A 45,249-nucleotide genomic window follows, 5' to 3' on the forward strand; every position below is an offset into this window, starting at 1 on the left:
AGATAGGCAAAGGCTTGTTGCAGTAGGCATAACTGAAGAAATGATACGAGAGCACACCAAAGAAGTTTCTATATATGACATAGAGAACATGAGTTTTGCTAAAGATAATACTATATGGGTGAATGAAGTGCTTAAGTATGAAGGTGGGGAAGACTATGCACGTTGTATTATCGATCCTAGTTTTCCAGAACACGTAGGGACCCTGAGTTCTACTGAAAGTATGGATACTAAGGGTAACTTTCCTTATGCAAAGGAACTAGAAGATTTAAAACAAACGAGAGAATCTTTTAATACCTACCACTATCCAAAACAAGATAGAGGAGAAGTTGAACTCAAACTAAGCTATGCTAAACTTTATGAACCGTATAATTGGGTAGTTTCTATGGGTGTTTATATAGATGATATTGCAGCCCTAGTGGAGCGAAATAGTGAAATGCTCTCAACAGGACTGAAGAAGCAAAGTGAGTTAAGACTTATAAGTACATTAGCACTTTTAATCAGTTCAATCAGCATAGGATTAGTCATTTGGCGCTATCATCAAAAGAAAGAGCAAGAGCTTGTAAGAGAGAGAGAAGAAATGCTTAGGCAACATTGTGAATTATTGGAAGAAAAATATGAACGAGGTCATACCCTTATACATGATATGAAAAATCATATGATGTGTTTACAGTCTTTGATGCATACGAAAGCTGAATCACAGTTCATAGAGTATCTAGAGGAAATGAATCAAGATATTGAAAAGTATTCTTATAAAAGGATTACAGGTAATGAAATATTTGATATTATTTTAAATGATAAACTGGAAGTCATGGAAAGAGCAAATATTACATGTAAAGTGGATGTTGAAAAGGTAGACTTAAGTTTTATGAGTGTGAAAGACAGAGTAAGCCTTTTTAGTAATATGTTTGACAATGCGATTGAGCATATCAGTGAAGAAGCGCCAAGAAAAGTAAAATGCATGCTCTATACCTTTAATGAGGCTTGGATTATAATAAAAATTGTAAATACCTGTACAAAATCACCTAAAGTAAAAGGAAAACAATTACTTACATCTAAAGAGAATAAGGTGTATCATGGGTATGGTATGAAAATTATGGATAAGATTGTCAAAAACTATAATGGGAATATGAAGTGGGCGTACAATGTGAGTCAACAAGAGTTTCATCTTGTAGTAATGATTCCTATACAATAAAAAAGCCTATTCACCTCTGAACGAAGAGTGTGAATAGGCTTTTTAGGTAAGGGGATACTTATGCAGCAAAATGATGGGTAATCTATAACATATTGGGAATTAGGGGTTGCATACTGTATAGAGAGTTGATCGCAATTAGGGAGACGATCAAAATATTTTGTGCATAAGGGGAAAGGGGGAGCCTATCCCATAAGTAGAATAAATGAAATATCGTCATAAATCAACATAAATTGCAAGAATGCACTATTTTGCTGTAAATTCGATTAAAGCATTGAAGAAATCATATAAAAATATGTTAATGATTAAAAGAAAGTAGGTTAAGATTATGGCAAAGGTTTATCAATTTCCATCGAAGGGGGCTTCAGTAGCTAAGCCAACCCCTATTAAGTCTGAGGTAGAGCTTCAACTTAGAAGTACTATGAATTTACTTATTGCAACATATAAAGAAAGCCACAAAGGGCTTGAGGATATTAAAAAAGAAATTAAAGAGATGGATGGCACTCATTTTAAAAATGGAAAAGAAGTATTAAAGCAAATCAAAGCAATGAATAAAAAATTTCTCAAATACGGTGTGAGTGTAGGGGGGTATAAGTTTTTAACTTTTGAGGAGACAGAAGTCATTTATGTTAATGCCAACCAACTCTTTTATATTGGAAAGACAGAAGCAGATAAAAAATCTTATACAACAGGCAATTTTATTGACCAATATAATACTTATAAATTTACACTTATATTAGATGAAAGTTTATATCATATCATTGATGAACGTATGCAAGAACTCAGCATTACCATTAAAACATTAGAAAATACAAAAATTTAATATTTACCTATTAATTACTGATAAAAATTTGTAAATGAGGCATACTAATCTTAAAATTTGTTTCAAACAGGAGGTTAGATATGCCTAAATTACGTTGTACGGTGGATAATTGTTCCTATAATAAGGAAGAGTATTGTACCTTGAACTATATTTTAGTCGATGGAGATGGCCAAGTGGCTACAAATGTGGAAGATACATGTTGTACGAATTTTGATGCTTCTGAATACACATTAAGTAACCAAGAGCATATGGCACAAGCTGTGGTAGATATTAAATGTACAGCAGATCATTGTATATTTAATGAGGATAATGTTTGCGAGGCAGAAGAAGTAGGTATGGCGGGTGCATCAACTTGTACATGTAGCCAAGATACGCAATGCGGCACGTTTAGATGTGGAAGAAGCTAAAGGCTTCTTCTTTTTTTATAATAAAAGAGGGATAAATAACCTAAGTTGTTTTTTGAAATTTCTTCTAGGAGTATAATAAGAAAAAAGAGAATACTTAGAGGAGAAATAATCATGAATAAACCAGTAAAATGTATAGCGTGCGACAAAATAGATGAAAAACATACTTTATATGATGCCACTTTACCAGATGACCAAAGATTCCAAAGGCTTATCACTTCAAATGGTGAAAATCCAACATTTTGTTTTGAATGTTACGACGAACTTTTAGAATGTGCAGCAAGGTTGTATCAATTATTTGATGAAGATACAGAACATATGATGAAACTCATCTCAAGAAGTGATATTTTACAATGTTTAAAAAATAAAATGTGTCTTTAAGAGTCAATATTTCAAAAAGCCCCCATGTAGATTGCTGATTATAGCAAGCTACATGGGGACTTTTTTATGCAAGTGATCCCTTTTCTAAGGACGTGCATAGACTATAGTACAAGGGGAGGGGGGGAAGAAAATGAAGAAAAGAAATCTATTTAAATTTTGTAAGTTTATTTCCTTACGGGATAAATGTCTTATACTCTTTATGGTCGCATTTATGTCGTATTCGGGAGTTACTTTGCTTTGTGGCAAGGCACTTGGAAATGCCAGCAATATAGACATTATCGTTCGGACAACAATGGCAGCTATATTTGGTTATTTTATTAGTAGCAATTTTATGAGCAAAGAAATTGTGAGTAAGAAAAGTAGAAAGCAATCTCATGGACTAAAAAAGTTAGAGTGTACTTGTAAAATTGAAGAAGTTATACAAGAACCAAAAGAGACGAATCTAGACAATAAGCAAGAAAATAGAATACAAATTATGATTGTAACTGCAATAGGATTGATTTCACTGTTCATTTTGTTTTTATCAAGAGAGTGTACAAATACTCCACAAGATGCCCTTGCTACGATTTCACAATTTAGAAGTTTTGTTAGTGGTTGTGTAGGTTTTTTGATAGGTATACCCCCTGAAAAAAAACAACAATAATCCAATATAGAGAGGCTGTTTTATAACAGTCTCTCTATATTGTTTTAACATTTCCCCCCAAAGTGCATATATTAATAATAAAGCATAAAGGAGAGAGGATATGAGCTATAGCACATACTATCATGAAGCAAGTTATACCCTGTATGAGAAAGTCCCAACAAGTAAAAGTATTGAGGTTCAACCAATTAAAGAAGCTGCAGAAATACAGGCTGATATTAAACTAAATCAAGTGAGTGTAATAACTTTTTCAGGCGTCATTTATAATGAGAAGATGGTACCGGTGTGTGGGGAAAGTGTAAAAATTATTAAACCATGCACCCATAGAGAAAGCACTTATTTTGAATTAGTAGCCTGTACCACAACAGATCAAGAAGGCCACTATAAAGTGGAAGTCTACGGGGAGGAAAATCAGTTATATGTGATTATAGAAGGCTGTAAAATACTGCCTATACCAGTAGATTGTCAAGAAGAAAAGCAAACTTATTGTGTAGAACACAAACACTGGAAACGGAATGATATAAAAAGTACGAATAATAGTGAACCGATGGAGAAAAAAGGTATAGCAATAAGTGATTATCAACATTTTTAGAGGGTGACAAAAAGAGAAATGGCAGTGTAGATATGGCAATCGTCTAAACAATAAGCAAAAAGGTTTTCAACATAAACTTTACGTATAGAAAGGGAGCTTATAGCGGAAAGCTCTTCATGCATGATATGAGAATAAGTTGTTGTATGCATAGTGTGACAAAGGTCTTTGATCGTGTACTGATAGATTAATGTCAAGGGGAGAGAGAGCATAGACTCGTCTCCTAGAGCTAGGGGACGAGTTGTGATGGTGACTTTATGGAGTGTATAAATAGGCCAAGTCTTATAAGGAATAGAAACTGTAAAAGAAGTAGAAAGATTTATGAAGTTGTCTAGGATTTTTGGCGTATAGTCACAAATACCTTCATATTTTACAAATGCATGCTTAAGAGGATACATAGTATACACTCCTTTCTTAGTTTGAATAGTTATTTTATGGCCTTTTACTAGAGACGAACCATTACAAGTATGGATGCACAAGCAAAGAAACAACGATTATTAAGGACACGCCAGGATACATTTTGAATTTTAGCGTCAATAGGCACATTAGCACTGGGCGTTGCATTTTCAGGCAGTATAATAAAAGTACTAAAAGGAAGGGTGTAGTGAGCCGTACAAATGCAAGAATCTATTTCATTAGAAGCATATTCTACACTCATTTCAAATAAAGCATGCACCATTAATTTGGAACCGGTAAGGGTTTGACCGTCTATAGCGATACCTTTTGGTGTTTTGATAATGTAAGATTTGAGCAAACTAATCTGCCCACCTATAGTGTTTATTACATCGATATCAGGTTTATCCAAAGGAAGCTCTAAAGACTGCTCTAGAGAAACTTGCTTAAAGGTAGAGGGTGTAAGAGGGATAGTAAGTTTGAAATTAGGACATGTCATATATTTGGTAGAGTGGTCACAGATATAGTACATAAATTTCGCACATACTTCATTGATGATAGCATCTTCGTGATGGAGGCTTCCGGTGACTAAAGTAGAGAATGTGATAAGCGTTGTATCCCCTTTTGGGATAGAACCAACATTAATAGGCGCACCTAGTTCTACGCTATTAATGAGGGTGCCATTGATTTTAAAACTACCGTCTATAAGTGTGGTACAACAAGACGTATTTTGCACAACTACGTTAAAAGCATCTATGTCGCCTTTATTGGTAATATAAAGTGTGTAGTCTAGATGATCATGTAAATAAGCAATAGATTGACTGACTGACCCTGTTATTTCTATCTGAGGATTTAAGATGTGAATTTGATGGGGTTCACTTTTGACAAAGCCCATTTTTTCTTGGGAAGTGCCATAAGGCAAGTAACTATAGTAGCCGGAACAAATGTTTTCAATGACATCTTTTTTGTGATCTAAAATAAGTGCATCAAAAGTAAGGACTTTAGAAGCTCCGGCATTAAGGGTATCTAAGGAGACACCACTAATAATAGAGGCATTTGAAACAGGTACTTGGTCTAAAAATACAGAGCCTGTTATAAATTTGAGTTCAGGTGCGAGTAAATCTTCGACTTTAAGATGAGTAAGTTTGAGGGTTCCTACATTGGTTGCTGTAATCTCATAGGTAATAGTTTCACCTACTACAAAATCTTGGGTTTTAGTAGATTTTGTTAGCAAAAGGTTGGCACAAGTGAGTAACACCCCTTGTTCATCCACTGCCTCCACATAAAAGATTTTTTCATAGCCTCCAGATAAAATTTTAAACATGCCTACTGTAGGATAGCTCAGGATCTTGACGGGTGAAGCGGTTTCTAAGACCATGAGCTCAATATCTACATGTTTGGTCGTATGAGGGGGCAAATCACCAATGCTCATCCCTTCTGTTAAGGTGTTACGCAGGGGTTGTTTATTTTGCTTAATGCTTAAAATTTTTAAGAAAGATGGGATGTTTTCTTTAAGAACTACTTCTTTGATAGGTACTTCGCTATCATTTGTAGCAGATAGGGTATAGGTAAAACATTCCCCTAAATTGATTGCTGTCTTATCGGCTCGCTTGGTCAAGGTGAAGGAAGGTTGGTGTAAGGTTAGACTATGAGAAGCAGTTAGTCCATCGTAAGTGTGCTGTTTATGATTTAGCGTGTAGGTGTATTGGGTGAAAAGTATAGTTGTAAGTGTAGCTATAGAGGAAGAGGAAGTAGGTGCAGCTTTAAATTGCAATTGATGCGTTTCTTTCGGTGACATAGAAGTAATCAAATAGCCTTCTAATAAGTTGCTATGAGTGAGTGTATGGTCCAAAGTGAAGTCACCTCTGTATTGTATTTCAAGAGGTAAGGCTAAAGATAAATGAATATCAGTAAGGGGTAAATCGCCTGTATTGGTAAGGGTTACAGTATATTGAATCAAATCTTCTAAAAAAGCAGAATCGGTATTGGCAATAAGTTTCATGTGAAGAGATGGTCGCTTGAGTACACAGGGTTTGGCTATTTGTGTTGCCTTTAAGGTAGAAGCTTTTTCTAAAGGAGTAAGCGCATAAGTACATTTTACTTCACAAGAAGGTGCCATATTATTGGGAGGTGCTTCAAGAAGCAGTGTGGTGAAAGCAATAGTACATAGTTCACCAGGTAATAGTTTTACTAAAGAAATGCCAAAAGTAGGAATACTAATCAAATCACTAATCCCATTAATCATGACAGAACCCTGCTCATAAGTCATTCCTTCAGGCAAGGAGGCTGTGAACAAAAGATTTTCAAGAGGTAATGAACCTATATTGCGTAAAGTAGCCATATAGGTCAAAGTGTCTTGAAGTGTAAGTTCTTGATGACTTGGAACAAAATCTATTTGTAAGGCAGCTTGTTCAATATTGACCTGTACAGGTATAGAAACACTCAAATGGCTAATAAGAGAGGTAGCGCTTATGGTGAAGCTATCTTGAGTAAGGGGGGCTAGGCTGGGGGTATAAGTAAAGTGCCCTGTCGATTCATTTAAGTTTACTTTTCCCCGAGCAGGCCCAGATTCTAAGGCATAAATAAGTGCACCCTCACAAGGATCACTCACCTCAATACAACTTTCTAAAAGATCACCTACAAGTACTTTTTCATAGATAGGGCCTTTTCCAATAGGTTCGGGGGCACAGATAAGAAGCGGTAAATCTAATACCTCTCCATCAGATGCAGGACCTAAAGAGCGATGGTCTATATGTAGCAAGGCATGCTGTTTGACTTCTAGTTGATCAGTGGTAAGCCTTAAGCGCATATAAGTGTGCCCAAGCAGAATTTTATCCATAGGTGGGCGCTTAAAGGAAAGGGTTACTTTTTGCGGCGTATTTAAAAGTGAAGGGATGAGTACAGGTTCTAGTGCTTCAACTTGTTCAAATTGTCCACTTTGATTCCAATCTATCCAGCCATATAAAGTAGCTGTGACACCTGTTTGATTTGTGATGTCTATAGTTACTTCATAAATAGGAGATGCCAAAGAAGCATTTGGAATGGGTACTTTTGAATGTAAAGTAAGCAAATCAGTATGGACGTGACGAGGACCATTTTCAGCAAAACTCGTCGTGTAAGGTATCGGGGCTGTACCTAAAGAGATAAGCAGAGGTGAAAGCAAGCTGCGACTAAGGCAAGCTGAACTAAGGGAAAAGTCCAAGGTAGAAAGTAATTCCCCTACAGCTACTTCATCTTCAATAGTGATACGGTAAATAGCACCTTTTGAACTATCAATTACATATAGAAATCCATCATAGTCAAAGAGCATCTCATACGTAGAGAAAGTACCAATCCCATGAGTTGTTAAAGTAATGAGTGTATCAAGAGAAGGATCTAACCGAAGTACTTGACCATCCGTACTTAAGGTGTACAAATAAGGTAGATGGGGATGTGCACACCAGCTACTTATTGGTAAGGAAGGGATGGAAAAAGATGTGGCAACTAAATAGTCAGGGGCAGTTTCATCTAGATTAAGCGCATAAAAATGAGAATCTAGATTTTCATACAAGTAAAGTATACCTTGTGGGTTAAGTGCTATGGCTTGATAAACTTTCTCAGGAAGGCCGTTAACGGGACAAGTATATATTTTACCCTGGACATCTAACTTACAGAGTTGATGTTTTTTGACGTCATAAAAGTATAAGAGCTGATCTAAATCATTATAAATCAATGTATGAGTTAAGGGAGTAGGACGAACATCTAATAAAAATTTTCTTACCCCTGTAACAAGGTTAAGCGTATATAAGGTAGACGTAGCTGAGTCAAGCATATAAGCTAGGTCCATGCAGTCAAAGGGCATAGGCATTGAGATACCTCCTTTTTAATAAAATTAATGAGCATGAAAATCTAAGCTAAGTAAAACATTTTGGTCAAAGTAAGTAGGTGACTTAATATGAGTGTGGGTAGAAGTAATTGAGGGGGTAAGGGTAAAGTGACCAGTTTGTATAAGTTGTTTGATAGTAGCAGGATCAGGGAGTTCAGGAACATTTAAAATAATGGTTTTTAAAAAGGTATAGTGTATGGCGTGGATAGTCTGAGCGACAGTATCTGAGATGTAGGTCATTTCTTCATTTAGGGTAAGGAGTACTATAAGATTTATCCCAGTTAAGATTTCGCCTTCAAATGAACGCCCATGAAGTGTATCAACTAACTTATACTCACTCACTTCAGGTATGATTTCACATTTGACAAGTTTTAGAATAGGTGGCTTATGAGATGGAATGCAAAGGTGTTCAAAAAAAGTATCTTCTTTAGAACAATGTACAGCACTCATGTATGCCACCTCCTTTAATACTTGACACAGAGGCTATGGCGATGAGTGTCAAGTTATAATATAGGGTTCTTGAAGATAAACCAATACCATAGCAATCTACTATAAGAGGGTGGAGATTAAAGGTTTGCTCACTAACACCATATTCAATAGGAATATAGACACTAAAAGGGTGTGTATAGTTTAAAGAGTGAACTTGTGAACATGCATGAGGATCAGAATAGTTAAACCTAAAGCAAGCATCTCCTTTTATAAAAATTTTATAGGCATCAGGCATAGGGTGAAGCACTTCGTAGGTAGCTAAAGTAGCTGTTGCTGACACTTCCGTCACATTCTCTAAATCTAGAGATGCGGGGGGAAGTGTATAAATGCCACTTATATTAAAAAGTCTAAAATAAGGCGAATCAACGGTGTTTGGTAATGTCATAAGATACCTCCTTTTGAAACTGTTTAAAGCATGAACAATCAGAACAAGGTTTGTGATAACAACGATTAAGATTAGAAAATAAAAGATGATTGTAAAGTACATTGTGTGAGTGTACGTTCAAATAATAGCAACCAATGTCGCAACTTGTATGCTCAAAGTAATAGAAGCCGCTAGCATCGGTAAGGGTGTTAGCAAGTTTTGTAAAAGTAAATTGAGGTGGGCTATAGCGAACTTCTATCAATTCAACATCAACCTTATAGAGTGGAAGCTGATGCTGAGTTAAAAGTTGCCCCCAAAATTTAAGGTGATGATAACTAGAAACACTCAAATTCATTTGTAAAGAAGAGGAAGCAGTAGTGTTAGTAATCAAGAAAGGGTTACTCTCGCCCAAAATACAAGTTTCAATAGAATAGTCAGTGGGATCATAAGTATCAGCAATCATGCAGGCACCTCCATTAGATGAGGTTAGGACAAGCCTCATTTGCGTCATCAATAATAATTTCTCTACCTGTATTAGATTTACCCACAAGAATTTTATACCAAGCATTTTCATTAGAACAAATATCAAATTGGTAAAACCCTTCACAGTCACTTGTGGTATGAGCAATACCTAGGTATTCAGGACAAGATTCAGAACCTATAATTTTTACAAGTTTGACAAGGGCATTAGAAATAGGTTGCTGGTTCATATTCAAAATTTGTCCCCATAACCTGATAGCGGAGTATTCGCCAACTCTAATATCGGCACGTATTTCACTAGTAGAAATAGAAGGGTTAATATTAATGGCTGTACTATTGCCAATAATAATTGTTTGATCAGATTGCATGATGAAACCTCCTCAATATGGAATATAATTATATATATACATTCTTGTAGACGAATATTTATAAAATACTTAAAAAGGACAAAGCTCCAGTGTAAAAACAGGATATGTTTGAATACCTTAAGGGTGTACTTAATATATATATATGGAATAGATTGTACGGAGGGGGGGAATAGGCAAAGTATGAGGGAAATTAAAATATGGGGTATTATACAAGATGAAGAAGGCTCTGCCATACCTTATGTGTGCGTACGACTGTTAAGAAAGGTCCAACATAATAGGCATACGGTATATAAAGATGTAGCAAAGTGTTGGTCAGATGAAGGAGGGCGATATGCCTTCCAAGTGTCAAGAGAAAGGGAGTGTGTTTATAAAGTGGTGGTTATATGGAGCTTATAAAAAATAAAATTCGTGTTGTCAGCTACTTTTTACCAAGGAATGCTCAACTTGTTACACTAGAAAATTATTGTGGGGAGCCAGCTGTTTTGGAGGGGGATTTAGACCAAGATGGGGAACTAGAGATGATGGCACTCTATAAAAAGGATGAAATTTATTATTTGATAGGTCTTAAAAAAGAGAAAAAATGGTATGTAGCTTGGAATCGAGCTGTGAAATATAAAGGTGTTCAGCATTTTCAAATCACCCACGTACAAGATGCAAAAAGATGTGAGGTAGCTATTGCAGGAAAGATTGAGGGTATGGCAAAGAGCCAATTGATGTTGCTTGAATGGACAGAGGAAGCAGCACAATCGCTCTTAGCTGATTATATTGCTTATGATAAATTATATATACAAGATGTGGATAGTCTAGATGGGAAAGACGAAATTATTTTATGGAAAAATAAGGAACTTGAGGCCTATGATGTACATATTTATCGCTATAAGAAAGGTACACTTGTTGAAGATACAAGCTTAGATGCTTTTTATTATCCTACCATTGTGGGATACTATGAATATTTGCAGGAGCTTTACCCAGAAGAAACTATTTATACGACGTATTTAGAAGAGGCTCGCCTTAAATGTGTGAGTGGTACAAGTAATAAAACGGATATGGACTTTTTACTTGGTATGAGTGCTTATTTAGAAAAGGATGAGGTAGAGGAAGATGTTTTTTTAACAGGAAAAAAAGAAAAAGATGCTGATTATTTTACTCATCTTCAGCTCGTAGCCACACATGGTCATCAAACAAGAAATCAATTGATGAATTTGGAAGTAGAAAAAGTTTATGATTACGAGATGAAAGTAGGTAGATTTTTAGAAAGTGAAACAGAACAAGTTTTTATCAAGATAAATGCCAAGACGCAAGAGGCCCCTACCAGATGTTGGATAATTGGCATAGAACGTGGTTATTTGTATAATTATTTACAACAAGAAATGTATTTAGAGGCTACAAAATATAGAGAGAGTATAGCACGAGAGGGTGAAGTAAAGGGGACTTATGAAGAGGCAAGTGGCCATGACGAAATCAAAAGAGAGATGGCACAAGAAAGAATAGATAAGCTAGGGGAAGGTTATCCCATTGAAATAAGTGCGCAAGCACCTCTTATGCTGGGCATGAAACATACTATATGGTGTGAAAAAACAAATCAAGTAGTAGGTTATAAGTTAAGACTATTCAAAGGAGAAAAAAATCAGTTTAAGCTATATAAAACCTTTGTTATGAGGGAGGAGGAAGGAGGATAAGATGATCATTTGTTTGGAAGTAGATAAGAGCTTTGCAAAGCTTCAAGATGAAATAAACTACAGTATCACTATTAGAAATGAAGAACAAAAAATAGATAGCCTACGCATTGTAAATCCTTTTGATGAAGTCATTACTTTTAAATGGGTGAATATGAAAGAGATTCTATACAATGACAGCAAAATTGTAACTGAGGGTTTTCTCATTAAAAACTTGCAAAGTTGGGAAGAAATCAAAGTGACTTTTGTAGGTGAAGTCATAGATTTTCCAAGAGAAAATCTTATTACTCAGATGGCGGATGTATACTACAATGTTGGAAAAGAAGCTTACGTGCTCACAAGTAATGCTGTTATGACTTATATCGTGGATGCGAATATAGCTTATAGGGCAGGTAGTTTCGTACTACAAGGGAATAAAGGTGCAGTCAATAGGGGAGAGGATATAACTTACAGCGTTAGTATAGCCAATAAGGGCAATCGAAAAGCTGAGCAGATTTTAGTAGGACCGCTAGCACCTCATGGCACATATTTAATACCTGATACAATTAAAAGCCTAGAAGGGAAGACCACTTTAGTAGAAGAAGGAAATATGTATATAGAAGCATTAGATATAGGAGAGATGAGAACTTATTCTTACACAGTTAAGGTAGAAGACTTCCCGTGTGTAAAAGAAGTGACACAAGCCTTACATATACAGTATAGACTCACTTATCCCAATCGACAATGTGTTGTTCAAGAGAGCACTACAAACGCTGTAGAAATACCTATAGAAATGGTATACTTCACAGGCAAACAAGAGCCCTTACGAAAATGTGTTTCATCGGAGTTTGCAACAGAAGGAGATGAGCTCACCTATACTTTTGAAGGCTGTAATGTAGGAACAGTAAGTGCCTGCAATATACAGGTTATAGATACTATACCAGAGGGGGCAAGGTGGATACAAGATAGTTTACTTATAAATGGACAAAATGGCTATAAGATGCAAGAAGAGCCTGGGGAGCAAAGTCGCCAGATTCAAATTGCATTGCCAGATTGTTCCCCAGGTGAAGTGTTTAGTATAAGTTATAAAGTAGAAGTATTAGGTGAGTGGCCTTTAAATGAAGTGTTGCAAACAATGCCAAAGATGACTTATTGGTATGGCGTAGCAGAGCACATGGTAGAAGAGGAAGTTTATGTGCAAGCTGAACCGACACAGGTAATACTTGCCTGTATAGATCCACTAGAAAGGCATCTAATAGAAGGACTTGAAGAGGTTTTTACATTAGGTGACACAATAACAACTCATTTATCTTTTATGAATAAAGGAAATGTGCCAGCAAACAATATAGAAATTGTTCTAGATGTTCCAGTAGGTGTAGTAGTAAGTGGAGAAGGATGGTTGCAAGAAGGGGAAAAGGTGAGTAAGTGTTGTGATGCATCCTTAGAACCACAAGCATCTTATACAGAGGAGTTATGTGTTGAAATAATAGCTATACCTTTGCCCTCACAGGCATTTATAAATGCACAAGTCATTTATACCTATAATGTAGGTGAAGAACATATAGAACAAGTAAGTGCCCAAGAAGTACTTCCGCTAGTCATTGAAGCTGCTTGTATAAGTGAAGAATGGGAGGATATAAACAAGTGCTTCTATCCGGAAGAGGTATGTGTAGGGGAAGAAGTAGTCTGTACTTTTACACTTACTAATACAGGCAATCTTACGGCCTATGACATTACTATACAAGAAGAAGCGGTAGAAGGACTCTGCTTTTTAAAAGAGTATGCAGATGAGCTCTATATAGAAAAGCTACAGCCTAAAGAAACACAAACTGTGACTTATAAGGCTCAAGTGATAGGACTACCACCAGATGGAATGCTTAGTCCTAGATCACAACTCACTTATCACTATACAACACATACAAACAAATGTTATACCAAGGAAATAAGTTTTAAGGGGCAAGGGATACAAGTAGTAGATGCATATATAAGCCCTTTTATCCAGCAGAAATGTGTCCAACAAGTAGAAAGTTATTACTATGCAAAAGGTGATGTAGTTCACTATGCACTAGCTATTGCTAACTTAGGAAATGTATCAGCAGAGAATATTGTATTAGTCCTACCAGAGCTACAAGAAGCTACTTGGAGAAACAACAATCCAATGGTACTGAATCAACTCATGCCAGGTGAACAGCAAGTTTTGGACTATTATATGGATGTTACACATATACCTTCCCAGGGAATTATTAAAGTAGCACCTTTACTAGGCTATACATTTATGATAAATAATTATAAATCTAATAAAAGTAGACAGATTGAAAGGAGCTATGCCTTAGATTCTATAGAAGTAGCGATACACTATGCATGTATAGAAGAAGCAAATGGGTTGACAAGAAGTGTAGAAACGACCATCACACCTCTTCATGAAGTCGTGTATTACACAGTGAATCTAAAAAATGTGGGTAATGTAAAGGCACTAGACGTACGCCTACAAGAAAGTGCATCAGAGACCTGCATTTATGAAAGAGGTACATTGACTTTAAATGGCATAGCGATAGACAATAATCCCCTCAAAGAAGCTATATTATTAGGAACGGTAGAACCTGGAGAAGCCTATAGCATACGTTATGGTGTGAAAGTGAGTGAAATACCTGTAAGTGGATATTTTGATACGAGAAGTATAGTAACTTATGCATACAATGTAGGCACTTGTATACGCAAACAGAAGACCGTAACAGAGCCTATCAGTGTACAGGTAGCAGATGCAGCACTTCAACTTGTAACAGGAGTAGGCGGATACAACTTAACTGAGCAAAATATTGATTTGGAAGAGTCCTTTAATTTTGATGTAACTATTTGTGCGAGAGGGAATGAGGAAGCGTACAATTTGTATTACTGTATTGAAGGAGATGGGGTAAGTTTTGAATCCGATTTTGGATTAAGGCCTATGCAAATTCCAACAGTACTACCCAATCAAACGAGGGTGATTTCTGCTATAGGCAAAGTGAAACAGTTCGTTCTAGATGGGAAGCTATGTATAAGAGGAAAGCTTTGCTATGAATTTGGTTCGGGGATGTATAGAAGGCAACACACCTTGTATACAGAAGAACAAAAGCTTTACATTTATGCAGCAGGTCCACTGACACCCGAGGCTTTTAAATTAGAAATGAGCCACAAGGTGGTACATGTGGGAGAGAAGGTTACCTTAACTTTATGGCTTACAGGGGAAGGCAACTGTCCTATGGAGCAAACTATGATTTACTTAAAAGGCTTTGAGAAATTAGGTTTTCAAGTAGAAGAAGTTTATAGTGAGCAAGAGAGCATACTGTTCAGGTCTATAGAGGAAGCTTTTTGTTTAGGTACAATTTATCCTCAGCAAAAGAAGCATATTACTATAGAAGGATTTATGACACATATATCCAAAGAGACTATGTGTGAATATGAGGGCATGCTTACCTATCAGTATATTTCAGCGACAAGTTCAATGCCTAAAAAAGTTTGTTGTCCTACCCTAAAAGGAAATTTTATCTTTAAAGAAAGTGGACTTTCACAGGAAGGGAGTATCACTTTAAGAGGGGATAAAACATCGTTAAGACAAAACGAAACCATCGTATATAGCCTCAAGATAGCGAATAAGGGAAATGCTAAGACAGAAGGAATAAAGATTCAACTGATGATAGATGAAAGGCTAGAGATAGAAGCAATACCAGATCATGTTAAAGGGGGGGCTTACACAGGTGAGCTCATATCAGGTATCTATATTGAAAAACTTAGGATAGATGAAGAGATAGAAATAAAATTTAGAGGTCTATTGAAGACACTTGTGACAAAGGAAGACTTAGCTGTGTCAGGAACTGTGATCTATGAATATGAAGATGGTGAAGAGGTATTAAAAGTATGTGAAAAAGAAATTCCACCTTACTTTGTAACGATTGAAAGTGCAGATTTTGAAGGAGAATATTTCAGTCTAATAGTAGATAAGAAAGAAGTGGATGAAGGTAAGACTGTACACTGCCAAATACACTGTCAAAATGGCGGGAATAAACAGGCGAAAGGTGTTAAAGTACAAGTGATGTTACCAATAGGATTCACTTATGTACAAAAACCTTTTTATGCTAAGAACAAAATCAATAAAAACGGTACAATAGAAATAGGGACACTACAACCTATGGAGAAACGACTTATAGAAGTTGACTTAGTGGCAAGTCAACTTACAAGAGAGTATCAAGAAAATGACAGAGTGCAAGGAAACTGCATAAGTGCAAGACTCACCTATAAAGAACGGGAAGAAGAGGTGGAAATACAAGCACTTCCTATACCTTTAGCTTGTACATGTCCATTACTAGAAATGAACTGGGAGTTGGATACAGAAAGAGCTATTGTAGGAGAACTCGTACAGTATAGGTTGTATATTCACAATAAGGGGAATCGTAAAGCAGAAGCAGTCACTATAAGTGATTTACTTCCAGAAGAAGTAAGGTATGTAACCGGTTCTTTGAGGGTAGAAGGAATGCAAGTAGAATTTGAAAGTTTAAAAGAACAAGGGAGTACGTACGAGGAAGAAAGAGCAAGGGGCTTCTTACAATTAGGAGACATAGAGCAAAAAGAAAAGATTGTGCTCATTTGTACAGGACAAATTGAACGTATGCCTTTAGACAGAAAGATTGAGCATAAGACAAAAGTCACTTATCAATATCTATTAAATAATCAGATAGAAGAAGGGTTGGTAGAAAGTAAAAGAAGTAAATTAGAAGTAGAAACAGCGCAGTTAGAAATTTTTAAGCAATGTAATAAACAAAAAATGAATGTGGGGGGTGAAGTAGAGGTAAGTGTTAAGTTAATTAATACGGGTAGTATGCCTTTAGATCAAATCATTTTTTATGATGCATTGCCAGAAGGCCTATTATTTGTAGAAGGAAGCTTCAAAAGAGGCGGGAAACGTCAAGGGATAGTCGACCTTGGTACGGGAGTTGGACTGGGAGCGCTTAAACTACAAGAACAATGTATACTTTCATATAAATTAAGAGTAAGTAACTATACAGGTACACAATTGGAGCACAGTGTTTATGCGGACTATCTATTTAATCAGGCAAACTTTAAAATAAATAAAAAAAGAAGTGAAGTTTTAGTCGATAGACTAGAGTTAATATCACCCTATCAAGTGCTACTTAACTATGAAACTCAAATCTTTTTGTCTTATGATGCACCCGACCTTTATGAAATTTTAAATATTGAAGTAGAGGCAGAAATATTAGAGGCATATTGTGTGAGTGACCATCCTTCAGAAGCAGAGATAAAAGGGATTTTAAACTACGATATTACATATAGAGGAAAAGATGGAAATAGACAAATTAAGGTGAAAAAAGTATGGAATAAGTGTATAGAATTAAGTTATGAGAAGTCTAAAGAACGCTTGCAATTACAAGTAATGACGAAAAATATAGAGTATGTTATTGTTCATAAGCGTGCCTTGAAAGTGGAAGTAGGGCTTAATGTGAGTGAAACTTAAATAGAGAAAATACTAGGATAACAAAAGGGGATGAATTGAGACATCCCCTTTTGTTATGCGTAAGATAATAGTTTATCAGCGGTGGCAAGTATCATTTGGGCAATGTGTAGGACAAGTTGGGCAACTTGGTGTGTGGCCAGGGTATTTGACGCAGGTTGGTGGATAATAACCGTTGAAAGCATTGCAACTAATTCCATGATTTGCAGAAGGTGTAGTACATACAATAGGTGGGCAATAAGTACCGCAGTATAAGTTAAAATGATGTGCTGGGACAGGGGGAGCCATTGAAGTGAGAGAACAATAAGTTGGAAGTGGCATGGAAAAACTTGCTTTGTTACATGTAGCTGCTGCATTTGAACATGTATAACAGGACATAAAATAAGCCTCCTTTTAAAAAATATAAGATTGATAAGAGTAATCACTATAATAATATGTAAAAATAAGTCGAATGGTGCTTGAAATAGAAAAAAGTTTAAACTATAAATAAAGACCTATAATTAACTAAAAATGTAAAAAAATGATTATTTTAATGAACCCAAATAATGGTAATTTCATACTATGTAAGTAGGCAATAAATAGTGTGCAATTTGTCTAGAGGAGGATTTATGAAATGGCAACACACATGAGAGAACTCATCGAATACCATGGTGTAAATAGATGTGATTATGGAAAACTCCCCTATTTTAAACAAATAAATAGAGATTTTACATTTTGCGTATCTATGCAAAAACCCGATATAGAACAAATTGTTAAAGTATGGGTTAAGCCAGACATTGTACAACAAAAAATTGTAGTAACACCAATAGGTACATCACTCGAGGGGCAACGTGTCACAGGATACAAAGTAATGGTTATGGGAGATATTATGTATAAAGTTGAATATGTAGTGCTTGAAGCAAGTCAAAGTTTGCATACAGCCCATGTTACCATTCCATTTTGTGGAGACATCGTATTACCAGAAGAATTTAATACCAATTCTATTGTGATTACAAGTGTAAGTGTAGAGGATATTTATTCTGAACCTATGGATACACGATGTATTTATAACAACATTACAATGATGCTTATTGCAGATTTGTGCTAAGGGGAGGGAAGAAGATGAAGGCATTTGAAACAGGCAGTTGTATGCAAGGTGTGTTACCTACAGAGGCAATGTATTTTAAAGAAGAAATAGTATGTGAAGTGCTGAGTATACCGATACAAAAACCAGATATGGAAAGAATGCTAGATGTCATGATATGGCCAGAAATAGTGCATGTTAGTTTGGTGGATACACCTAAAGGGCGTTCTTATGAAGGGCAGAACTTGTCAGGGCTTAAATTAGTAGCAGAGGTTAACTTAAAAGAGAAAGTGACCTATGTAGCCAATGAACCTAAACAAAGTGCACATGCAGCATACTATGAAACACTTAAGAGTGTCTTTGTTGTGTTGCCAGAAAAATCACCTAATGGAACAGATATTTGTGAGCTTTTTAGAGCAAATAGATTAACCGTTTGTGCCTATGTAGAAGATGTATGTGCACGTATGTTAGACTCAAGAACCATCCATCAATGTGTCATGTTGTTTGTAGACATAAAATTATGTTAGAAAGGAGATATTCAACATGCCACAATACGTACCTAAATTTATTCTTTACAAAAAAACACAAAATACGTATGCAGTAGTAGGTCAGACACTTATTTATAGTATTAATGTAAGTAATGATGATACCATACCTTTTACTAATATAGTTATTTATGATGTTTTGGATGCACCACTTAGTTTCAAAGAAGGAAGTGTAAAAGTAGAAGGAATGTTGTTGCCAAATGCAAATGTTTTTGCTGGTGTACCCATTGGAAGCCTTCTGCCAGGAACGAAGAAGACAATCACTTTTGAAGCCACCGTTTTAAATCGTGACAATCTTGTTGCAGTGAATCAAGCTATCGCACGATTTAATTATCAGCCAGTAGATGGACCAGTTCTAGCAAACCAAGTAGCTAGTAATAGTTGGGAGGTTAAATTGTACCTAGCAGAGGTAGAGGTCATTAAAACAGCAGATAAACAAGAAGTCAATTTAGGTGACGAAATTGCTTATACAGTCAAGCTTGGTAACATAGGAGATTTACCAGCAAATGGCGTATGTTTTACAGATATTTTGCCTCCACAGATAGAACTTGTAGAAGGTAGTGTGAAAGTACAAGGAGAGGTGGTAAATGGGGTAGAACTTGATAAGGGAATTTTTCTTGGCAAGATTTTACCTCGTGAAAGTACAATGATACAGTACACCACAAAAGTCATAAAGGCTAATTGCAGTGGTCTTTTGACTAATCAAGCGCATGCTACATTTAGATATGAGCTACCTTTTGGGGATACAGGTGTACTTGAAGGGGAACCAGTAGCCGTAACAACCTATACAAAACTCAATATCAATACTTTTAAACAACTCAGCATTGAAGCTTACTTATATATTCCAGAAGTTAAACCGTGCATAGAAACACTTAATACAGTAACTGGTACAATTGATGTTAAAGGATGTCATGTGCTTAAAACACCACAAATGGTTAGTGAGGAAAAACAAATTTTAACAGGCTATAAAGTAATCATTTATAGTATTTTAAATGTAGTCATTGAATATACAGCACTGGGGGCAGATCAAAAGGTACATTCAGCACATTATGATGTACCTTTTAGCACTTTTGTGATGCTGCCACCAGATTATGAAATAGGCAGTAAACTAGATATATCTGGTGTAGTAGAAGATATTTATTATCAAGCTATAGATATACGTTGCTTCTTTACTAATGTGTCTGCACTCATTAATGTAAAAATTTTAGGCTGTTAAGTTTCAAGGGAATGAGTTGTCTTATAACATCTTAACAAAATCCACAAAAAAGTAACACCATAATCGCTTCAGGCATAATATATAGAGAAAACATTCTTTTCACTTAGCAAAATAATTTTAATTATTTATTAGGAGGTAGTAAGATGTCAAATTATGAAGCGAATACACAATATGGATGTCAACATCAAAGAATGTCTAACGTATTATGTGGTAACTCAGTAGACATTAAAATTACAAATTTTGATGCTGCAGAAGTAAGGGCAGACGTATTAGTTGAATCTGCAACGAAAGATGGTCCTTGTAACGTAGTACGTTTATGGGGACAAATAAAAGATTGTGATGGCAATCCTGTGCCTAATGCACTTTTAAAACTTGTAAAAGTAGTCTGTACAACAGCAGGAAAGCAATACCAAGGGATGGCACATACCGTAAGTGACTGCGAAGGATTTTATCAATTTGATCTTTGCTATTGTGATGGAACAGAATGTTATAAGATTCTTGTAAGTAAAGCTTATACAGGACCAGAGCAAATTACTGAAACAGGCGCAGGTAATTGCTGTGCATGTACTGGCCGAGGCTGTGGAGGAAATGGACACGGACCTTGTCATGAATATCAACCTATCATTGTTCAAGGTGGACCAGAGCATCAATGTACATGTGAACCTAAACCATGCCCACCATGCCCACCAACACCACCATGCCCATCATGGCCAGTAAAGCCACCTTGTACACAATATCCTCAAAATCCACCATGTCCACCATGGCCATGTAAATAATTTGTGAATAGGGTAAAGCACCTTCAAATGGGAGGTGCTTTTGCTGATTATTACAGAAAATCAATAAATTAATTATCTACTTCTTACTAAATTTTAATCTAAAAAGTATGAACCTATAAATAGGAAAGGACATAGATTATAGTAAAGATATAAATGCTTTCTAAATATGAAAAGGGGTGTAAGGAATATGTCATGTGAAAGATGTGCACAAAATAGCTGCAATAGGATGCCTGTAACTAAAGGAAATAAGAGTCAATGTGAAGGACAAACGCAAGTATACAATAAGTGTTATGACATCAATGGTGGTAACTATCATATAGTAGATACAAATATCTGCAACAATTATTACAATCGTTACAATCATTATTATGTGACACAACGCAATATTACAACAGATTATGTAACAGATTACAATGTTTTTCATTACAATCAAGAAAATATTTATAATGGTTGTTACACATTAGGGTCATATAATAGTGTAGCGAATGGCCAAGGTTACGGTCAAAATGGAGCAGCAGGATGGAACCAAGGTTACGGTCAAAATGGGGCAGCAGGATGGGATCAAGGTTATGATCAAAATGGAGCAGCAGGATGGGACCAAGGATGTGGTCAAAATGTAGGAGCAGGATGGGGCCAAGGCTGTGGTCAAGGCTGTGGTCAAAATGTAGGAACAGGATGGGGCCAATGTTGTGAGCATAAATGTATGCCTAAACCATGTAGGCCTTGCTGTAGATAAATATAAAATATGATTTAAGTACTGTGGGATAAAGTAAGTATTACAACGGAAAGTCTAAAGTAGAGAGGGATTAATAAAAGAGATGGAACCATTTTAGAAGGATTCCATCTCTTTTATTTGTTTACTCAATGATAGTTTCAGGAAGTAATATTTTTTTAGGCTTAGGATTTTTATAGAGGAGCCGATAAAGGAGTTCTCCAGCTTTTCTTCCGATTTCAAAAGGGTTTTGGTCAATGATGAGTGGTTTGAAAGAGAGGAGGTGTAGATAGTTTTCAAACTCATTATCAAAGAGCATCAACGTCAAATCTTTAGGGATTTGAAGGCCTATATGTTGCAGATAGGGTGCTAGTTTCATGCCATAGCCAGCGCTCGTGGTGATGAGTGCACTTAAGTTTGGATTGGCTTCAAGATACTTTGAAAAGGATGAAAAGAAGTCGGGTGCAGTGTGGTCACAGATGAGTTGTAATTTGGAATCAAAGTTACCTGTAACATCTAGAAGGGCACGCTGATAACCACGAGAGCGGTCTTGAACAGAGCTGACAAGCTGCGGGTCTTGACTAATAAATCCAATGTGGGTATGCCCTCTGGATAGGAGATATTTAGTGCTATTATAGGCTGCTGTAAAATGGTCGCAAGCCACATAGCTTAAGTCTAACCCAGTCAAATAGCGATCGACCAAAACAACAGGGAAGTTATTTAAGCTCAATTTCAAAATTTCCTTATTATACACGTTGTTATCAGTAGGATAGATGATAAGTCCTTTACAATTACCTTGGGTAGCTACTCGAACCATTTCTTCTTCTGTTTGTGGGTTGCCACCTGTCACAAGAATGCCAAGATACAAATGGTGTTCAAATGCAAAGGACTGGATGCCCTCTTGGATTTTACTAATAAAGTTTCCACCTACTCCAGGCACGATAAAGTAAATCATGGGATTTTGTTTTTCCTTGTTAAGAAGTTCTAGTTCACTGGCCTTTGATGCAATAAAAGTACCTTTGCCTTGCTTGCGATAGACTAGCCCATCCTTTTCTAAAGTTAAAATAGCGTTTTTAGCACTAATGCGACTTGCATTAAAGCGGAGAGCGAGTTGGTTCTCAGAAGGTAATTTGAAGTCGGGGGTGTTTTTGTTTCGTTCAATAATCTCTAGGAGATATTTACGCATACTGATGTATAGTGGCTCACTTGACATTGGCGTTAAACCATTTATCTAAACACTCTATTAAATTATTCTTTGCCATCTGCAAGTCTGTTTGGGCAAGTATATAAAGACCTTTCATAAATCAGTAACCTCTCCTTTTTTACTACATTACAGATACGCTATAATAGTTTACTTTTGTATCTATATAGCTTCCATTTACATAGTTTTCTTTTTATTATAGTAGTAATTATGCCTCTATGCAAGGAAGGGGTCTATATCAAGTATACCAAGTTTGTGATTTTTTTGAGGAGGTGAGATTGATTATACCGTATACATCCTTTAAAATCTACTTATAAGCAAAAGCGTTACGTTTATACTCAAACCACCACATTCTAGGAGGATAAAGAAAATGGCTAAGAAAAAAGCACATGTTATTTCACATACACATTGGGATCGCGAATGGTATTTACCTTATGAAAAACATCACATGCTCTTAATTGAGTTTATGGATACTTTACTTGATACATTAGAAAAAGATCCTGAATATAAAAGTTTCCATTTAGATGGGCAAACAATCATCTTAGAAGACTATCTTCAAGTAAGACCAGAAAAAAGAGAGCTTCTGACAAAAATGATTCAAACAGGTCGTATCCACATTGGGCCTTGGTATATCCTTCAAGACGAATGGCTTACAAGTAGTGAAGCCAACGTACGTAACCTTCAAGTAGGTCATCAAGATGCTGCTATGTATGGTGATATATGTAAAGTAGGTTACTTCCCAGATTCATTTGGTAACATGGGTCAAGCACCTCAAATGCTTCAACAAGCAGGTATCGAAACAGCTGTATTTGGTCGTGGGGTTAAACCAACAGGCTTTAATAATGAAGTAAGTGGAGAAGCATTTGAATCTCCATACTCAGAAATGTACTGGGAAAGTCCAGATGGATCAAAAGTACTGGGTGTACTTTTTGCTAACTGGTATTGTAATGGTATGGAAGCGCCAACAGATAAAGAAAAGCTTGTAGAGTACTGGAACCAAAAGCTTGAAGGTGCAGCACACTTTGCATCAACAGATCACATGTTATTCATGAATGGATGTGACCATCAACCAGTTCAAACAGATTTAAGTGAAGCCTTACACAATGCAGGTGAATTCTTCAACGACGTAGAATTTATTCACTCTAACTTCCCAGAGTATATTGAAGCCATTAAAGAAGAGCTTCCAGACAATTTAGTAACGATCCACGGTGAGCTTAGAAGCCAACAAACAGATGGATGGTGTACACTTGCAAATACGGCTTCAGCACGTATTTACTTAAAACAAATGAATGCTAAGTGCCAAACACTCTTTGAAAAAGTAGCAGAGCCTGTCGCAACACTTGCACATAAAATGGGTATGGAATACCCTCACCACATGTTCACATATGGTTGGAAAGTCCTTATGCAAAACCATCCACATGATAGTATCTGTGGGTGTAGCGTAGATGAGGTGCACAGAGAGATGGTATCTCGTTTCGAAAAGGCAGAGCAAGTTGCGCTTCACATTATTGATGAAGCAATGAGCTACATCAAAGCTAAACTTGATACAATGAAGTTCAAAAATATCAGTGAAGAAGCAGAACCATTCTTCGTAGTGAACCCAACAGGTCACACTAAAACTGGTTTACTAGAACTTAAGTTAGAAGTGGCTAAAAAATACTTTGGACCAGGTTATGTACAAGGTGCAATTGATGATGCAAATGATGCGGTTGTACCAGCTTACAAAATTGTAGATGAAAATGGGAACACTGTAAATGGTCAAATCGAGGCGCTAGGCCTACACTTTGGTTACGACCTTCCAAAAGATAAATTTAGACAACCATATATGTGTCAAGAGCTTAAAGTCACTGTAGAAGTAGATACACTTGAAGCTTTCGGTATCAAAAAACTTGCACTTGTACCAACAGAAACAAAAGAAGTAGCTGAAGGCAACCTTGTACGCGAGGGCCGTATCTTAGAAAATGATTGTTTAAGTGCAAAAGTAGAAGATAACGGTTCTATTACAGTTACACATAAAGCAACAGGGAAAGTATTTGAAGAACAATGTATTTACGAAGACCATGGTGATATGGGTAACGAATATATCTACTTCATGCCACTTGGCGAAAAAGCAATTACATCAAAAGATGCAAAAGCTGAGATTCGTGTAGTGAAAAATCTTCCTCACGTAGCAGAGATTGAAACAAAAGTGACAATCCACATTCCAAAATCAGGTGACGAACAACTTGCTAAAGAAATGAGAGAGTTAGTTTGGTTCAATGGAAGAAAAGCACAAAGAGTAACAGAAACTATTCCAATGGAAATCACAACAGTATACACATTGGAAAGACTTGGAAAAGGTATTAAAGTTAAAACAAGCTTTAACAACGAAGCTCTTGACCATAGAGTACGTGCACTCTTTACAACAAACATTGAGACACCATACCACTACGCAGATTCTATCTTCGAAGTTGCAAAACGTGATACAGTGCCTTCAAAAGAGTGGAGAAATCCATGTAATGCACAACATCAACAAATTTTCATCAACGTACATGATGAAAACGTTGGTCTAACAGTAGCTAACAAAGGTCTTAACGAATATGAACTCCTTCGTGATGGACAAAATACTATCGCCTTAACAATTCATAGAGGTACACGCGAACTTGGAGACTGGGGAGTATTTCCAACACCAGAAGCACAATGCTTAGGTCACCAAGAAGTAGAATTTGAAATCATTCCTCATGGTGCTGGAGATGATGCATACGCTTCATACATCCATGCTTACCAATTCCAAATTCCATTTGCAGCAATGCAAACAACTATGCAAGAAGGTGAAGTCAAAGATTACACACCAATCATGGTACCAACAGCTGCACCAGGTGTAATTTACTCATCTCTTAAATTAAACAATGAAGGTCATGTAATGACGCGTTGGTACTCTGTATCAGATCAAGAAGCAAACCTTACATTAGAAACAGATATGAACGTATTCATGAGTAACTTACTTGAAGAAAATCAAGGTGTAGCTGCTCACACAGTAACAGTAAAACCATATCAAATCATGACACTTGGTCTTGAAAAATAGTTAAATAGATAAGTGAAGCTCAAAATAAAGCCTGAAGAAATATTTTCATCAGGCTTTATTTTTATGAAGATGAATGATACTAAAAAGATAGAATATAAAGGAGTGCAAATGAAGTATACATACAAACATACGATGAGAGCGTGTTATATGGGATACATCACCCAAGCCATCGTTAATAACTTAGCCCCAATACTTTTCATTATTTTTCAAGATCAATACAATATTTCTTTAGAAATGTTAGGGCGTCTTATTTTAATCAATTTTGGCACACAAATTATAGTAGATTTATTAACTGTAAAATATGTAGAACGTATAGGTTATAGAAAAGCTACAGTTATAGCACATATTTGTTGTGCACTAGGACTTATGAGTCTAGGTATATTACCACAGATCATGTCAAAACCTTATATAGGACTTACAATAGCTGTTGTGATCTATGCTATTGGAGGGGGTATTATTGAGGTGCTCATTAGTCCTATTGTAGAATTTTTGCCTGGAGAAGAGAAGGCATCTGCCATGAGCTTGCTTCATTCCTTTTACTGTTGGGGACAAGTGGGCGTTGTACTTATTACCACATTTTTACTTAAACTGATGGGAGGGGATATGTGGTTTGTACTTCCAATTATGTGGGCGAGTATTCCTCTTTATAATTTAACTAGATTCTTGAAAGTGCCAATTGTAGAGCCCCATGCAGAGGTAGAAACAATGAGTACTAGAGCCTTACTTTCTACACGTGGATTTGTTATAGCACTATTACTGATGTTAGCAGCAGGTGCATCAGAGTTAACCATGTCTCAATGGTCATCTCTTTTTGCAGAGCAAGGACTACAAGTACCAAAGGTAATAGGAGATTTACTTGGACCTTGCTTGTTTGCTGTTCTAATGGGAATAGGTCGTATGGTTTATGGTATATGGGGACATAAAATCAACTTAAATCGTGCATTATTAGGAAGTGGAATTTTGTGTATTGTATGTTATGCGCTGACTATTTTTGCAACGCATCCATTAGTATCACTTTTGGGATGTGCAGTTTGTGGATTATCCGTTAGTTTGATGTGGCCTGGAACGTTTAGTTTGACTTCAGCTACCTATCCAAGAGGTGGAACCGTTATGTTTGGTATTCTAGCAGTGTTTGGAGATATTGGAGCAGCAATGGGACCTTGGATTGCAGGTGTTGTCTCAGATCGTGCGGGGCTAGGATTAAAGGCAGGCCTTCTTGTCGCAATCATATTCCCTGTATTACTTGTTGTAGGGATCTTAGCGCTTAAAAATATTGCTGTACCTGATGAGCTAAAATAGTTCTATCATAGCGTATTCATAAAAAAGGGCTGTTCGCGAATTGATGCGACAGCTCTTTTTTTTAGCGTAGCTACTGCCAATAATAAACACCACATACTAAGAAATGCTACTTTAAGAAGGTACATAGTTTTGATACAGAGTAATATAACTTGAGCCGACTTCGGGGGGAACGTTGATGAGCGTGTCACAGGAGAGGACATGAATAAGACGTAGACCTGTAGTAGAAGTAGCGGTAGCTAAGTTATAAAGATTGAAGGTGTAGTGGGTATAAAGAGGCTGATCTAGAAAGCCTTCCATCTGTTTAACAACAGGATAGGGAAGTATTTCGTTATCATTTAAAATGACAAGCCAGCTATTTTTTACTTCTTCGTAGAGTTCTGTAAAGAGATTTGTGTTTTGAAGACTATCTGCCCATAAAATAGTGACGCCTAAGTAAGTCATTTGATGAGCTAAGTCATTAAGCTCAGCGGCTTGGTCAATAGGTAGAAAGGCAAAGATTTTATAAGAAATACCAGACATATTTCGAATAGATTCTAGTAAACTAGGTGTGTTTTGTGAGACTAAGAATGCGGTATAGAGTGTGGGTTGTACTTGGTTGGCTTCTAAAATGTTAAGAAGTTCATCTGAATCTACATAGGAGAGTTGATTGGAAGGGTAAGAGCATTCTGTCGTAGGACAAACTTTATAGCGTTTTAAATAGTCCAAGGAATGGGCGTATTGCCCCATATCTTTGTACCCAAGAGACTTAAGTAAATAAAGATCTTTGAAGTTAGGAAGTAGGGGTTCATAATCGGTGCAGAGCGCTATGAGTTTGCTATAATACTTCAATTCATAATATACAAGGCCTAAGTGCATAACGGTGTAGGAGAGATAAACGGGTTTCTCGTGAGCCTTTTTGCATAAGTCTAAACTAGATAAGTAACAGTGGATGGCTTCAGCATAATCACTTATACGTACATATTCGTTGCCAAGGACATAATAGTAGTAGCCATCTTTTTGTTCAGGGGTATATTGAAGGAGCAAGTTTAAGTTACGGTCGCTTTTAAGGGACTGTGAGCTGTAGGTGGGGTCGTACCCGTAGTGATTAATAGCCAAATCAATATAGGGTACACTTTCTATACCGTATAAAGCAACAATAGTAGGACCGACTTGTTCATGTATTTTTCCTTTGAAACGAAAGGCTTTTCTGTTTTTAAAGAGTCGTAACACAAGAACTGAGGAGATGGTGCGACCACCGATGTAGTTATTAAGGTGAATATGAAAGCCTTCATAAGGAATCTGTTGGCTAAATAAATTTTTAAGTTTTTTTCCATCTTCTTTAGAGAGCGTTTCGTCACAGTCTAGCACTAAAATCCAATCCTGAGTAGCTAGTTCTAAAGATAAGTTACGGGCTTTGGAAAAATCATTTTCCCATTCTATTTGTGTCACTTTTGCACCATAAGAACGAGCGATTTCCAAGGTCCTGTCAGTAGAACCTGTATCTACGACAATGATTTCTTGAACGATGTCTTTAATGCTTTCTAAGCAATTTGCAATGAGGTTTTCTTCATTTTTGGCAATTAAACATGCGCTTAACGTATACATTTAAGACCTCCTAGCTTATGAATAAATTCTATCTCTATTATAGTATGATGAAAGCTTAATTAACTTGTTAGAACCTTACTAACACATTAAATCTTATTCACATTGAAAGCATTTTTACATATTATATAGGGATAGTTATTTTATAATAAAAGAGGTGTTTTTATGAGCTACACAAATAGATACAATAATAATCGCAACCAAGATTTGGGATATTGTGATTGTAACTGCGATTGTGATAGACCAAAACCACAGCCAAAACAAGTTCAATGTTGCTGTGGTACTACAGGCATTTATGAAGCTCTCATCGCTTTACAAAAAAGCATTAGTCAGATAAGCATTCCAGGTTTTGGTGTTAATGTACACATTATAATGGGAACAGGACAGGAATATAATGTTTTGTTTGCCACAGGCATTCCAAATCCTCCACAAGTGAAATGTGGCGTATTAACAGCAGGTAACTTGACACTATCTTTATGTGATATTTCTAAAATCAATATACAAACCAGTACATTAAATAATTTAGAGTTTAAAAAAATTCTTAATTATCATTTATTGGATGTTACAACCACAACTTGTCAAGCAGATTTTGATGAGCATGCTGATGGCAGTATAGCTTGTACAAGAGGCATTCAGTCTGCAATTAATAAAGGTCAAACGATCAATGAAATTAGTTACAATGGTTCACAAGAGCATTTAGGTACTTTAACAGGAATTGGTGATATTCATACCACTCAAGTTATTTCAGACGCCGTGCTTACAACAACAACAAATAAGTTTGTGACAGGGACTACTTTATTATCTACGCCTCAACAAGTTGTAACCAATGTAGCAACAAGCAATGTATCAGTGATCACAGGTGTTAGTACAAAGCCTATTACGGTTGTTCAAGGTGTAACACCTTCTACTACTACAGTAAGTGGACCTCTTTCTGTAACACCAACAACAGTTGTATCTACGTTGGTAACAGCACCTGCAACTTTAGTAACAAGTGTTACAAGTACAACAGGAACAGTAGTAACAAGTGTGACTGCTGCAACAGCAACAGGCATTACAAGTGTAACACCAACAACTGGTGAAATAGTAAGAGGTGTGGTATCAACAACAGGCACAGTAGTAACCAATGTAGCATCAGCAACAGCTACTGCTGTATCAAGTTATCCTGCACCATCTACTGTAAATGGTGTCATTTCTGGTTTAACGAATGTTTCTATAGTTACGCCAACAACAGCAACCATTCCAGTTTTAAGCACTGCAGGAACGGGTGTTTTACAAGTAGTTGTTCCACCAAATACATTTGGAAATGCGAATCAGGTTATATTAAACGTAACAGTAGGGGGAGCGACTATTAGTCTTGCTACACCTGTTGCCGTTAAGGTACTTCCAAATGCAGCAACGCTCTTAAGTGGTGGAACAACACCTGTTTTGGCAAATAATGTATTTACAGGTCTTGGCACACCTATAACGATTACAGCAGTAACTAGTGTTACCCCAAGTACGGGAGTAGGTATTGCAACAGTCGGAGCAGCAACCACGACAGGTGTCTTAGCTGTTACTAGCACAACAGGAACAGTAGTAAATAGCGTTACGCCAGCAACCACAACAGGTATCACAGGTGTTACCTCTACAGCTATTGGGACTCATGTAGTAGCAAGTAGTAGTACAGCAAGTATTAATAATATTGCTGCACCAACCACAGTCTCAGTTGTAAATGGTATTACACAAACTACAGCATCTGCAACAACGCTTGCAGGTGTGACTCCAGAAACGATCAGTACTTTTGTAAGTACAGCTACTGCTACAGTTGTTGGAACAGCAGGTTTAAATAATACAACAGCCACAGCTGTGACAGGTGCGACATTAAGTACAACATCTGCAAGAGTTGTTCAAAACATTGGAACAAAAACTATTGATGTAGTATCACCAGTAGCGGAAGTCTTAACAGGTACAATTACTTCTGCAGGTAATGGTATTTTAGTTGTTAACGATGTAAGTGGAGATGTTAATATCTATTCTGAATGTGAAATTGTAGCCTGCAATGCTTAAATAGTTGCTTGTTGTCAAGCAAAAAAAACCAGCTATGAATGATTGCTATTCATAGCTGGTTTTTATTACCCATTAAAAATTCTCATATTTACAATCACTTCAAAACGCTGACAATCTATAGGGTAAGGACTGATGGAGAAAATCTATAGATTTAAAAGATGAGTGAGAACATAATAGGATCTAGATTTATATAATAGAGTAGGAGTAATAGAAAAGTTTGCTATTAAAGGGAGTACTAGGAGGAGATAAAGGGTGGCAACATTCATAACGCAGGTAGATCGCATGCAAGTGAATTATGAGCAAGTTTTTGTGTATACTTTAAATGTAAGTTTTAATGGGATACAGGGGAATATACAATCTGCTAAGATAAAAGTGTTTGTACCAAATACAATTCAATATACGCTAGATGATGTACAAGCGCCTGTCAAAGGTGTACTACAGGAGGCGGTAGAAGGTGGGACAAAAGTTATCTTTGACTTTGGTGCGATTGTAGACTTAGGTATAGCTGCAAGGTTATCAATGGGGTGCCAGTTTAAGTTAAGTACATTAAGTGGTGCAATATATAGCAGTGCACCAGAGCTATGGATTAATAATAGCTTATATTTAATAGCTAACGTAAGTGCAGTCACTTTAAATGTACAGCCACAGTTTGAGGTGGAGAGTGTCATACTTTTGCCTACGGTAGCCCCCGCACCAGGTGGACAAATTTATTACAGATTTGAGCTTGTTAATTTGGGAGATAAGGGTGGCGAAGTAGAAAATGTTGTAATTACTTGCCCTATGCCAACAGGATTAACACTAGATGATACTTTTCCTGTCAAGGGGAAGGATGTTTCATCGGCACCTTTTCAAGATACAAGTGCAGATGGGATAGAAGGTGTTATAGTCAATAATCAATTGACTTTTACTATTCCAAGATACAGAGGAACAAATTATCAGGTGATGTACCGTGTATTATTAAGTCCTACGTTACTAGTAGGCACAGAGTTAGTCACTATAATTAATTGGACAGCTCATGAGATAGAGCAACTATCAGATACACATAAAATAACATTAGCAGCACCTATCTATACAGTAACTATCAGTAAGTATGGACCAGACTACTCAATGCCAAATCAGCCAATAAGTTACGAACTTTATCTTGTTAATGATGGCAATCAACCCTTGATAAATGTAAATATTATAGATGAATTACCTACGGAAGTAGAGTATAACCAGTTCCAAACAGGTACTTTCTATTATGGGATTATTGACTGTCACATTAATGGGCAGTATACGATAGCGTATACAACCTTAAAGGGTTTAAGTGGTATACTTGGGCCCTATAGCACAGAGATCAATAACACAGTTAGGATCAATACCTTTATTACATCAGGAGATGCAATTGAAACACTTAGTTGGCAGTTGGCAGCGTTAGGGATAGGTGTTAGGCAACAAATACCACCCCAAATCAATGGTGTTGTAAAATCAGATGTAGCTGTAGGAACAAGTATATTCAATCATTTTTACTTGAGTTGGGTGACAGCAGGTGGAACACAGTCTAGAGTGAGTAATCAGACGACTATAGTAAATGATTTTTGTGTACTACAGCCAGAATTTAGCCAAGTGTCACCTAATACATCCCTTATACCTGGTCGGATTGTGCGCTATAGAATGCAAGTAAATTGTAGAAGGTCACGATTAAACAATCCTATTATTGCACTATTATTGCCTGCAACATTAGAATATGTGGGAAATACAACAGTGTCATATGCAGATTATTTTCCAAATAAAAATACACCTAGGACACCTCCTGTAACAGTCATTCCTAATTTTAAAAACACAGGACTAACCTTAGTCAAATTTACCTATAGTGGTAGGTATAGCTTTGATTTTAGTCAGAAATTCATGATTACAATTGAGCTAGATGTAAAAGTGAAGATAGGTGCCATAGGCTTGCTAACGGTTAATTTTTTACTTAATAATGTCTCCAATACAGGGATTATTCCTTCAGGTGTAGATATTTATAGAGATCGCAATGACATTGCTCAGACGGGCAATAATAATCAACTTTATGCTCAAAGTGCAAGTGTATCTAATGAAATTCTTTTCTTTGCAGGTACAGCTTCAGATAAAAAGGTGAAAGGGGCCTTGGACACCGTTTATGTGGAAGAACCCTTAGTTGGTCACACAGCAGAAGGTGGGTTGATAGAATACTTACTTACTATTAGCAACATAGGGAATACAGATTTACTATCAGTAGAAGTGGTAGATATACTCCCTCATATAGGAGATACAGGCGTTATAGAAGTAGAAGAAGCAAGGTTAAGTGAATTTGTTTTTTATAATATTAATGAGATTGCAGCAACGATTGCACCACTAGATATAGGCCAAATAGAGCCAGTAATTTTGGTGGAATACTCAAAAAGCTATGACCCAGCACGTTTTGATAAGGCATTTAAAATGATCGGAACGGTAGATGACTGGACAACGCAATTACCCCCAGTTGCCACTGATTTAGCCGCTTTTAAGGTGTCTACAGGTAATATAATTTTGAAACCTAATCAAACATTAACAGTGAAAGTACAAGGAATAACTCCTGTAGGTGTTCTGCCTGAAAAGATTGCTTGGAACTCTTTTGCAGCTAGAGTAAGCTACAAAGATTTTAATGGTAGTAGACAATATTTATTGGCGGTTGAGCCTGAAAAAGTAGGGGTAGAAGTTGTTAATCTTCCTCCAGGAGTAGGACAGATAGGTGGACTTGTATGGATAGACACGAATAGAGATGGTATGCATGTTTTGGGAGAAGCGGGAGTAAATGATATCCCCGTTGTCTTATATAATGAAGAAGGGCGTTCAATCCAAGCGACTTTTACGACACCTAGTGCATCAGGTGTCGATGGCTATTATCTATTTAATAATTTACCATATGGTAACTATTATGTACGCTTTATTATAAATGAGCCTGAATATAGATTTACTCTAATGCAACCACAGGCTCAAAATGGTAGTAAAGTGGACCCTAAGACGGGCTTGAGCCCACTCATTAGGATAAATGACCTAACACCAAGAGATACTCTGATTTACGCAGGTATTATCGAAAGAAACATGGAAGAAAGAGTAGACGTCGCATTGCTTATTAACAATGAAGCCCATAAAATAATGAAAAATGTATTATATAATCAGCTGCTTCTAAGTATGAAATTAGAAGAGAGTATATCTTTATTTGTCTAGACGAAGGGCACTCTGTAGGAGTGGTTTTAACTGATGATGCCAAATCCATTCAGGTTGATAGTGAAGGCGAACTTGAGTTTTTGCATAAAGTGCAGTATCTTGTTTAAAGGCTTCTAAGATAAAGGGGATATGTGCTTCATAGTAATGACTTTCACAAGGGGTATACTGCTCAAATAAATCATGTTCTAATCCTCTAGCGTGCCAACGCATAAAATAAGCATGCAATTTTGTCCCGAGCTCATACAGAGCGGGGACATTTTCATTTAAGATAAGAAAGTTTCCCCGGCTAGCAGCTTCTAAGACAGTCAGACCAAAAGACTCAGAAAAGGAAGGACAGATAAAGAGATTAGAGAGGGTAAATAAATCTAGCACACCTTGGCGGGGGAATCCGTCAGGAAAGCCACAATCAGAAGTAAAGTGAATAGAGGACTCAGGGAGTCCACAGGTGATGCCAGATTCAATAATTTGTGATTTGTAAGTTAAAGGATCAATGTCTAAACTATTAAAATCGCAAAAAATGATGGTAACACTTTGCCCTGTGACCTTATGAATACTGCCAGCTAATGCAGCTACTTTTTCAAACTGCTTACTAGGTGTCAAACGGCCAGGATATACAATAAGGAAGTCAGCATCGAGTAAAGGAACAGCTAGATGAAGTTGTTGCACTTCAGAACATAAGAAAGACAAAGGAGATAGGCTATTATACACGACACGGCAATAGGCTTCAGGTAGATTATACTGCTGAGCTAAAAGAGGGAGACCAGAGTAAGTAGGGTAGGCAAATAGTGTACGTGGCATAGGCATGAAGCGTCCCTTCATACAAGTAGCTAACTCAGCAGGAGGAACAATAGGCAGTGAGTGTGTAAAGGCAATAAAACGTAGATGGGGTAACTTAGGTTCAGCAAGACGAAGGGCAATATTATGGATGTAATGCCAACCTTGATAAAGAATATCATGTAGAATACAAAGATCTACATCGAGTAAGGCACGAACAAAGTCTTGGGCAATGACAGATGCTTCCTGGGAGAAAGAGTCATGAAGGGGGAGCGTTGTAGTCGAATAGTCATGCCAAATGATAGGTGCATCATCTATATGGTTAACAATAGGCACCCATTCTATACGAGGGTCTAAGTACACACCAAATCGAGGGGCATTTAGACAATTTTCGCTAACGAGTAATTTGACTGAAATTTGGTGTTCAAGAAGCATCTCTAGCTGTTCAGCTACAACTGTTACAAGAGAGTAGGTAGGATTTAAACCATTAAACATCGTTAATAAAGCAACTTTCATAGGATAACCTCATTTAACATTCAAGCGTCTTTATACTATATGATAGAAAATGGGAAAACATTAGTGGGATGAAGAAAAACATTTGGGCATATGTTTATAGAAGAGAATGTATAAGGATAGAAGGAGAAATCCAATGATTGTAGCATTACTAACTATGTTTAAAACACTTAAAAGTTCTTATTCACTTGTGCATATTGTGGAAAATCAAATTCAGATGTTACTTACCCATAACTGTCAGGTGAGGATTTTAGTAAGTGAATCTTGTAGGGATGAAGAGCGGTTTGGGAGTTTTTTAGATGAGCGATTGGAATGGGTTAGGATTCCTAATACAATAGATGGCAAGGAGATTGTATGGCATGACTATAGTGATACTACTTTGCCATTACATGAGGGATTCAAAAAGGAAGTAGAGATGACGAGCCAAGCCTATGTAGAGGTACTTCAAGATGTAGAAGTTTGTATTTTGCATGACATTTTATATCAGGGGATGCACTATATGCATAACTGTGCACTAAGAAGTGCACAGGAGAAATTGCCTCACATAGGTTTTTTATCTTGGGTACACTCTTTTCCTTGCACGCCCCCACCGGAGTTGCCAGATACAATGAAGGGACGCTTTATGCCTATGGCGCATACACTGTTTGTGTTTCCAAGTTTAGCTGGAATAAGTGGATTAAGTCACCAATACAGTATTGCAGAAGGTGAGTGTCGAGTTGTGTATCATAGCTATAGACAAGTGGAAGAGATGAGTGACGTTGTGCGGAGCCTACATGAAAAATATGATTTGTTATCACCTGATTTGTTGATTGTTTATCCTGCCAGATTAACACAGGGGAAGAAGCTAGACAAAGTAGCAGCTGTAGTAGGCGCCCTAAAAGCGGTAGGAGGGCTTAGCGTTAAACTGGTGTTTTGTGATTTTGTAGTGGGTGAGAGGAAACAGGCATTTGCTTATAGGGCATTTGTGAAGGAGGTTGCTGAGCAATATGGATTAGAGTCAGATGAAGTTATTTTTACTTCAGAGGAGGGCTATGAGAAGGGAATAGAAAGAAAGGCAGTATTGGAGCTTTTTAAACTTTCTAATATATATATTTGTCCGTCATTGTCAGAGTCTTTTGGTCTAACAGTAGGGGAAGCTGCTCAAGCAGGAAATTTTTTAATTCTTAACGAAAATGTGCCTGCTTTAAAAGAAATAGGTAGACGGCTAGGTGCCTATTTTATGAAGTGGGATGCCAGAGTGGAGGGGGCAACACAAAAGGAAAATTATCGTATTTCAGAACCAACCTATTATGGAAAGCATGCTAAAGAAATTCTTAAATGTATTGAACAGGATAAGGTTTTGAAAGCTCAGACTCTAATAAGACAAAAATATAATAATCAATGGATTTGGTATCATCAATTATACCCATTACTCGTAGAGGGGGTACATCTAGGAGAGAAAAGGAAATAACAAACATCTAAAAAGAGACTGGCATGCACAGTCTCTTTTTTTATAATTTAATAGGTAAATCATTAAACTAAGTCGATAGTATCTTCCAGTTTCATGCTAAGAAGCATTTGGTTTTTGATAACGTCACGAAGCATTTTTCCAGAAGATTTATTAACTGCTAAGATTTGGTCCATAGATGCAGCTACACCATGAGCTGTTTCTAATGTACCAAGGACAAATTGAATTTTTTCAGCTTCAGCATTGACGATATGAGCAAGACTAAGTTCTTCCATACCGATAGAAGAAAGGATAATATTTACAGCATCGTCACGGGTTATGCCAACTTGGGGATTAATGTCTGGAATGTTTGGCATTGACATAAAATGTGTTCCTCCTTTTTGGGGTTTAAGGGCGTGAACACCTATAAAAATATAGGCATTGGGCAAGAGACTAAATCATTTTAACAAAAATATTATATAGTAGTAGTAGTTGTTGTAGTAGTAGTTGTAGTTGTAGTGCTAGTAGTTGTAATGCTTAAGGCAAGCTCTAAGGTGTCTTCCATCTTCATACCAAGAAGCATTTGGTTTTTGATAACATCACGAAGCATTTTCCCAGAAGATTTGTTAACTGCTAAGATTTGTTCCATAGAAGCAGCACCATGAGCTGTTTCTAATGTGCCAAGAGCAAATTGAATTTTTTCAGCTTCAGCATTGACAATGTGAGCAAGACTGAGTTCTTCCATACCGATAGAAGAAAGGATGATGTTGACGGCGTCGTCACGGGTTACGCCAACTTGTGGATTCAGATTGGGAATGTTTGGCATTGACATAAGGTAAATTCCTCCTAAATATTTTTACTTCCAAGATATGATATGTTTTAAAAAAAATAAAAGTGACAAAATGCATAGAATTGGATTATAGATTATGCATGTAATCAGAAATTTGGGTTTGAATAGAGAGAAGCTTGACAATGACTTGATTAATTTGTGCCTGTTGATTTGCAATATTGGGGTCGGATTGTGTATGGTCATGGAGTTCGGTAAGGCTTGCTAGTACATTAGGTACAAGTGACTTAAAATGGGTATGGAGGGCGATAAAGGTTTGATATAATTCAGCAAGGGTATTGTTGATGATTGTTTCATCGTTGATATAAGCATTTCTCCTTTTTTCTAAGTCTTCTCTAAGTTTCAAAAAATGAGCCTTTTGACCATTCCAATCTACTGATAGCGATTTGTTGGATTGCATTTTATTGACAGATTCTGTAAAAGAAAGAATATCTGCACGAAGTTGCTCACTAATAGGAGAAAATTGATCTAAGGTAGCTAGGATGGAGTTGGTTTTAGAGACTAAAAGTGTATACTGTTTAAAAAGGTCTTGAAGGGGGGACGGAGAGTCTTCTGAAAAAAATTCTGGTAATAGTTTTTGACAAGTAGATAAAAATAAAACTTGTTGTTTCATAGTGTCTATAGCAGGAGTATCCTTGAATGACTCAAGAGTAGGTGGTACCTCATCAAAGGTTGTGTTGAGTAGTTGTGTGCATAAAACAATATGTTCAGAAAGTAAAACCTTTGAATCTTTCAACTTTGATGTAGCTACTTGATAAGAAGCAATGTAGTTTTCTAATTCTATTGCAATAGGAGAGAGTTGAGTAGAGGTAAGTTGTGAATTATAAGCTAATTTATTTAGACGTTCGCCTGTTTCATGAGTTAAGGGAATGCTAATAAGTGTTGTAGCAAGGGTATAAAGTGGGGGGTGAAACAGAATAGGATCTGAAGGCTTTTCTGTAGGAGCAGGTTCTGTAATCGTTTTTGAATTACGTTTATTAAAAAAATTACTAATTTTTCCCATGTATAGAACTCCTTTCTTTGTAAAAATAAAACATAAGTAAATTCAGTCACTTATAATATATGAAAGCTCTTTGATAAAAGAAACATAAACTTTTATAAAAACTAAGTCACATAAGAAGGGATAAATACATACTTTATTAATAAGTAAAATTTTCCATATGGGAGTGAGTTATATGGGAATGCCTCAAATACCAGAGGGTAAAAATAGACCTGATTTTGATGAAACGATGATAGATCTTTTAGAATCTGTTGCACTTGAAGAAATGGCACTTTCCCATATTGTGAATGCAGAAGGTGAGAAATTACAAGAAGTCATGAGACAGTACAGTGAAACATGTATTGGTTTTTGCCAAGTACAGGATGCATGCAAGAGCTCACAAAGTATGATGCAGAGTGTCATTATGAAAGAGTGGTTGTTACTCAATAAACTGAATATTATTATGGATGTTAAGCGGAGCATGGAGCCTTATTCTCAGCGAACGAGTAGCTGTTCAGAAAAAGGCTGTACATGTAAGTGGGATGAAAATAGGATATGTAAGGGATGCAAGTGCTGTGAATCTTGTAGTACATGCACCGAAGAATGCTACCAAAATTTTATTAGAAATAGATGTAACGGGAGAAACTTTTATGAAGATAACAGTAGAGACGGTTCTTTAGGAACAAATAACAAAGCGTATGATCAGAATAGATATGGAAATCACTATGTAGAACCTACTTGTAGAAATAATAACTATTATGAAAAAGGCTGTACGGAAGGAAGGGATAGGAGTAGTAGCAATGGACTTCGTTATGACAGATGGGATGATAGAAAGTGAGTAGGGTACTTAAAATATAAAAGTAGGTTGCCTTTTTTGAGGTAACCTACTTTTATATTTAGGCAACGGGCCTAATGGTTCTATATAAAAATTGTGTGCGTGTTTTTTTCAACCCATGGCTCAAATAGAAACGTATGAGTTTGGTTCTCATCTCCAATAATTTTTTCTCGTCTACGTTTTTAACACATTCTACTTTTCCATTACTTTTTTCAAGAGGATACGGAAAAAGGTATAAATCATTGACCTCTGGGAAATGGGAATTTAACCATTCAGGAAGAAGGTTTAAGATGTCACCTCCAATCCCCATGCTACGATATTGTTTCTCTAAGAAGAAGTCTGTAATATAGAAAACCACACGGGTTTCTAAATCTGCACTTAAACTTTTGTAAAAGGTTAAGAGTTCTTCTTCGATTTCTTTGTCCTGGCACTCGAGTTTATCATCTCTAAAACCACCTGATTTTAAAGAGCCCACATCCATAATTACCGCATTCAGATAACCAACACGTTGATTGTCATAAGTGATTACAATAGAAAGCTCCTCCTTATCTGGACTCCAAGAATACACTTTCTCACTTAATCTAATCAACTTATCAGTATCAGTCTCACTATCTGAATCCTCTGATTCCATAAAGATCCCTCCAAATATTTTTTTAAAGCTAAAGTATAGATAAGCTTTATTACTAGCATTCTATGCAAGAAATACCCGAATATATACTAGCTAAAACTATTTTAACCTATTTGCAGCATTTAATGAAGTGGTAAATTTATTTAATTGTTTTACCACTTTTACAAACATGGTATACTAATAAATGTATAAATACTAAGGAGAAAGTGGGAAGCAGCGTGCACGTTAATATGGATAAAAATAAAGTATTCACCTATTTGACTATCACCTTAACTTCTATTAGTTTTTACTTTGTTATTTTAAACTTTGAATATGTTATAAAGATGTGGAATACAGTAATAGGCATTTTGAATCCATTTTTATTAGGGATTGCTATGGCCTATTTGCTTTGGCGTCCCTTAAAATGGATTGAAAAAAATTTAGATAAGTTTATCTTTAGAAAGAAAATGGGTAAGGGGATTATAAGAATAATAGGCGTTATTCTTTTATACTTAATTGTATTGTTTGTGCTTATGGCCTTAGTTTCCTTTGTGTTACCGCAAATTATTTCTAGCTTAAACCTTTTATATCACAAGAGCCCAGAATTCTTTAAAACCTTAGAGACCTCTTTAAATACACTTTTGATACAAAATGGTGTTGAAGGCAGTGTCTATCAAATTATTTCAGACTTTGTAGGAGATTTGTCAGGGCTTATTATGCAAGTTACAGGAAAGATGATTCCTTTAATGGTTGAGTTATCATTAAAGCTCACAAGTGGTGTTCTGAATACATTCTTAGGGGTTGTCGTGTCTATTTATTGTTTAGTAGATAAGGAAAACTTCTTTGCACAGATTAAGAAACTGATGCATGCCATACTTCCTAATAAAATCATTGATCGGACCAGTGAAGTGATGAACATTTTTGATGATACCTTTGGACGCTACTTTGTAGGACAGATGACAGATGCTTTAATTGTTGGGATGCTTTGCTTTATTATGATGAGTATCTGCAAATTTGAGTTTGTACTGTTGATTAGTGTCATTGTAACCTGTACCAATGTTATTCCTTATATTGGCCCCTTCATCGGGGCAGTACCGGGGATTTTTATTATCTTAATGACAGGTGGACCTGTACAAGCCTTTTGGTTCATCGTTATGATTTTCATTCTACAGCAAATTGATGGGAATATTTTGGTCCCTAAAATTATCGGAGATTCTATTGGTGTATCAGGATTTTGGGTGCTCTTTGCTATTATGGTAGGTGGTGGATTATTCGGATTTATAGGTGTGTTGTTAGGTGTGCCAACCCTTTCAGTAGTCTTTAAACTTTTAAAAGTCTATGCAGAAAATAAATTGCGTCAGAAAGAAAAAGCTACTGAAACAAGTGCCTATATTAAATAGAATCCTAGAGGTTTCTTATTTAAAAGGGTTGTGTAGAAGGATGAATAATGTTAGAGTGAAGGGCAGAATATAAGTTTGAAGAGTAGGTTAAATAAAGAGTAGGCCTACAAAACGTTAGGAGAATACATGATTAATAGACTATATAATAACATTTTAAAAAATCAGGATGTAAGAAAAAGTTTGATTGAATTACGCCAGCTTATTAAGGATGGGAACAATAAACGTGCGTTTCTATATGAAATAGATGGAGACTTTGATACTTTAGAAGCACTACTTGTACATGAAGATGCTAAGGTGCGTAAAAATATAGCTCTTATTATGGGAGAATTAAAAGTAGAAGACTTCAAGCCTTTATTGTTACAAGCTTATGAAAATGAAGAAAAACTTTTTGTAAAAAGCGACTATTTAAGTGCTTTAAGCCACTTTGACTGTAGTGACCTACAAGAAGTTTTAAAGAAGCGCTTACTGTCACTCAGCAGTGAGCCTGTTGAGGAGAACAACCGTAAGCATATTGATGAGGAGTTGCGATTATTAACACAGCTTACGCTGAAGTTAGAAGAGCCAGACAAACATGAGTTTAATGGCTATAATATCTTATCTGATATGATTTTACTGACTAATCGTGACCATCAAGAGGTTACCCTTAACCAAATTGAAAAAGGAAAAGCGAAGGCATTTGGAGCAGGTGTCATGGTACGCACCAATGATTTAAAAGAAATTTTGCGTATGCGTACCTATTCGGATTTGCTTTTTAGACTACCAGAAGTAGGAACTGTTTCTATGGAACCTTTAGAAGCGGCCAAAAGTCTCTATGTAGGGGGACTTTTAGATTTCTTACTGACACGACATAAAGGTTATCCGCCTTTTTACTTTAGAATTGAAGTAAAGAGTAAGATGGCACTTGATAAACGTAGTACTTTTACTAAAAAGTTAGCAAGTGAGTTAGAACGCCTTTCTAACCGACAACTCATTAATGCGACTTCGAGCTATGAGTTTGAAATTCGTCTCATTGAGAACAAAGAAGGACAGTTCAATGTGCTCCTTAAACTATTCACTATAGAAGACAACCGCTTTAGTTATAGAAAAAAAGCATTAGCAGTGAGTATTGCACCAAGTACAGCAGCACTCGTAGTAGAGCTTGCTAAACCTTATCTTAAGGAAGAGGCACAGGTGTTAGATCCATTTTGCGGTGCAGGGACGATGCTTATTGAAAGGCACACCATTAAAAAAGCAAAAGTGATGTATGGTGTTGACATTTATGGGGAAGCCATAGATTACGCCATTGAAAATGCTAATAGATCCAATACAGATATTTATCTTATTAACAGAGATTTCTTTGACTTTAGTCACAAATACTTATTTGATGAAATCATCACGAATATGCCAACAACTATAGGGCGTAAGACTGAGGGAGACATTGAGGAGCTTTATGCACGTTTCTTCCGCAAGGCACATACCCTTATGGAAGCAAACGCAAGGATGATTCTCTACTCTCGTGATAAAGCGTTAGTAGACAGAGGCATAGCAAGTAATCGCTTAGCGTATAGATTAGAAAAAGAAGTGATGATTTCTTATAAAGAAGGCAGCTATGTTTTTATCATTGGCGTAAATGAAGAATGCTGATATAAAAATATTGTATAGTAAAGATGTGTCACAAATAATAAGTAAAATAAACAAGCAAAAAGAAGGAGACTCCATGCAAAAGTGCAAGAGTCTCCTTCTTTTGTAAGAAAATGAAAAGATAGGAGTTTGCCTAGCCTTCATATTCTTCAAATACTTGAATGGTCTGAGGTTGTGTATATAGAGCTTCAGCTTGCTGTACATCTGTATCAGCTATAGCAAATTCTTTTGCTTCGTTTGTAGTTTGTTCCACATCCTGATTAGAGCAAGAGGCGGATTCACCTTTTGCATGTATAAGGCTAATGACCTTGCCACTTACAGTGACCGCAATAAGTGACCAGAAGATTTGCTCAAAGCGTAAGTAAGAAAGGGAAAGGATAAGGACAGTAAAGTCTGTAATCATATAGACCCAGTTCAATTTTAAGGGTGTAAATTTAGAACCTAGTAAGGCGATGACATCATCCCCACCAGAGGCACCACCACCCAAGACAACGAGGCCAACGCCAACCCCTACAAAAAGACCAGCGAGTAAACTTGCGGTAAGCATATGCTCAGATAAGTCAGGTGCAATAGGACCTATAGACTCCCATATACGATAAGTTGTTGAAAAAGTAATCGTAGAAAAGAGTGAGTAAATCAAAAACCTTTTGCCAAAAAAGCGAGCGCCTAAAAGGAATAGAGAAAAGTCTAGAATAATATTAGTAAGAGATGGAGAAATGTCAAACAAGTTTTTGAAAAGTAATAAAAGACCTAAGACTCCACCTTCAGTAATGTTATTTTGATAGTTAAAGTTGAAGGTCCCAAAAGATAAAATAGTGGCACCAGCTAAAACTAAGCCAATGGATTTAAATGGTATGTGTTTCAGTCGAGTATACATAAATGTTCAGCTCCTTTATCAATAGTATAAACTATGGCATAATACTAGAGTCAAAGGTTTTGTGAAAAAAATTATAAGAGTATAAATAAAAAGGATTGATAAAATGAAATCTTACTATAAAATAGGTGAAATTTCTAAGATTTATGGCATTGGAAAAGATTCGCTGATGTACTATGAGGAACTTGGAATTTTGAGACCGACAAGAGGTGAAAATGGCTATAGATTTTATAGTCTTGAAGATATATGGCGTTTAAATCTCATAAAGGAACTAAAAAGTTTAGACTTTTCTATGAAAAGGATAAAAAGTTATTTAGATGATAGGGATTTAGCTTTAACACAAGAGATTTTAAATACAGAAGTGGTGCTGATTGATCAAAAGATCACAGAGCTTTTAGCCCATAAGCAAAATATTATAGAACGCTTAAAAGGTATAGAAGAAGCTGTAGAAAGAGCAGAACCTAATGAGATACAAATGAAATATATACCTGAGCGAAAGGCCCTCGTCTTAGATGCGAATATTACAAGAGATGAAGAGGTAGATTACTTAATTCAAAAGCTTCAAAAGCAGTATGAAGACCAATTTCATATACTAGGCAATCAAAATATAGGGGCTGTTTATGATTATGAGCAGGTCAAACTAGGGAGATATAATTTTTTTCAATCTGTATTTTGTTTGCTACCAGCAGATGCAACTATTTTCAATTTTACTTTGCAAGAAGGCACCTATGTGACATGCCAATATGAAGGAAAATACAAAAATAATCAAGTTTGTTTACAAAATATTCAAGCATATATACGGAACAACAAGCATCATATTATAGGAGAACCTATAGAAATCTATCAAATAGATATACATGAAACAGGAAAAGAAGAAGAGTTTCTAACGGAAATCCAAATTTTAGTAGAATAATGATAGTGCGAAAGGTTCTTCACTTATACAATGCACCTTATTAATACTACAATGTTAAGGTGTTCATACAATTCATCAATTATTAGGTAGTCTAGTTACAAAATGTTCAGTTCATGAACAAGATAACTAGAATTTTTTTGAATAAATTTTTTGATTGGCAATTTCTTAGGCAGTTAAGCATAAATATATAAAGGTGAAGTCTATATGCCTTTGGAAATTTGTGAAGAAGCGACAAAGGAAGGTTATGCAATAGACATAATGAGAGCGTGATGTAAGGAAACAAAAGAACTGAAGGTAAAAGGAAGAGAAAATAAAGTACAAATTACGCGAATAAAGCATAAAATATATAAGGCAAGGAAATGCCGTAAAATAAGAAGGAGGAACATAAAAATTAAAAACAAAAGGAAAGTAAAATTCAAATAGTTATCAAAAGGAGTGAAATAGGCTATACAACAGACATAATGAGAGCATGATGTAAGGAAACAAAAGAACTAGAGTTAAGGAGAAATAGGAAAACAACGTGTTAGAAAGGAGATTTAATAATGCCAACTATATCAGGAAGAGTTGTATATGATGCAAATAGAAGTGCTACTATTGATGGC

37 protein-coding genes are annotated in these 45,249 nt (G+C 36.3%); 23 read left to right on the forward strand and 14 right to left on the reverse strand.

Annotated elements, in window-relative coordinates; genetic code table 11:
- The 6 genes from RRY75_RS06660 to RRY75_RS06685 form a co-directional block, all read left to right on the forward strand.
- Positions 1-1,192 (forward strand): cache domain-containing protein (locus RRY75_RS06660; protein ID WP_332716049.1); only part of this gene is annotated, 1,192 nt, incomplete at its 5' end.
- A gap of 325 nt (positions 1,193-1,517) precedes the next feature.
- Positions 1,518-2,012, forward strand: coding sequence for a hypothetical protein (locus tag RRY75_RS06665; protein WP_332491632.1), 495 nt, complete (start codon positions 1,518-1,520; stop codon positions 2,010-2,012).
- Between the two features lie 80 nt (positions 2,013-2,092).
- Positions 2,093-2,419, forward strand: coding sequence for a DUF1540 domain-containing protein (locus RRY75_RS06670; protein WP_332527462.1), 327 nt, complete (start codon positions 2,093-2,095; stop codon positions 2,417-2,419).
- A 111-nt stretch (positions 2,420-2,530) separates the two neighbouring features.
- On the forward strand, positions 2,531-2,797 hold the full coding sequence (locus tag RRY75_RS06675) for a hypothetical protein (RefSeq protein ID WP_332491629.1): 267 nt from the start codon (positions 2,531-2,533) through the stop codon (positions 2,795-2,797).
- A gap of 130 nt (positions 2,798-2,927) precedes the next feature.
- Entirely contained in the window at positions 2,928-3,440 is a 513-nt protein-coding gene (locus RRY75_RS06680) for a hypothetical protein (RefSeq protein ID WP_332716053.1), read from the forward strand.
- Positions 3,441-3,540: 100 nt separating this feature from the next.
- The gene (locus tag RRY75_RS06685; RefSeq protein WP_332491625.1) at positions 3,541-4,029 is read left to right on the forward strand and encodes a hypothetical protein; all 489 of its coding nucleotides are present in this window, start codon (positions 3,541-3,543) and stop codon (positions 4,027-4,029) included.
- Positions 4,030-4,471: 442 nt separating this feature from the next.
- Here RRY75_RS06685 and RRY75_RS06690 read toward each other — a convergent pair whose 3' ends face one another.
- Genes RRY75_RS06690 through RRY75_RS06710 form a run of 5 tightly spaced genes read right to left on the reverse strand, consistent with a single transcriptional unit; the run spans position 4,472 to position 9,985 of the window.
- Positions 4,472-8,266, reverse strand: coding sequence for a DUF11 domain-containing protein (locus tag RRY75_RS06690; RefSeq protein ID WP_332527459.1), 3,795 nt, complete (start codon positions 8,264-8,266; stop codon positions 4,472-4,474).
- A gap of 24 nt (positions 8,267-8,290) precedes the next feature.
- Complete coding sequence (locus RRY75_RS06695) at positions 8,291-8,734, reverse strand: hypothetical protein (protein ID WP_332491622.1); 444 nt, start codon at positions 8,732-8,734, stop codon at positions 8,291-8,293.
- On the reverse strand, positions 8,712-9,158 hold the full coding sequence (locus RRY75_RS06700; RefSeq protein WP_332527458.1) for a hypothetical protein: 447 nt from the start codon (positions 9,156-9,158) through the stop codon (positions 8,712-8,714). Before RRY75_RS06700 ends, RRY75_RS06695 begins: the two co-directional genes overlap by 23 nt.
- A complete protein-coding gene (locus tag RRY75_RS06705) occupies positions 9,136-9,600 on the reverse strand; it encodes a hypothetical protein (RefSeq protein WP_332527457.1) in 465 nt (154 codons plus the stop codon). The genes RRY75_RS06700 and RRY75_RS06705 overlap by 23 nt, the downstream gene beginning before the upstream one ends.
- 13 nt (positions 9,601-9,613) lie before the next feature.
- Complete coding sequence (locus tag RRY75_RS06710; RefSeq protein ID WP_332716060.1) at positions 9,614-9,985, reverse strand: hypothetical protein; 372 nt, start codon at positions 9,983-9,985, stop codon at positions 9,614-9,616.
- A gap of 180 nt (positions 9,986-10,165) precedes the next feature.
- Between RRY75_RS06710 and RRY75_RS06715 the strand changes: the two genes are divergently transcribed.
- From RRY75_RS06715 to RRY75_RS06725, 3 genes are read left to right on the forward strand one after another with little or no spacing between them, the layout of a single operon-like run.
- Entirely contained in the window at positions 10,166-10,381 is a 216-nt protein-coding gene (locus RRY75_RS06715) for a hypothetical protein (RefSeq protein WP_332491614.1), read from the forward strand.
- Positions 10,369-11,664: a hypothetical protein gene (locus tag RRY75_RS06720; RefSeq protein WP_332527456.1), complete on the forward strand. Its 1,296-nt coding sequence runs from the start codon at positions 10,369-10,371 to the stop codon at positions 11,662-11,664. The genes RRY75_RS06715 and RRY75_RS06720 overlap by 13 nt, the downstream gene beginning before the upstream one ends.
- Before the next feature lies 1 nt (position 11,665).
- Positions 11,666-17,146 (forward strand): hypothetical protein, encoded by a 5,481-nt coding sequence (locus RRY75_RS06725; protein WP_332716065.1) that lies wholly within the window; start codon positions 11,666-11,668, stop codon positions 17,144-17,146.
- A 75-nt stretch (positions 17,147-17,221) separates the two neighbouring features.
- On the opposite strand, the gene RRY75_RS06730 is transcribed toward RRY75_RS06725, so the two are convergent.
- Complete coding sequence (locus RRY75_RS06730) at positions 17,222-17,521, reverse strand: hypothetical protein (protein WP_332716068.1); 300 nt, start codon at positions 17,519-17,521, stop codon at positions 17,222-17,224.
- A gap of 235 nt (positions 17,522-17,756) precedes the next feature.
- On the opposite strand from RRY75_RS06730, the gene RRY75_RS06735 reads away from it, so the two are divergent.
- The 5 genes from RRY75_RS06735 to RRY75_RS06755 all read left to right on the forward strand — a co-directional run bounded on the left by RRY75_RS06735 (position 17,757) and on the right by RRY75_RS06755 (position 21,479).
- Entirely contained in the window at positions 17,757-18,230 is a 474-nt protein-coding gene (locus RRY75_RS06735; RefSeq protein WP_332527454.1) for a DUF3794 domain-containing protein, read from the forward strand.
- A 14-nt stretch (positions 18,231-18,244) separates the two neighbouring features.
- A complete protein-coding gene (locus RRY75_RS06740; protein WP_332491606.1) occupies positions 18,245-18,733 on the forward strand; it encodes a hypothetical protein in 489 nt (162 codons plus the stop codon).
- Between the two features lie 16 nt (positions 18,734-18,749).
- Positions 18,750-19,967, forward strand: a complete 1,218-nt coding sequence (locus tag RRY75_RS06745) for an SPOCS domain-containing protein (protein ID WP_332527453.1) — start codon at positions 18,750-18,752, stop codon at positions 19,965-19,967.
- Positions 19,968-20,110: 143 nt separating this feature from the next.
- A complete protein-coding gene (locus RRY75_RS06750; protein WP_332527452.1) occupies positions 20,111-20,743 on the forward strand; it encodes a hypothetical protein in 633 nt (210 codons plus the stop codon).
- Between the two features lie 187 nt (positions 20,744-20,930).
- Positions 20,931-21,479 carry a hypothetical protein gene (locus RRY75_RS06755; protein WP_332527451.1) on the forward strand — a complete coding sequence of 183 codons (549 nt, stop codon included), beginning with the start codon at positions 20,931-20,933 and terminating at the stop codon, positions 21,477-21,479.
- A 121-nt stretch (positions 21,480-21,600) separates the two neighbouring features.
- Here RRY75_RS06755 and RRY75_RS06760 read toward each other — a convergent pair whose 3' ends face one another.
- Positions 21,601-22,668 carry a GntR family transcriptional regulator gene (locus RRY75_RS06760; protein ID WP_332527450.1) on the reverse strand — a complete coding sequence of 356 codons (1,068 nt, stop codon included), beginning with the start codon at positions 22,666-22,668 and terminating at the stop codon, positions 21,601-21,603.
- Positions 22,669-23,026: 358 nt separating this feature from the next.
- On the opposite strand from RRY75_RS06760, the gene RRY75_RS06765 reads away from it, so the two are divergent.
- Both RRY75_RS06765 and RRY75_RS06770 read left to right on the forward strand, forming a co-directional pair.
- The gene (locus tag RRY75_RS06765) at positions 23,027-25,720 is read left to right on the forward strand and encodes an alpha-mannosidase (RefSeq protein ID WP_332491598.1); all 2,694 of its coding nucleotides are present in this window, start codon (positions 23,027-23,029) and stop codon (positions 25,718-25,720) included.
- Positions 25,721-25,828: 108 nt separating this feature from the next.
- Positions 25,829-27,019 carry an MFS transporter gene (locus RRY75_RS06770; RefSeq protein WP_332527449.1) on the forward strand — a complete coding sequence of 397 codons (1,191 nt, stop codon included), beginning with the start codon at positions 25,829-25,831 and terminating at the stop codon, positions 27,017-27,019.
- A 111-nt stretch (positions 27,020-27,130) separates the two neighbouring features.
- Here the strand turns inward: RRY75_RS06770 and RRY75_RS06775 are convergent, their stop codons facing one another.
- Positions 27,131-28,603: a glycosyltransferase family 2 protein gene (locus RRY75_RS06775; RefSeq protein ID WP_332527448.1), complete on the reverse strand. Its 1,473-nt coding sequence runs from the start codon at positions 28,601-28,603 to the stop codon at positions 27,131-27,133.
- 162 nt (positions 28,604-28,765) lie between these two features.
- Here RRY75_RS06775 and RRY75_RS06780 point away from each other — a divergent pair, with 162 nt between their 5' ends.
- Together RRY75_RS06780 and RRY75_RS06785 are read left to right on the forward strand one after the other, a co-directional pair.
- On the forward strand, positions 28,766-30,646 hold the full coding sequence (locus tag RRY75_RS06780) for a beta strand repeat-containing protein (protein ID WP_332527447.1): 1,881 nt from the start codon (positions 28,766-28,768) through the stop codon (positions 30,644-30,646).
- 252 nt (positions 30,647-30,898) lie between these two features.
- The gene (locus RRY75_RS06785; RefSeq protein ID WP_332716076.1) at positions 30,899-33,859 is read left to right on the forward strand and encodes an SdrD B-like domain-containing protein; all 2,961 of its coding nucleotides are present in this window, start codon (positions 30,899-30,901) and stop codon (positions 33,857-33,859) included.
- Here RRY75_RS06785 and RRY75_RS06790 read toward each other — a convergent pair.
- Entirely contained in the window at positions 33,848-35,149 is a 1,302-nt protein-coding gene (locus RRY75_RS06790) for a hypothetical protein (RefSeq protein ID WP_332491590.1), read from the reverse strand. The genes RRY75_RS06785 and RRY75_RS06790 overlap by 12 nt on opposite strands.
- Positions 35,150-35,282: 133 nt before the next feature.
- On the opposite strand from RRY75_RS06790, the gene RRY75_RS06795 reads away from it, so the two are divergent.
- Positions 35,283-36,596, forward strand: coding sequence for a glycosyltransferase (locus tag RRY75_RS06795; RefSeq protein ID WP_332491588.1), 1,314 nt, complete (start codon positions 35,283-35,285; stop codon positions 36,594-36,596).
- A 62-nt stretch (positions 36,597-36,658) separates the two neighbouring features.
- Here the strand turns inward: RRY75_RS06795 and RRY75_RS06800 are convergent, their stop codons facing one another.
- The 3 genes from RRY75_RS06800 to RRY75_RS06810 all read right to left on the reverse strand — a co-directional run bounded on the left by RRY75_RS06800 (position 36,659) and on the right by RRY75_RS06810 (position 38,422).
- Positions 36,659-36,955 (reverse strand): hypothetical protein, encoded by a 297-nt coding sequence (locus tag RRY75_RS06800; RefSeq protein ID WP_332527931.1) that lies wholly within the window; start codon positions 36,953-36,955, stop codon positions 36,659-36,661.
- A 92-nt stretch (positions 36,956-37,047) separates the two neighbouring features.
- On the reverse strand, positions 37,048-37,404 hold the full coding sequence (locus tag RRY75_RS06805; RefSeq protein ID WP_332491585.1) for a hypothetical protein: 357 nt from the start codon (positions 37,402-37,404) through the stop codon (positions 37,048-37,050).
- Positions 37,405-37,489: 85 nt separating this feature from the next.
- On the reverse strand, positions 37,490-38,422 hold the full coding sequence (locus tag RRY75_RS06810; protein ID WP_332527930.1) for a hypothetical protein: 933 nt from the start codon (positions 38,420-38,422) through the stop codon (positions 37,490-37,492).
- A gap of 172 nt (positions 38,423-38,594) precedes the next feature.
- Here RRY75_RS06810 and RRY75_RS06815 point away from each other — a divergent pair, with 172 nt between their 5' ends.
- The gene (locus RRY75_RS06815; RefSeq protein ID WP_332491581.1) at positions 38,595-39,236 is read left to right on the forward strand and encodes a hypothetical protein; all 642 of its coding nucleotides are present in this window, start codon (positions 38,595-38,597) and stop codon (positions 39,234-39,236) included.
- A 58-nt stretch (positions 39,237-39,294) separates the two neighbouring features.
- On the opposite strand, the gene RRY75_RS06820 is transcribed toward RRY75_RS06815, so the two are convergent.
- Complete coding sequence (locus RRY75_RS06820; RefSeq protein ID WP_332716081.1) at positions 39,295-39,864, reverse strand: hypothetical protein; 570 nt, start codon at positions 39,862-39,864, stop codon at positions 39,295-39,297.
- 215 nt (positions 39,865-40,079) lie between these two features.
- Between RRY75_RS06820 and RRY75_RS06825 the strand changes: the two genes are divergently transcribed.
- Positions 40,080-41,240: an AI-2E family transporter gene (locus RRY75_RS06825; RefSeq protein ID WP_332491578.1), complete on the forward strand. Its 1,161-nt coding sequence runs from the start codon at positions 40,080-40,082 to the stop codon at positions 41,238-41,240.
- Between the two features lie 126 nt (positions 41,241-41,366).
- On the forward strand, positions 41,367-42,863 hold the full coding sequence (locus RRY75_RS06830; protein ID WP_332491576.1) for a methyltransferase domain-containing protein: 1,497 nt from the start codon (positions 41,367-41,369) through the stop codon (positions 42,861-42,863).
- 130 nt (positions 42,864-42,993) lie between these two features.
- Here RRY75_RS06830 and RRY75_RS06835 read toward each other — a convergent pair whose 3' ends face one another.
- Complete coding sequence (locus RRY75_RS06835) at positions 42,994-43,737, reverse strand: YitT family protein (protein WP_332491575.1); 744 nt, start codon at positions 43,735-43,737, stop codon at positions 42,994-42,996.
- A 103-nt stretch (positions 43,738-43,840) separates the two neighbouring features.
- Here RRY75_RS06835 and RRY75_RS06840 point away from each other — a divergent pair, with 103 nt between their 5' ends.
- Positions 43,841-44,647 carry a MerR family transcriptional regulator gene (locus tag RRY75_RS06840; protein WP_332491573.1) on the forward strand — a complete coding sequence of 269 codons (807 nt, stop codon included), beginning with the start codon at positions 43,841-43,843 and terminating at the stop codon, positions 44,645-44,647.
- The last annotated feature ends 602 nt before the right edge of the window (positions 44,648-45,249 follow it).

Source organism: Niameybacter sp., assembly GCF_036655075.1.
Lineage (GTDB): Bacteria > Bacillota > Clostridia > Lachnospirales > Cellulosilyticaceae > Holtiella.

Excerpts from the sequence above, each read along its gene's own strand:
- RRY75_RS06805 (WP_332491585.1), bottom strand. The coding sequence starts at position 37,404 with ATGTCAATGCCAAACATTCCCAATCTGAATCCACAAGTTGGCGTAACC.
- RRY75_RS06725 (WP_332716065.1), top strand. The coding sequence starts at position 11,666 with ATGATCATTTGTTTGGAAGTAGATAAGAGCTTTGCAAAGCTTCAAGAT.
- RRY75_RS06840 (WP_332491573.1), top strand. The coding sequence starts at position 43,841 with ATGAAATCTTACTATAAAATAGGTGAAATTTCTAAGATTTATGGCATT.
- RRY75_RS06790 (WP_332491590.1), bottom strand. The coding sequence starts at position 35,149 with ATGAAAGTTGCTTTATTAACGATGTTTAATGGTTTAAATCCTACCTAC.
- RRY75_RS06780 (WP_332527447.1), top strand. The coding sequence starts at position 28,766 with ATGAGCTACACAAATAGATACAATAATAATCGCAACCAAGATTTGGGA.
- RRY75_RS06720 (WP_332527456.1), top strand. The coding sequence starts at position 10,369 with ATGGAGCTTATAAAAAATAAAATTCGTGTTGTCAGCTACTTTTTACCA.
- RRY75_RS06700 (WP_332527458.1), bottom strand. The coding sequence starts at position 9,158 with ATGACATTACCAAACACCGTTGATTCGCCTTATTTTAGACTTTTTAAT.
- RRY75_RS06760 (WP_332527450.1), bottom strand. The coding sequence starts at position 22,668 with ATGTCAAGTGAGCCACTATACATCAGTATGCGTAAATATCTCCTAGAG.
- RRY75_RS06750 (WP_332527452.1), top strand. The coding sequence starts at position 20,111 with ATGTCAAATTATGAAGCGAATACACAATATGGATGTCAACATCAAAGA.
- RRY75_RS06730 (WP_332716068.1), bottom strand. The coding sequence starts at position 17,521 with ATGTCCTGTTATACATGTTCAAATGCAGCAGCTACATGTAACAAAGCA.
- RRY75_RS06795 (WP_332491588.1), top strand. The coding sequence starts at position 35,283 with ATGATTGTAGCATTACTAACTATGTTTAAAACACTTAAAAGTTCTTAT.
- RRY75_RS06800 (WP_332527931.1), bottom strand. The coding sequence starts at position 36,955 with ATGTCAATGCCAAACATTCCAGACATTAATCCCCAAGTTGGCATAACC.
- RRY75_RS06745 (WP_332527453.1), top strand. The coding sequence starts at position 18,750 with ATGCCACAATACGTACCTAAATTTATTCTTTACAAAAAAACACAAAAT.
- RRY75_RS06690 (WP_332527459.1), bottom strand. The coding sequence starts at position 8,266 with ATGCCTATGCCCTTTGACTGCATGGACCTAGCTTATATGCTTGACTCA.
- RRY75_RS06740 (WP_332491606.1), top strand. The coding sequence starts at position 18,245 with ATGAAGGCATTTGAAACAGGCAGTTGTATGCAAGGTGTGTTACCTACA.
- RRY75_RS06830 (WP_332491576.1), top strand. The coding sequence starts at position 41,367 with ATGATTAATAGACTATATAATAACATTTTAAAAAATCAGGATGTAAGA.
- RRY75_RS06735 (WP_332527454.1), top strand. The coding sequence starts at position 17,757 with ATGGCAACACACATGAGAGAACTCATCGAATACCATGGTGTAAATAGA.
- RRY75_RS06755 (WP_332527451.1), top strand. The coding sequence starts at position 20,931 with ATGTCATGTGAAAGATGTGCACAAAATAGCTGCAATAGGATGCCTGTA.
- RRY75_RS06680 (WP_332716053.1), top strand. The coding sequence starts at position 2,928 with ATGAAGAAAAGAAATCTATTTAAATTTTGTAAGTTTATTTCCTTACGG.
- RRY75_RS06670 (WP_332527462.1), top strand. The coding sequence starts at position 2,093 with ATGCCTAAATTACGTTGTACGGTGGATAATTGTTCCTATAATAAGGAA.
- RRY75_RS06675 (WP_332491629.1), top strand. The coding sequence starts at position 2,531 with ATGAATAAACCAGTAAAATGTATAGCGTGCGACAAAATAGATGAAAAA.
- RRY75_RS06715 (WP_332491614.1), top strand. The coding sequence starts at position 10,166 with ATGAGGGAAATTAAAATATGGGGTATTATACAAGATGAAGAAGGCTCT.
- RRY75_RS06770 (WP_332527449.1), top strand. The coding sequence starts at position 25,829 with ATGAAGTATACATACAAACATACGATGAGAGCGTGTTATATGGGATAC.
- RRY75_RS06820 (WP_332716081.1), bottom strand. The coding sequence starts at position 39,864 with ATGGAATCAGAGGATTCAGATAGTGAGACTGATACTGATAAGTTGATT.
- RRY75_RS06665 (WP_332491632.1), top strand. The coding sequence starts at position 1,518 with ATGGCAAAGGTTTATCAATTTCCATCGAAGGGGGCTTCAGTAGCTAAG.
- RRY75_RS06685 (WP_332491625.1), top strand. The coding sequence starts at position 3,541 with ATGAGCTATAGCACATACTATCATGAAGCAAGTTATACCCTGTATGAG.
- RRY75_RS06705 (WP_332527457.1), bottom strand. The coding sequence starts at position 9,600 with ATGATTGCTGATACTTATGATCCCACTGACTATTCTATTGAAACTTGT.
- RRY75_RS06810 (WP_332527930.1), bottom strand. The coding sequence starts at position 38,422 with ATGGGAAAAATTAGTAATTTTTTTAATAAACGTAATTCAAAAACGATT.
- RRY75_RS06695 (WP_332491622.1), bottom strand. The coding sequence starts at position 8,734 with ATGAGTGCTGTACATTGTTCTAAAGAAGATACTTTTTTTGAACACCTT.
- RRY75_RS06710 (WP_332716060.1), bottom strand. The coding sequence starts at position 9,985 with ATGCAATCTGATCAAACAATTATTATTGGCAATAGTACAGCCATTAAT.
- RRY75_RS06835 (WP_332491575.1), bottom strand. The coding sequence starts at position 43,737 with ATGTATACTCGACTGAAACACATACCATTTAAATCCATTGGCTTAGTT.
- RRY75_RS06815 (WP_332491581.1), top strand. The coding sequence starts at position 38,595 with ATGGGAATGCCTCAAATACCAGAGGGTAAAAATAGACCTGATTTTGAT.
- RRY75_RS06765 (WP_332491598.1), top strand. The coding sequence starts at position 23,027 with ATGGCTAAGAAAAAAGCACATGTTATTTCACATACACATTGGGATCGC.
- RRY75_RS06775 (WP_332527448.1), bottom strand. The coding sequence starts at position 28,603 with ATGTATACGTTAAGCGCATGTTTAATTGCCAAAAATGAAGAAAACCTC.